This is a genomic window from Duganella sp. (genome assembly GCF_039595735.1).
Classification (GTDB): domain Bacteria; phylum Pseudomonadota; class Gammaproteobacteria; order Burkholderiales; family Burkholderiaceae_D; genus Rugamonas.
On the sequence record NZ_JBCNLB010000012.1, the window covers coordinates 57,672 to 115,342 of the forward strand.

The 57,671-nt window shown below is 65.1% G+C and carries 45 protein-coding genes and 1 tRNA gene (2 of these 46 cut by a window edge); 29 read left to right on the forward strand and 17 right to left on the reverse strand.

The window, feature by feature from the left end:
- A protein-coding gene (locus ABDW57_RS19095; protein WP_343731758.1) for a hypothetical protein crosses the window boundary here: on the reverse strand, positions 1-1,488 show its 5' portion. Its footprint begins 351 nt before the window's first position; the window shows 1,488 of its 1,839 coding nt (coding positions 1-1,488); it begins with the start codon at positions 1,486-1,488; its stop codon lies off the left edge, out of view.
- Positions 1,489-1,575: 87 nt separating this feature from the next.
- On the opposite strand from ABDW57_RS19095, the gene ABDW57_RS19100 reads away from it, so the two are divergent.
- The 3 genes from ABDW57_RS19100 to ABDW57_RS19110 all read left to right on the forward strand — a co-directional run bounded on the left by ABDW57_RS19100 (position 1,576) and on the right by ABDW57_RS19110 (position 3,970).
- The gene (locus tag ABDW57_RS19100; protein WP_343731759.1) at positions 1,576-2,724 is read left to right on the forward strand and encodes a TIGR04552 family protein; all 1,149 of its coding nucleotides are present in this window, start codon (positions 1,576-1,578) and stop codon (positions 2,722-2,724) included.
- A gap of 64 nt (positions 2,725-2,788) precedes the next feature.
- A complete protein-coding gene (locus ABDW57_RS19105; RefSeq protein ID WP_343731760.1) occupies positions 2,789-3,547 on the forward strand; it encodes a hypothetical protein in 759 nt (252 codons plus the stop codon).
- Between the two features lie 9 nt (positions 3,548-3,556).
- Positions 3,557-3,970, forward strand: coding sequence for a hypothetical protein (locus ABDW57_RS19110; protein WP_343731761.1), 414 nt, complete (start codon positions 3,557-3,559; stop codon positions 3,968-3,970).
- A gap of 49 nt (positions 3,971-4,019) precedes the next feature.
- Here the strand turns inward: ABDW57_RS19110 and ABDW57_RS19115 are convergent, their stop codons facing one another.
- The 5 genes from ABDW57_RS19115 to ABDW57_RS19135 form a co-directional block, all read right to left on the reverse strand.
- Positions 4,020-7,181, reverse strand: a complete 3,162-nt coding sequence (locus ABDW57_RS19115) for a S8 family serine peptidase (RefSeq protein WP_343731762.1) — start codon at positions 7,179-7,181, stop codon at positions 4,020-4,022.
- A gap of 16 nt (positions 7,182-7,197) precedes the next feature.
- A complete protein-coding gene (locus ABDW57_RS19120; RefSeq protein WP_343731763.1) occupies positions 7,198-7,962 on the reverse strand; it encodes an NF038120 family PEP-CTERM protein in 765 nt (254 codons plus the stop codon).
- 324 nt (positions 7,963-8,286) lie between these two features.
- Entirely contained in the window at positions 8,287-10,914 is a 2,628-nt protein-coding gene (pepN, locus tag ABDW57_RS19125) for an aminopeptidase N (protein WP_343731764.1), read from the reverse strand.
- 57 nt (positions 10,915-10,971) lie between these two features.
- Complete coding sequence (locus ABDW57_RS19130) at positions 10,972-13,026, reverse strand: S9 family peptidase (protein ID WP_343731765.1); 2,055 nt, start codon at positions 13,024-13,026, stop codon at positions 10,972-10,974.
- Positions 13,027-13,126: 100 nt separating this feature from the next.
- A complete protein-coding gene (locus ABDW57_RS19135) occupies positions 13,127-13,849 on the reverse strand; it encodes a transporter substrate-binding domain-containing protein (protein ID WP_343731766.1) in 723 nt (240 codons plus the stop codon).
- Positions 13,850-13,941: 92 nt separating this feature from the next.
- On the opposite strand from ABDW57_RS19135, the gene ABDW57_RS19140 reads away from it, so the two are divergent.
- The 3 genes from ABDW57_RS19140 (at position 13,942) to ABDW57_RS19150 (ending at position 16,271) form a co-directional block, all read left to right on the forward strand.
- Positions 13,942-14,520 carry a TetR family transcriptional regulator C-terminal domain-containing protein gene (locus ABDW57_RS19140; RefSeq protein ID WP_343731767.1) on the forward strand — a complete coding sequence of 193 codons (579 nt, stop codon included), beginning with the start codon at positions 13,942-13,944 and terminating at the stop codon, positions 14,518-14,520.
- Between the two features lie 68 nt (positions 14,521-14,588).
- Positions 14,589-15,296 carry an SDR family oxidoreductase gene (locus tag ABDW57_RS19145; RefSeq protein ID WP_343731768.1) on the forward strand — a complete coding sequence of 236 codons (708 nt, stop codon included), beginning with the start codon at positions 14,589-14,591 and terminating at the stop codon, positions 15,294-15,296.
- A 408-nt stretch (positions 15,297-15,704) separates the two neighbouring features.
- A complete protein-coding gene (locus ABDW57_RS19150; protein WP_343731769.1) occupies positions 15,705-16,271 on the forward strand; it encodes a hypothetical protein in 567 nt (188 codons plus the stop codon).
- Here ABDW57_RS19150 and ABDW57_RS19155 read toward each other — a convergent pair.
- The gene (locus tag ABDW57_RS19155; RefSeq protein ID WP_343731770.1) at positions 16,268-17,734 is read right to left on the reverse strand and encodes a M20 family peptidase; all 1,467 of its coding nucleotides are present in this window, start codon (positions 17,732-17,734) and stop codon (positions 16,268-16,270) included. The genes ABDW57_RS19150 and ABDW57_RS19155 overlap by 4 nt on opposite strands.
- A gap of 78 nt (positions 17,735-17,812) precedes the next feature.
- On the opposite strand from ABDW57_RS19155, the gene ABDW57_RS19160 reads away from it, so the two are divergent.
- The 4 genes from ABDW57_RS19160 to ABDW57_RS19175 all read left to right on the forward strand — a co-directional run bounded on the left by ABDW57_RS19160 (position 17,813) and on the right by ABDW57_RS19175 (position 24,037).
- On the forward strand, positions 17,813-18,919 hold the full coding sequence (locus ABDW57_RS19160) for a helix-turn-helix domain-containing protein (protein WP_343731771.1): 1,107 nt from the start codon (positions 17,813-17,815) through the stop codon (positions 18,917-18,919).
- Positions 18,916-20,313 carry an MFS transporter gene (locus tag ABDW57_RS19165; protein ID WP_343731772.1) on the forward strand — a complete coding sequence of 466 codons (1,398 nt, stop codon included), beginning with the start codon at positions 18,916-18,918 and terminating at the stop codon, positions 20,311-20,313. Before ABDW57_RS19160 ends, ABDW57_RS19165 begins: the two co-directional genes overlap by 4 nt.
- A gap of 71 nt (positions 20,314-20,384) precedes the next feature.
- Positions 20,385-22,736, forward strand: coding sequence for a S9 family peptidase (locus tag ABDW57_RS19170; RefSeq protein ID WP_343731773.1), 2,352 nt, complete (start codon positions 20,385-20,387; stop codon positions 22,734-22,736).
- 8 nt (positions 22,737-22,744) lie between these two features.
- A complete protein-coding gene (locus ABDW57_RS19175) occupies positions 22,745-24,037 on the forward strand; it encodes an alpha-amylase family glycosyl hydrolase (protein WP_343731774.1) in 1,293 nt (430 codons plus the stop codon).
- 94 nt (positions 24,038-24,131) lie between these two features.
- Here the strand turns inward: ABDW57_RS19175 and ABDW57_RS19180 are convergent, their stop codons facing one another.
- The gene (locus tag ABDW57_RS19180; protein WP_343731775.1) at positions 24,132-25,532 is read right to left on the reverse strand and encodes a M20/M25/M40 family metallo-hydrolase; all 1,401 of its coding nucleotides are present in this window, start codon (positions 25,530-25,532) and stop codon (positions 24,132-24,134) included.
- Positions 25,533-25,655: 123 nt separating this feature from the next.
- Between ABDW57_RS19180 and ABDW57_RS19185 the strand changes: the two genes are divergently transcribed.
- The 8 genes from ABDW57_RS19185 (at position 25,656) to ABDW57_RS19220 (ending at position 32,496) form a co-directional block, all read left to right on the forward strand.
- Positions 25,656-25,731, forward strand: a tRNA-Phe gene (locus ABDW57_RS19185).
- A gap of 156 nt (positions 25,732-25,887) precedes the next feature.
- Positions 25,888-27,567 (forward strand): hypothetical protein, encoded by a 1,680-nt coding sequence (locus ABDW57_RS19190; RefSeq protein WP_343731776.1) that lies wholly within the window; start codon positions 25,888-25,890, stop codon positions 27,565-27,567.
- 143 nt (positions 27,568-27,710) lie between these two features.
- Positions 27,711-29,252 (forward strand): methyl-accepting chemotaxis protein, encoded by a 1,542-nt coding sequence (locus ABDW57_RS19195; protein ID WP_343731777.1) that lies wholly within the window; start codon positions 27,711-27,713, stop codon positions 29,250-29,252.
- Positions 29,253-29,326: 74 nt separating this feature from the next.
- Positions 29,327-29,683, forward strand: a complete 357-nt coding sequence (locus ABDW57_RS19200) for a metalloregulator ArsR/SmtB family transcription factor (protein WP_343731778.1) — start codon at positions 29,327-29,329, stop codon at positions 29,681-29,683.
- Positions 29,676-30,620 (forward strand): SRPBCC family protein, encoded by a 945-nt coding sequence (locus ABDW57_RS19205; RefSeq protein ID WP_343731779.1) that lies wholly within the window; start codon positions 29,676-29,678, stop codon positions 30,618-30,620. Before ABDW57_RS19200 ends, ABDW57_RS19205 begins: the two co-directional genes overlap by 8 nt.
- A gap of 102 nt (positions 30,621-30,722) precedes the next feature.
- Positions 30,723-31,550 (forward strand): type 1 glutamine amidotransferase domain-containing protein, encoded by an 828-nt coding sequence (locus ABDW57_RS19210; RefSeq protein WP_343731780.1) that lies wholly within the window; start codon positions 30,723-30,725, stop codon positions 31,548-31,550.
- Positions 31,551-31,613: 63 nt separating this feature from the next.
- Positions 31,614-32,066, forward strand: coding sequence for a helix-turn-helix transcriptional regulator (locus ABDW57_RS19215; protein WP_343731781.1), 453 nt, complete (start codon positions 31,614-31,616; stop codon positions 32,064-32,066).
- 22 nt (positions 32,067-32,088) lie between these two features.
- On the forward strand, positions 32,089-32,496 hold the full coding sequence (locus ABDW57_RS19220) for a VOC family protein (protein WP_343731782.1): 408 nt from the start codon (positions 32,089-32,091) through the stop codon (positions 32,494-32,496).
- 49 nt (positions 32,497-32,545) lie between these two features.
- Here the strand turns inward: ABDW57_RS19220 and ABDW57_RS19225 are convergent, their stop codons facing one another.
- The 4 genes from ABDW57_RS19225 to ABDW57_RS19240 form a co-directional block, all read right to left on the reverse strand.
- Entirely contained in the window at positions 32,546-33,058 is a 513-nt protein-coding gene (locus ABDW57_RS19225) for a PEP-CTERM sorting domain-containing protein (RefSeq protein ID WP_343731783.1), read from the reverse strand.
- A 351-nt stretch (positions 33,059-33,409) separates the two neighbouring features.
- Positions 33,410-33,919, reverse strand: a complete 510-nt coding sequence (locus ABDW57_RS19230; RefSeq protein ID WP_343731784.1) for a YgjV family protein — start codon at positions 33,917-33,919, stop codon at positions 33,410-33,412.
- Between the two features lie 208 nt (positions 33,920-34,127).
- Positions 34,128-35,156, reverse strand: a complete 1,029-nt coding sequence (locus tag ABDW57_RS19235) for a LacI family DNA-binding transcriptional regulator (protein WP_343731785.1) — start codon at positions 35,154-35,156, stop codon at positions 34,128-34,130.
- Positions 35,143-35,952 carry a polysaccharide deacetylase family protein gene (locus ABDW57_RS19240; RefSeq protein WP_343731786.1) on the reverse strand — a complete coding sequence of 270 codons (810 nt, stop codon included), beginning with the start codon at positions 35,950-35,952 and terminating at the stop codon, positions 35,143-35,145. Before ABDW57_RS19240 ends, ABDW57_RS19235 begins: the two co-directional genes overlap by 14 nt.
- Before the next feature lie 284 nt (positions 35,953-36,236).
- Here ABDW57_RS19240 and ABDW57_RS19245 point away from each other — a divergent pair, with 284 nt between their 5' ends.
- The 5 genes from ABDW57_RS19245 (at position 36,237) to ABDW57_RS19265 (ending at position 44,036) form a co-directional block, all read left to right on the forward strand.
- The gene (locus ABDW57_RS19245; protein WP_343731787.1) at positions 36,237-39,164 is read left to right on the forward strand and encodes a TonB-dependent receptor; all 2,928 of its coding nucleotides are present in this window, start codon (positions 36,237-36,239) and stop codon (positions 39,162-39,164) included.
- 91 nt (positions 39,165-39,255) lie between these two features.
- On the forward strand, positions 39,256-40,791 hold the full coding sequence (locus ABDW57_RS19250; protein WP_343731788.1) for a tryptophan halogenase family protein: 1,536 nt from the start codon (positions 39,256-39,258) through the stop codon (positions 40,789-40,791).
- Positions 40,792-40,805: 14 nt separating this feature from the next.
- Complete coding sequence (locus ABDW57_RS19255; RefSeq protein WP_343731789.1) at positions 40,806-41,510, forward strand: SapC family protein; 705 nt, start codon at positions 40,806-40,808, stop codon at positions 41,508-41,510.
- Positions 41,503-42,507: a cupin-like domain-containing protein gene (locus tag ABDW57_RS19260; protein WP_343731790.1), complete on the forward strand. Its 1,005-nt coding sequence runs from the start codon at positions 41,503-41,505 to the stop codon at positions 42,505-42,507. The genes ABDW57_RS19255 and ABDW57_RS19260 overlap by 8 nt, the downstream gene beginning before the upstream one ends.
- A 20-nt stretch (positions 42,508-42,527) precedes the next feature.
- Complete coding sequence (locus tag ABDW57_RS19265) at positions 42,528-44,036, forward strand: tryptophan halogenase family protein (protein WP_343731791.1); 1,509 nt, start codon at positions 42,528-42,530, stop codon at positions 44,034-44,036.
- Here the strand turns inward: ABDW57_RS19265 and ABDW57_RS19270 are convergent.
- Complete coding sequence (locus tag ABDW57_RS19270) at positions 44,033-44,206, reverse strand: hypothetical protein (RefSeq protein ID WP_343731792.1); 174 nt, start codon at positions 44,204-44,206, stop codon at positions 44,033-44,035. The genes ABDW57_RS19265 and ABDW57_RS19270 overlap by 4 nt on opposite strands.
- Positions 44,207-44,537: 331 nt before the next feature.
- On the opposite strand from ABDW57_RS19270, the gene ABDW57_RS19275 reads away from it, so the two are divergent.
- From ABDW57_RS19275 to ABDW57_RS19295, 5 genes are all read left to right on the forward strand, one after another.
- Positions 44,538-47,663, forward strand: a complete 3,126-nt coding sequence (locus tag ABDW57_RS19275) for an alpha-1,6-glucosidase domain-containing protein (RefSeq protein ID WP_343731793.1) — start codon at positions 44,538-44,540, stop codon at positions 47,661-47,663.
- A 92-nt stretch (positions 47,664-47,755) separates the two neighbouring features.
- Positions 47,756-48,043 (forward strand): PsiF family protein, encoded by a 288-nt coding sequence (locus ABDW57_RS19280; protein WP_343731794.1) that lies wholly within the window; start codon positions 47,756-47,758, stop codon positions 48,041-48,043.
- Positions 48,044-48,202: 159 nt separating this feature from the next.
- On the forward strand, positions 48,203-50,671 hold the full coding sequence (locus ABDW57_RS19285; protein WP_343731795.1) for a chemotaxis protein CheW: 2,469 nt from the start codon (positions 48,203-48,205) through the stop codon (positions 50,669-50,671).
- A gap of 114 nt (positions 50,672-50,785) precedes the next feature.
- Positions 50,786-51,418: a head GIN domain-containing protein gene (locus ABDW57_RS19290; RefSeq protein WP_343731796.1), complete on the forward strand. Its 633-nt coding sequence runs from the start codon at positions 50,786-50,788 to the stop codon at positions 51,416-51,418.
- 93 nt (positions 51,419-51,511) lie between these two features.
- On the forward strand, positions 51,512-53,785 hold the full coding sequence (locus ABDW57_RS19295; RefSeq protein ID WP_343731797.1) for an EAL domain-containing protein: 2,274 nt from the start codon (positions 51,512-51,514) through the stop codon (positions 53,783-53,785).
- A gap of 6 nt (positions 53,786-53,791) precedes the next feature.
- On the opposite strand, the gene ABDW57_RS19300 is transcribed toward ABDW57_RS19295, so the two are convergent.
- Positions 53,792-54,658 carry a head GIN domain-containing protein gene (locus ABDW57_RS19300; protein ID WP_343731798.1) on the reverse strand — a complete coding sequence of 289 codons (867 nt, stop codon included), beginning with the start codon at positions 54,656-54,658 and terminating at the stop codon, positions 53,792-53,794.
- 103 nt (positions 54,659-54,761) lie between these two features.
- On the opposite strand from ABDW57_RS19300, the gene ABDW57_RS19305 reads away from it, so the two are divergent.
- Positions 54,762-55,118, forward strand: coding sequence for a nucleotide pyrophosphohydrolase (locus tag ABDW57_RS19305; RefSeq protein WP_343731799.1), 357 nt, complete (start codon positions 54,762-54,764; stop codon positions 55,116-55,118).
- On the opposite strand, the gene ABDW57_RS19310 is transcribed toward ABDW57_RS19305, so the two are convergent.
- The 3 genes from ABDW57_RS19310 to ABDW57_RS19320 all read right to left on the reverse strand — a co-directional run.
- A complete protein-coding gene (locus tag ABDW57_RS19310; RefSeq protein WP_343731800.1) occupies positions 55,060-55,962 on the reverse strand; it encodes an alpha/beta hydrolase in 903 nt (300 codons plus the stop codon). The genes ABDW57_RS19305 and ABDW57_RS19310 overlap by 59 nt on opposite strands.
- 53 nt (positions 55,963-56,015) lie before the next feature.
- On the reverse strand, positions 56,016-56,399 hold the full coding sequence (locus ABDW57_RS19315; protein WP_343731801.1) for a DUF4351 domain-containing protein: 384 nt from the start codon (positions 56,397-56,399) through the stop codon (positions 56,016-56,018).
- Between the two features lie 133 nt (positions 56,400-56,532).
- Positions 56,533-57,671, reverse strand: partial view of a TonB-dependent receptor gene (locus ABDW57_RS19320; protein ID WP_343731802.1) — the final stretch only. The gene runs 1,303 nt beyond the window's last position; only the last 1,139 of its 2,442 coding nucleotides appear in the window; the start codon falls outside the window, past its right edge; it ends in the stop codon at positions 56,533-56,535.

Genomic DNA, 57,671 nt, shown 5'->3' on the forward strand with positions numbered 1-57,671 from the left:
GTTACGGGCGGCGCTCAACAGCACATAATGCGGTCCCTTGCGCTCGGCAATGGCGGCCTGCTGGCGCGCGCGCCAAGCCGGCGATTCCGGCAGGCCGGTGCCCAGCGCCACCACGCGCACGGCCGGCGGCAGGAAGGTCGCCATCCATCCGGAAGGCGGGTCCGGCTGGGCAAAGAAGACGATGCTGTCGGCCGGACTGGCGATGGCCGGCACCTCGGCGCTGAACGCCTGGTCAGCCCATTCCGCATGGCCCCAGTTAGCAATCGGAAACACATTCACCGCCAGCAGCGCCAGCACCGCGCCGCCCAGGCGTTGCGCCTGCGGCGCGATATATTGCCACGCCAGCCAGATCGCCAGCGGCGCCAGCAGTTCCAGCGGCACCAGATAGCGGTAAATGCTGAACATGCGCATCCACACCAGGTAAGCGATGGCCACAAACGCCAGCAGCAGCACGCTGCGCGGGGCCAGCTTGCGCTCGCGGCGCTGGCGCAGCCACACCAGCAGCAAGGCCGCCAGCGCCAGATACAGCACTGGCCACACGGCGAGCTTGAGCGGAATCTCCGACACCCGTCGCGTATTGAAGGTGAAGATGAAAGGCCACAGCAGGTTTTCCAGCCAACCCTGCGGGCGGAAGAACACATCGATCACGCCGTGCTCTTGCGCCAGCGGACTGTGGAAGAGGTTGTTAAATTGCGGGAACAGCGGATTGCCGAAGGTCTGCCACATTTTGAGGAACCACCAGCCGCCGGCCACAGCGATGCCGCCCAGCACGCCAACGCCGAACACCACGGCCAGCCGCAGGCGTTGCCACCATGCCAGCGGCACCCACAACAAAGCAACGCACAGCGCCACCGCATACGTGGCGTTGGTCAATTTGAGGCCGGCACTCACGCCCATCGCCAGGCCAGCGCCCAGCAGGGCGGCGGCCGCGCGCCAGCCCCACTGCGGCAGCGCATCCCAGTGACGCAGCACCAGATACAGCGAGAGCAGTACCGGCAGCGCGCTCAGGTTGTCGCCCATGCTGTTGCCGAGTTCGCTCAGGAAGCCGGGCGCAAACAGGCCGGCGCCAGCCAGCAGCAACACCAGCCGGCGCGGCGCGGAGGCGCCCAGCAGCTGGCGCGTGATCCCGCACAACAATACAAAGCTCAGTCCATGCAAGGCACCCAGCACGAAGCCCGCCGCGCGCGGCGGCAGCCACTGGTTCAAGTAGTAATAAGGCAGGTCCAGCGTGGGATTGAAATAGCTCTGGAAACCGGCCGGCGCCAGGTCGAAGCCGATACGGCCATTCAACAGCGCGTGGACGTTGTACAGGTGATAGTTGCGCATGTCCCAACCATCGTCCTGCCCGCTGCTCAGCGAAAGCAAGCCCAGCATTAAAGGCACCAGCAGCACGGCCCACCGGCCGGCGCGCGGATGGTTGAGGAAGGCAGTGCGGCGCGTCCACCACGCGGCCAGCGCCGCCAGCCGGGTATCTAACAATTTAATCATCCGTGTTCAGGCCGGGGACAAACAAAGGCGCTATTATAGTTCCAACCAACAAGCCAATTATTAGAAAAGTAATGCGGTGGGGGAGACATGACGGAACTGCACGCCTCGCTCGGGAGCGGGGGCAAGTTGTCGCTGAACTGGACTTACCTGAACGCGATTGCCAACGGCATTTCGGCCATCGACCTGGGCGCGCTGGCCCTGCGCAATTTGCACGATGCGCGCCAGTTCGTGCGCGAATATGGCTTTGACCTGGACCAGCCGGCCGCCGCCGCGCTGATCCGCCGCGCCCACCAGGAAGCGGTGGCCTTCATCCGCTGTTCTTTCCTGGAGCCGGCGCAAGCCGGGCTGATCCCGCCGGAAGTGGCCGAGCCGGAAGATCCCCTGCTATTGCTGGTGTATGCCTCGCTGCGCGGACAACTGGTGGACACGCGGCGCATGTGGTCGTGCGCGGTGCTGAAGGTCATGCATGGGATCTTCTACATCGACAACAACCTCAAGCTGCGCCACTTCCACGCCATCCGCGCCCAGGTGTTCGGCACGCTGGACGAGGTGATCCGCCGCGACGGCGACCGCCATTTCCTGACCGACGGCGAGGTCTGCCTGCCGCTGCTGCACTACGACCGCAAGGACAACAAGGGCCGCAACAGCATCCTGCTCAAGCTGCTGCAAAAAGCGGCCTATCTGGCGGCCGATATTTTCGATCATCTCGGCGTGCGGCTGGTGTTTGCCACCCGCTGCGAGTGCCTGCTGGCGCTGCGCACGCTGCAGCGCGCGCATCTGCTGTCGGTCACCAATGTGGACGCCGAGCGCACCCGCAACACCCTGCTCGACCTCGATGCCGCCAGGCAGGTCTTTGGCAAGTACCGGGCGCAGCTGGAGCACAGCACGGCGTATCCGCTTGACCTGCTGCGGCAGATGGATGCCGAGCTGGCCGAAATCGCCCAGCCGCAAACCCGCTGCGACAATCCGCACAGCGGCGTGGGCTTCAACAGCATCCAGGTGACGGTGCGCAAGATGATCCACGTGCAACAACTGGACGCGGCGCCGGAGCAGGATTACGACGTCGGCTTCTTTTTCGAATATGAAATCCAGCTGATGGATGAAGCCAGCTACCAGCGCAGCCTGAGCGGCCCGGCCAGCCACGAGGCCTACAAGAAACGCCAGGTCGACACCGCCCGCACGCGCGTGTTCGGCCGCGAGCTGATACGCTGGATCGACAGCCGGCCCGATACCTGAAGCGTGCGCCGCCGGCCGGCGCGCTGGCTTACCATCGTCTGTCATGCGCATACGGACTCTCCTGATGGCAGCCTTACTGGCGGCGGCAAGCCACGCCGCGGCGCAAACTGCGCCCAGCGTGACCGTGCAGTCCACCCGCGATCCGGTCGACAAGTCCTACCGCAAGATGATCGCCGGCATGGACATCTTCGAGCGTCACCGGGCGCTGGCGCCGCAAGCCACGCTGCGCTTCCAGTTGCTGCCGCGCCTGCCGACCACGCAGCTGGACGGCATCACCCTGCGCGTGGCCGGCGACACCATCTCGCTGCCGGTGACGGTGGCGCCCGATCACACCTTCACGCTGGAACGCAACGCGCAAGCGCTGAAGGAAGACGCGGCCCTGATCGCCAGCCGCAAGACCAGCACCCTGACCTGGCGCGCGCAGGTGCGCAGCCCCAATGTGCCGGAAGGCATGCGCCGCCTGGGCGACCTGCGGCTGGAATGCCTGGTGGGCGTGGAAGCCGGGCTGCTGTCCAACAACAGCCAGTTCTTCGCCTGGCTGGACCAGCTGTTCACCAGCGCCGAAAGCATCTGCAACGCGCCCGATGGCAACTACCTGTTCTTTGCCGATCGCCCGGTGGCCGGCATCACGCTGTTTGACGGCAACCTGAGCGCCAACCTGCCGCCCACCGCACTGCACGCTGGCGGCACGCAAACCGCGGCCACCCTGCCCTACTGCGATTGCCAGGTCCTGCTGGACCGTGCTTACTACGCGCCAATCTGGGACCAGCGCTGGTCGGACGAAACCCTGCTAAGCTTCAAGGACCAACCGTCACCACTGTAAAGGCATGCCATGAAACACCTCGCCCCTACCCTGCGCCTGGCTGCGGCCAGCCTGCTGGTGCTTACCGCCTGTGCCGGCGCCCAGGCGCCGCAGGCCGCCACGCCCGCGCTGTGGCAAAAGATTCAGTCCGCCAACAATGACCTGGCGTGCGACAACAGCAGCCAGTGCCACAGCATCGGCATCGGCTCCAAGGCTTGCGGCGGGCCGGAAAACTACCTCGCATGGTCGAGCAAGAACAGCGACGGTGCCCAGCTGAAAGCGCTGGTGGAACAGCACGCGGCCGCGCGCCGCGCTGACGACAAGCGGCAAGGCATGATGTCGACCTGCTCGGTGGTCAGCGATCCCGGCGCCACCTGCCGCGCCGGCACCTGCGTGCTCAATGAGCGCGCGTTCGCCAGTCCCGGTCAACCAAGCGCCAAATAAAAAAACCCGCGTCATCCTGCACGCGGGTTTTGGTGGCTGGCGATCGCGATCAGAACGCCAGCGCTTCCTTCACGCGCGAGTTCTGGAACAGCGGCAGTGGATCGGTGGTATCCACTTCCACCACGGTGGTGCCCTGCTTGACGCCGCTCAGCAGGAAGTTCACCGCCCCCAGGTAGCGCTTGCCGGTTGGCAGGCCGGACCAGCTGACGCCCACGCTGGCGGTGCCGCCGATGGTGGCCGAGCTTGGCGCATTGACCTTGAAGTTGCCGCCGGTCGAAGTCGATTGCACCAGCCAGCTCGACAAGGCGTAGGTGGCCGAGCCGCCCTTCGGCGCATAGCCGACCACGCACACCTTGTACTCGCCCGCAGCCGGGTTCAGCAGTTGCACCGATTCATTCGCGGTGTCGCCGCCGCTGCTGCCGACCACGGTCGACCCCTTGGCCACCACCATGTCGAGGTCGCTCAGGCCCGGCGTTGCGCCTTGCACTTCATCATCAAACAGCGAGAAGCGCGCGGCGATGGTGCCAGCTGGAATCGTGACCGTGTGCACGTTCACGCCGGTGCCGGCAGTACCGGCACACTGTGCGCTGCCGGTCGACGGGCTGGACGCCTGCACCACGGTGCGGGTTTCCACTGCCGCCGGCACCAGGCCGCCTTTCACCGTACCCAGCGCGCCGGCAAAGCCGGTGCCGACGGTGATGATCTTGCTGCCGCTGGTGGCTTCGCTGTAGACGCGGGCCGGCGCCGCCAGCGCGCTGCCGCGCACGGTCAGCGGGCTGCGCACCACGTGGGTGCCGTCGGTCCAGGTCAGCTTGCCGTAGGTCCAGGTGTCAATCGGCGCGTCCACACGGGTTACCTTGACCGTGAAGCTGGCTTTCTCGCCCGGCGCCAGCACCAGTTGCGACGGCGTCACCACCACCGAGTAACCCGGCACCGAGGCAGCCGCGTTGTAGGTGGCCGCAGTGGCGCCGACGTTGGTGACGGTGCGGGTCAGGGTCATCGAACCAAGCACGTTGCCGGCAGTCAGCGACGCCAGGTTCAGGTTTTGCGGCGCCAGCGAGCCGCCAAACGCCGAGCACTGCGCTGTCGTGTAGATCAGGCCCTGGCCGCACAGGAAGCGTGCGTAGTCGACCGGCTGGATGTCATACACCAGGCCCGGATCGGCCGCCGAGGTTGGCGACACGTGGCCGGCGCCCTGGCCCCATGGCAGGTTGCCGGTGTTCTTGGCGGTGGCGTCCCATGCCAGACCGGAGGTCAGGCCGTCGGTATAGGTGTCGAAGGCGGTGGTCATCAGCGCCGACTTGATGGCGGCCGGGGTCCAGTCCGGATGGCGTTGTTTCAGCAGCGCGGCAATGCCGGCCACATGCGGCGAGGCCATCGAGGTGCCGGTCTTGAAGCCCCACTCCGCCACCGGCGATGCGCCGCTGGCGGCAATCGCGTTGCGCTGGTCCTTGGTCAGGTCGGCGGTCACGGCGGCCAGGATGTCGGTGCCCGGCGCGGTCAGATCCGGTTTCAGGATGTTGGCGTTGGCCACGTTCGGGCCGCGCGACGAGGAACCGTTCATGATCGGCGCCTTGACGGTGGGGTCGAAGGTGGCGCGTACATTGCCGAGCGCGCTGTTGGCCGAGGCTGGCGCCGCAGCGACGTAATCCTTGACCTTCTTGCCTTCTTCCTTGGTGATGTGGACAGTCGACAGCACGTGGCCCTGGTTGATGATGGTGGCGTTGCCGCCTTCCACGTTGGTGATGATCACGCCCACCGCGCCGGCCGTCTTGGCGTTGGCGCTCTTGTTGACCAGCACGTTGTCGCCGCGGTCGCACACCAGCACCTTACCCTTGACCTTGTTTTCATCGAGGTAGGTGACCGCGCCGTCGGTCGGGCCGAAGCAGCGCGCCAGCTTGACCGGATCGACATCCGGCAGGCCGGCGTCCTTGGCCAGGATCAGCGGTGCGGCCGGGGTGTTGGCATTGCTGGAAGCACCGCTCACGGTGACGCCATTGCCAAGGATGGCATCGCCCAGGTAAATGCGGTCATGGGTCGAGTTGCCAACCGTGGTCAGCCATGGGCTGATGTGGGCCACCGGCGCCGGCGCAGTCGCGGTCGGGCCCTGGTTGCCGGCCGAGGCGGCCACGAACACACCCGCTGCCGCCGCGCCCAGGAAGGCTTGCTCGCCGGCTTCGTTGAAAGTGCCGCCGCCTGCCGATGGGCCGATCGAATAGTTGATGACGTTGACGCCATCCTTCACCGCCTGGTTGATGGCCGCCACGCTGCTGGAGGTGGAGCAGCCGTTCTTGCCGGTCACGCCGTCGGTCCAGCACACCTTGTAGGCGGCAATGCGGGCGCGCGGCGCGATGCCGGAAATCTTGCCCATGTTGACGCCGTTGATGGTGACCGCCACGCCGTTGTTGCCGCCGGCGGTGCTGGAGGTGTGGCTGCCGTGGCCGCCCTGGCCTTCGGTGCCGGCCACCGAGTCACGCGCCGAGTTGAACTCGGTCCAGTGCAGGGTCTGCGACGCTGGCTTGTAGTAGCGCGCGCCGATCAGTTTGTTGTTGCAGTTGGCCGCGCTAAAGCCTTCGCCGGCGTCGCAGCTGCCTTTCCAGCTGGCTGGCGGCGCGTCGTACACCACGGTCGAGCCGCTGTGGCTCGGGTTGCCGTTCTCGTCCACGCGGTCGGCGTAGCTGTTGTTCTCCGGCCAGATGCCGCCGTCGACGATGCCGATGATGATGTCCTCGCCGGACGAGCCCTTGCCGCCCAACTGGTCCCACAGGCCGCCCGGCTTGTCCAGGCCGAGGAAGCTCGGCGTGTAGCTGGTGTCCAGCTGCAGGATGTTGTCGGCGGAGACAGCCGCCACGCCGCTGTGTTTTTTCAGCGCGCGCACCTCATCATCGGTCAGCAGTGCCGAAAAGCCGTTGAACACCACGTCGAACTTGTTGGTGATCTCGGCGTTGGCGACGGTGCTGATGACGTCGTTCTGCTTGGTTTCAAGGTAATTGATGTAAGCCTGCACGTCGGCGGCTTCCACGTTCAGGCGCTGGCCTTGCGGCGGCATGGTGGCGGCCAGGCCGGCCACTTGGCCGGTATAGGTGGCAACCGGCTTGTCGACCAGTTGCACGATGTAGGAACGGCGCTCGGCTTCCGCGTGCGCGCCGGCGGCCATGGCCGACAGCACCAGCAGGACAGCGGTGGAGACAGGACGAAGTTTCAGTTTCATGTGGGTGTCTCCTTGCTTAAACGTTGCCGTGCTGCTTGGCGCGACGGCGCGCCATCAGGCTGATCGCGGCCAGGCCCAGGCCCAGCATGGCGTAGGTTTGCGGTTCCGGCACCGGCGCCAGGGTCAGGTTGTCAAACGCGAACTGGGCCTGGTTGTTGGACGGGTTGACGCAGTTGCCGCCATCGAAGATGCACGAGCTGATGGTGACGTTGCTGAACAGCGTGCTGCCAAATGCCGATTGCAGGTTGGCGCTCACGAACGGCGAATAACCGCCCACCAGTTCCGGGAAGTCGAAGGAATGGCTCACGGTGCTGCCGCCGGTGGTGATGCCGGTCACGGTCAGCTGGCCGTAGGAATAGCCGGGCAGATTGTCGACCGGCGCCAGGAAGGCGTATTCCAGGCTGCCGAGGCTGAAGGCCAGGTTGTCGCCGCGCGAGATTTTCAGGCTGCCGTCGTTGACGCCCAGGTAGTAGTTGCTGGGGTTGCCGGTCGGGCAGCCGGCAATCGCGCACAGGAAAGGATCATTGCCGTTGCCGATGGCGCCGGCGAAACCGGTGCCGCTCGGGCCGGCGGCCGGGGTATCGATCACCTCGAAGTGGTAGCCGCCAGCGTCGAAGGTGTCGAGACCGTTGAAGGTGTTGGAATCGAGGCTATCGAAATCGATGGTGTCGGCCATGGCAGGCGCGGTGCCGACCAGCGCCAATGCGCCAATCGCTGCCGCAGCCATTTTTTTCAGCGCGGGCGTAGACCGGGCTGACTGGGCTTGCGTGAAGTATGTCATTTCTCTACCTTGTGGTTAAGGGATGGAGCCATGGCCCGCCCGGTCGATTGCCAGACTGGACCCTGATTACTTTTCTTAAAAAGTAACAATCAATATAGCCAAACCCATTCCGCAAAGTAACGAAATATTAACGTTTATTATTTATTTATGTTTATAAAAACCAAATAATATCTTGCTTCCACTATGGAAGGGATGTCATCACACGGTCATCAAAATCTGCTGAAATTGCCTGAATTCCGTTGTAATTGTACAAAAACTTCTACGCAAAAGCGTAAAAAAAGCCAGCCACAGGGGCTGGCTCTCCAGTGCGCGCCGAAGCGCCAATTAAAATATTGTCATAACTTTCTTTATGGCAACGCAGCGTTCATCCTCCTGTTTTGTTACCGAAAGGGAACGCTTGGTTCCATCCGACAAATCCGGGAATTTAACAATTGCCGTTTCCAGGCGCTGTACACTGGCCGGAGTGCAAGTGGCCGGGATCAACGCCGGGCCGTAAGCGCGCATGTACACCGGCCCGGCGGTCTTGTCCAGCTGCCCCAGGCTGTCCAGACGCTGCGCCGCGCTCAGTTCATTGAGCGCGCCCTGCTCGGCCGGATACAGCGAATTCATCGCCGTGCGCACGCGCGAGAATGGCAGCGTGGTCTGCAGGTCGGCAATGGTCGCCAGCCACTCGGCTTTGACCTTGGCGTCCGGGCGGCCGGCAGCGGCGGCAATGGCGGCCTGCTGGCCGCTGTCCGACTTGTCGCGCCCCTGCTCGGCTGCCAGCAATGCCGCACTGCCCGGATAGGCGTAGCGGTTCAGGCGGCCGATGATCTCCCAGCGCACATCCTGGCTGACGTTCAGGCCCGGCACCACCAGCTTGCCGTCGAGGATGTCCGCCAGTTGTTTGAGTGCAGCCGGGCTGCTGGCCAGGTTCAGGTAGGCGCCAAACCAGCGGCGCTGGAAGTTCTTGTCGGCGCTGGCGGCTTGAGTGGCGGCAAACGCCATCTGTTCCAGCTGCGCGCCCACCTTGGTGCGATAGGCAGAAGGCCCCATCGCATCAAGATAGCCTTGGGCGGCGCGCATCTTGTCGACGATGTCGCCCAGCAGCGTGTAATCCTTTTCGGCCGGCGCATTGGCCAGCACGGTGCCAAGGAAATCATTCAGCGGCAGCTTGGCCGCACGCACGCTGTCCCACAGGCTTTGCCACAACATCGAACGCAGCAGCGGATCCTCCACCTTGCTCAAACTGGCGCGCGCGGTGGCAAACGATTTTTTATCCAGCTGCACCTGCGCAAAGCCCCAGTCCTGGTAGTTCGGATAGACCAGGTCCGGGCAAGCCGCGCCTTGCAGTTCCGGCACCGCGGTGACCGCGCCCTGGTAGGTGACGGCGACGTTCTTGCTCAGCGCCAGGCCTTGCGCGCCCTGCTGGAACAAGGCGATCTGCACGCGCTGTTCGCGCAGCGTCGGCAGTGCCGGGCTGGCCGCGTTCTGGCGCAGCGTAAAGGAACTGAGCTTGCCGCCTTTGCAGCTGAAGTCGGCGGCGATGGTGTTCACGCCGGCTTCGTACAGCCATTGTTTAGTCCAGCCACTGAGGTCGCGCTGCGCCGCTTCGCCCAGGCTGCCGATGAAGTCATCCAGCGTGGCATTGCGGTACTGGTACTTGACCAGGTAATTGTGCACGCCCTGGCGGAACACTTCCTCGCCCAGCAAATGGCGCAGCTGCTTGAGCGTGGACGCGCCTTTCGAGTAGGTGATGGCATCGATGTTGTCGAACGCATTGGCGGTGGACGCCACCGGCGTTTCAATCGCGTGCGTGGTCACGCGCTGGTCCTGCACGTAGGCGGCCTGCTTGCCGCCCGAGTAGAAGCCCTGCCAGGCGTTGGTGAACTCGGTCGCCTCGGCGGTCGCCAGGGTGCCCATGAAGGAGGCGAAGCTCTCGTTCAGCCACAGGCCGTTCCACCACTTCATGGTGACCAGATCGCCGAACCACTGGTGCGCCATCTCATGCATGATGACGCCGGCCAGCGACTGCTTCTGCGCCGCGGTCATTTCTTCCTTGTGCAGGAAGCGGCCTTCGGCAAAGGTGATGGCGGCGGCGTTTTCCATGGCGCCGTACAGGAAGTCCGGCACCAGCAACTGGTCATACTTCTCAAACTGGTAAGGAATGCCGAAGTACTGGTCAAAGAAGCCCAGTCCCTGCCTGGTGTACCTGAACCAGTCCTGCGGCGACACTTGCGCCGCCACCGACTGGCGCGCGAACAGGCGCATCGGATATTTGCCGCTGTTGTCTTCCCATACCTTGTACGGGCCGGCGTGCAGGGAGAAGTTATACGGGCTCAGTTTCTTTGAGCGCGGGAAAGTCCAGCGTTTGCCGCCGTCGATGTCCTGCACGCTGGTTTCGCGGGTGGTGGACGACACCACCCAGTCGGCCGGCGTGCTGACGGTGATCTGGTAAGTGCCTTTCAGGTCCGGCTGGTCGAACACCGGGAACATCTGGTGCGCGGCCGCCGGCTCGAAATGCGAGTAGGTATACACGCGGCCATCGACCGGATCGACCATGCGGTGCAGGCCTTCGCCGTTGGTGCTGTGCAGGCGCGTGTAGGCGATGGTGACGGTGTTGCGGCCGGCCTTCAGGTCCTGCGCCGCCAGCGTGATGAACCACTGGTTGTATTGCGGCGTGACGGCCTTGCCGTTGACGACGAGGCTGGTGATGGTGGCCTTATCGAGATCGATGGTCAGCGCCTGCGACGCATCGGTCAAATCAAAGCTGACGGTGGTGGTGCCGCTGAAGGCTTCCTTGCCGGTCAGGGCGAAGTCCAGCGTGTAATCGACATTGCTGACGCGCGCTGCGCGGGCGGCGGCATCCTGTTGCGAGAGATAGGCGTTTTCGGCGCGCGGAGCGGGCGTGGAGGCGGCATGCACAGCGCCTGCGGACAGCGCTACCGCTGCCGCGATCAGATACTTTTTCATGGGTTCCTCAAAAGGCAAGCGTCATTCCCGCGCAGGCGGGAATGACGTGGTGGCGGCTTACTTCCGGGTGTAGGTATTCAGCCAGTCGAGCACCGTGTGATGCCACAGCACCGAGTTGGCCGGCTTCAGCACCCAGTGGTTCTCATCCGGGAAGAACAGGAATTTGCTCGGGATGCCCTGGCGCTGCAACGCGGTAAAGGTGCCCAGGCCCTGCGCGGTTGGAATGCGGAAGTCCAGGTCGCCCTGCACCACCAGCATAGGCGTCTTCCAGTTCTTTACCTTCAGCGCCGGGTTGAACTTCTCGTGCTGTTCCGGCACGTCGTAGTACGGACCGCCGTTTTCCCATTCGGTGAACCAGATCTCTTCGGTGGAGTAAGCCATGCCGCGCGTATCGAACACGCCGTCGTGGTTGACGATGCACTTGAAGCCATCCGACCAGTTACCGGCGATCCAGTTCATCATGAAGCCGCCGTACGAGGCGCCCAGCGCGCAGCTGTTCTCGCGGTCCAGCCATGGGAATTTCTGCACTGCGGCCGCCAGGCCTTTTTGCAGATCTTCCAGCGGCTTGCCGCCCCAGTCGCCGCTGATCGAGTCGGTGAATTTCTGGCCGTAGCCGGTCGAGCCGTGGAAATCGATGAACACGGTGGCGTAGCCGGCGCCGGCATACACCTGCGGATTCCAGCGATAGCTCCACGAGTTGCCGAAGCTGCCCTGCGGGCCGCCGTGCACCAGGAAGGCCACCGGATACTTCTGGCCCGGCTGCGCGTTCCATGGCTTCATCACGTGACCATAAACCGTGTCGCCATTGGCGCCGACGAAGGAGAACTGCTCATATTCGCCAAACTTGACGTCGGCCAGCGCGGCTTCGTTCAGGCGGGTCAGCTGCTCGGCCTTGTCGGCGCTGCCGCCCAGCTTGAACTTGTACAGCTGGGCGCCGGAAGCCAGATTGGCGTGCGCGATCACCACCGTGTCCCTGGCCACGTCAAAGCCGCTGACGTAACCCTTGCCGGTCAGCGCAGTTATCTTGCCGCTGGCGGCGTCAATCGAGAACAGGCGGTGCTGGCCGATGTCATCGGCCACCGCCAGCAGCGCCTTGCTGTCCGGCGTCCAGCGGAAGTCGGCAATCGAACGGTCCCAGCTTTCTGCCACGGTGCGTTTCTTGCCGGTGGCGACATCGATCAGCACCAGGTGGAAGCGGTCCGCCTCGAAAGTGGGCTTGTCCATTGCCACGTAGGCCAGGGTCTTGCCGTCCGGCGAATAGATCGCTTTGGTATCCCAGGCCTGGTTGTCGGCGGTCAGGTTGTTCGGCTCGCCGCCGATGGCCGGCACGGTGTAGACGTCGAAGTTGGTCGACCAGGCTTCGGTGCGGCCGGCAATACGGGCCGAGAAGGCCACGGTCTTGCCATCCGGGCTGAAGTGGTATTCATCGTGGTCGCCAAACGGCTTGGACGGCACGTCGCCATCCAGCTTGCCGCTCAGGCTGACCGGCTCGGCGCTGACCTTGCCGCTGGCGTCGATTGGCGCCGAGTACAGCACATTGTTGCGGCCATCGGCCCAGGTATCCCAGTGGCGCACGAACAGCTTGTCGTACACCTTGCCGCTGGCCTTGACCTTGGCCTGCTCGTCGAGACGCTTCTTGCTGCAGGCCAGATCGGCGCAGTCGCGGTACACCGCCATGCTGAACAGCAGGCGGTCGCCCTGCGGCGACAGGCGGAAGTTGTCCACGTCCAGCGGCAGGTCGGTGACCTTGGCCGCCTCGCCGCCGCTCAGCGGCAGGCGCCACACTTGCGACGAGCCCGAGCGGCCGGACAGGAAGTAAATCGCGTCACCGCTGGGCGACCATTCCGGATCGGTGGCGCTGGCGGCGGCCTGAGTCAGGCGCACCGGCGCGGCTTGCGGATGGCGCAGATCCAGCAGCCACAGCTGCGTGTTGCCGCGGTTCTTGTCCATGTCGGTGCTACGGACGGTGTACACCACGCGGGTGGCGTCGGGCGACAGCACGGGGCTGCCGACGCGCTCCATTTTGACCAGGTCTTCTACGGTGAAGCCGCGTGGCGCGGCCACAGCGCTGGACGCCATCGCGGCGCCCAGCAGCAGCAGTGGAATTCTCATTCGGGGGTTCTCCGATGTTATTAGAAAAATACCGGCTTGTGGCCGGGCATCGGGCATGATACCAAGAGTGGCGGGCCAGGCGTCAGCTTGTTACTTTATGCTACTTTCCAGCGCGCACCTGGCGCACCGCGTCCCAGTAGCCATCGACCTGCGCCCGATGCTGCTGGTAGAACTGCTTGTTGACGATCAAATACATGGGCGTGACGATCAGCGGCGTCGGCAGCATCTCGATCTCGCCCTTGTACTTGCGGGCGATGATCTGCTCGCCCTCGCCCTGCTGGGTGACCACGGCCGCCACGCGGTTTTGCGCCAGCATGGCAAACGCCTGCTCCGGGCTGCCGGCACTGTCGTCAATCACCACGTTGAGCTGGCGCAGCAGCGCCACATGCAGCAAGCCCGGCTGCGTACCCACCGGCTGACGGCCGAGATTGAGAAACTGCCTGCCATCCCAGTCCACCGTGCCGCCGCGCCGGCGCGATACCGAGAAACTGATTTCGCCCACCGCGCGGCTGACATCGGGTTGCGACTCCCTCATCGGAAACGCGGCGTAGGATGTGCGGTCCTCAATGAAGGCGGCCAGCATGGCGTCCACCTGGCCGGTGCGCAGCTGCTCCATGCACTGGAAACGCGGCGCCACCACCGGCTGGATCTGCACCGGCTGCAGGCGCGAGGCGCGGCGCAGCACATCCTGCGCCTGGCCGGAACCGTCGGGATAGGTCATGGGCGGGAAAGGATGGTCGAACACGCACATCTTCACTTCCAGCGGCGCGGCCTGCGCCAGCATCGGCAAACCCAGCAGCAGCGACAAGACAATCCCGCGCACAGCAGTCTCCTTTCCAAGTTGATAATGAATATCTTATCGCTTCATTTCAAAAAGTTCTTGACTTATTTAAGACGACCGGTCATATTTAACACATGGCTAAAGCAAATGTTAAAGAGCAAATCGTCACCACCAGCTTGAACCTGCTGCACAGCAAGGGGTTCAATGCCACCAGCGTGCAGGACATTACCGACGCTGCCGGAGTGCCGAAGGGCTCGTTCTACAACCACTTCTCCAGCAAGGAAGCGCTGGGGCTGGAAGTATTGCAGCGTTACACCGACGGCGTGGCCGACATGGCGGCCGTGCTGAAAGAGCGCAGCCTGGCACCACGGGCGCGCGTCCAGCAGTATTTTGAACGCATGATCGCCGGCAACGCCGCCAACGACTTCAACTTTGGCTGCATGCTGGGCAACTTCAGCACCGAGCTGTCCAACCAGATCCCGGCCATGCGCAGCGCCATGCGCGAGGCGTTCAGCCTTTCGACCGGCGCGCTGGCGGCCGTGATCGCCGAAGGCCAGCAGGACGGCAGCATCCGGGCCGACGCCCCCGCCGAGGAGCTGGCGGGATTTGTCACCGACGCCTGGCAAGGCGCCGTGCTGCGCGCCAAGGCCGAACAAAGCCGGGCGCCGCTGGAACGCTTTGTGCGCGTGGTACTGGGCCGTATCTTGCCCTGAATTTTTTTCGGCCGTTTTTAAGACGACCGGTCATATTGTAGTTTTTATTTAACTTGAAAGGAAACATCATGAACTTCAAAGATGCCGTCGTCCTGGTCACCGGCGCCAACCGTGGTTTGGGCAAAGCCCTGGCCGAAGCCGCCGTCAAAGCCGGCGCGCGCAAGGTGTACGCGGCTGCCCGCACCCCTGCCAGCGTCGACATCGCCGGCGTCACCCCGATCAAGCTGGACGTGACCGACGCGGCCGACATTGCCGCCGCCGTGCAGGCGATTCCGGATCTGCACATCCTGATCAACAACGCCGGCATCCACGTGGTGGGCGGGGTCACCGGGCCGGACGCCCTGAGCGCCGCCCGTGCCGAGTTCGAAACCAACTTCTTTGCGCCGCTGGCGCTGAGCCATGCGTTTGCGCCGGTACTGGGCCGCAACGGCGGCGGCGCCATCATCAACATCCTGTCGGCGCTGAGCTGGGCCAGCTTCCCGACCACCGGCACCTACAGCGCCTCCAAGGCGGCGGCCTGGGGCCTGACCAACGGCCTGCGCAACGAATTACGCCCACAAAACACCCAAGTGCTGGCGGCGCACATGGGCTATATGGACACCGACATGACGGCTGGCATCGACGCGCCGAAATCGTCGCCGGCCACGATTGCGGCCGCCATCGTCAGCGCCCTGGAAGCCGACCAGGATGAAGTGCTGACCGACGAGCCATCGCGCCAGGTCAAAGCCGGCCTCGGCGCGCCACGCGGCTTCTACCTGGGCGAAGCCCGCGCCTGAAATTCGGGGTCAGCTCTGACATTCGGACATTGGGGAACTAAAAATTGCGTAAAAAGTTCCGCAAGTGTCCGATTGTCAGAGCTGACCCCGACTGTTGGGGCTGATAGAAAAATTTTTTGGCAGCTGCAATAAATCGCGTATTTTCAATCGCGGAAAAGGGGCATAATCGTTTACTCAGCCAGGTGAAAGCGCGCAGGTTGTCTGCCGGCTTGACGTGTGCGCAATTCGTTTTCCCCGCCGGTAATGCTTCGCTTTGTATTGCCTCACAATCAGTTGTGAACAATTGTAAATCGGCGTTGTATGAGCCTGTCCAGCGCGCTAAGGTAGCAGCTTCACCTCGGCGCGTTTTGGCTCCTCTGCGACGACCACCGCGCAGCCGAAGTCACATGGAATACGGGAAACGCCACTATGCTTACTGCCACCTATGTCTTGTTGACACTATCTATCGAGCAAAAGAAAGAACGCCACTTCATTTCGCGTCTGCTGCAATACGTGCAGTCGATTGCGCGCCGTCCGCAGGAAATCGATCCTGTGTTCATTGAATCCCAACTTAAACAATTGACCAGCTTTGCCGAAGCACGCCATCAGCGCAAGGTCGAGGCCTGCCTGATGCCGGCCATCCGCGCCGCCGAACCCAATTGCACGCCGCTGCTGAACGATCTGGAATGCCTGAGCAAGCGTGGCAGCGCCATGCTCAACGCGGTCTACCGCTGCCTGCGCCGCGCCATGCGCCGCAGCGCGTCGCAAGGCAAGTTCCTGTGCAAGACGGTCGATCTGTATTGCCAGAATCTGCTCAAGCGTCTCGACAAGGAAGAACAGGAACTGCTGCCGCTGGCGCAGAAGGTGATTTCCAGCGATGAGTGGTTTGAAATCGGCAGCAAGTTCCTGGCGCAGGATGACGACGATGCGGCATCGCGGCCGGAACTGCGTCCGCATCGCGGCTACAGCGCCGGCTACGGCGCCGCCTCCGCTTAACGCAGCGCCGCGCTGTTTTTCGCCAGCTGCACGTAGAAGCGCACCGCTTCAAGGTAGTTGTCGATGCCGATGCGCTCATTGGTGCCGTGGAAGCGCGGCAGGTCGTCCTTGCCCGCGCGCACCGGCGAGAAACGGTACACATGGTCGCTCACCGCCTGATAGTGGCGCGCGTCGGTGGCGCCAATCACGATGCCGGGCGCCACCACCGCGTCGCTGAACACTTCGCGGATGGTGCGGTTGATCAGCGCATACGGCGCCGAGTCCACCGGCGACACCGGCGACGGCTCCGACCATCCCGCATCCAGCCCGGCGTGCACCGCCTCATTGTTGACGGTCTGCCTGACGTGCGCCATCACATCCGCCACCGTGTCGCCGGGACGCACACGGAAGTTCACCACGGCGTCGGCGCGGCCCGGCAGCACGTTGTCCTTGTTGCCGGCATGGATAACCGTCAGCGCGGTGGTGGTGCGCAGGATGGCGTTGGTGCCGGCCGCCTGCTCCAGCTGCTGCCGCACCAGCGGCGCAAACAACCACAGATTGGACAGCACCACGCGGTTGACGCCGGCCATCTCCGGCGCGATGGTGTCGAACATCTGGCGCGCCACGCCGGTGAATTCGGCCGGCATCTGCTTGCGCTCCAGCGCCGCCAGCGCCGCGCTCATGGTGCCGATGGCGGTTTGCTGCGGCGGCATCGAGGAGTGGCCCGGCGCCGTGGCCACTGACAGGTTAACGCTGGCATAGCCTTTCTCCGCCACGCCGATCAGCGCCACCGGTTTGGCAATGCCGCTCATGATGCCCTGCGTGACCAGCATGCCTTCGTCCAGCACGTAATCCAGTTTTATGTTGCGTGACTTGAGCAGCTTCGCGATCTCCACCGCGCCGCGCCGGCCGCCTACTTCCTCATCGGCGCCGTAGCCGAGGTAGAGGGTGGCGCGCGGCTGGTAGCCGGCAGCCAGCAGCGTTTCCACCGCCTCCATCTGCGCCACCAGGCTGCCCTTGTCATCCCACGATCCGCGTCCCCAGATGAAGCCATCTCTCACCACGCCGTCAAACGGCGGCTGCTGCCAGCTGGCTTCCGTGCCCGGCGCCACCGGCACCACGTCCTGGTGCGCCAGCCACAGTACCGGCCTGGCTTGCGGATCGCTGCCCTGCCAGGTGTACAGCATGCTGTGGCCGATCATTTCGCGCTTGAGGGTGGCGTGCAGGCGCGGGAAGGTTTGTCCAAGGTAGGCTTGCAAGCGCTTGAATTCCTCGGCGTTGGTGTCGGCCGATGCCGCATCGGAGATGGTGCGGAACTTCAGCGCGCCGGCCAGCCGCGCAGCTACCGCGTCGGGTTCCAGCGCCAGCGGCGCCACCGGCTGCACCAGCAGCTGGCGCGATGGCAGCCGCCAGGTATGCCACGCCAGCGCCGCGGCGATGACAACAATCGCCAGCAATACCATCCACACAATCCGCTTCAGCATCGTCATTTATCCGTTAAAAAATGCACCATTCTGGGCACTGTTGTTTTGAATTCAGCCGCACGATTCTAAAGCTTGCACATGCCATATCGTGCAGCTAATATCGCCAATATGCAGACCAATCCCGCCACCGACCTTGCACCGCTGGACGTGCAACTGCTATGGCTACCGGAAGCCATGCCGGGTAATCTTTTTGCCGCTGTCGATGTGCTGAACACTGCGGCCGGCATACTGCAATTGCGCAAACCCCAGCGCACGCCGCCGCTCAGCTGGCGCATCCTGACGCCGCCCGGGGTGGAAGCCCCGCTCAGTGCCAGCGCCATGGCGCTGCATCAGCGGCTGCCGGCACAGGCACTGCCGCCCGAACGCACGCTGATCGTGATACCCGGCCTGGCCGCGCGCAACGCGCCACACATGGGCGAGATCGCGGAGCGCCATCCCGACGTGCTGGCCGTGCTGCACGATCACGCGCTGCACGGCGGCCTGATTGCGGCCTGCTATACCGGCATGGTGTTCCCGGCGCGACTGGGTTTGCTGAACGGCGTGCAGTGCGCACCGCCGTGGGCCTATCAATCGTGGATGCTGCAAAACTACCCGGAAGGCGACTTCTCCACCGATCAGCCGATGTCGTTCCACGAGCGCCTGTACACCTGCGTGGCGCCGGCGCTGCAAACGGAATTCATCGCCACCCTGCTGGGCCGCCTGCTCGACCCCGACCTGATGGCAGCGTGCCAGCAGGTGCTGCAGTACCAGCAGCGCCGCCAGCGCATCACCTCTGAACTGAGCGGCGAATGGCTCACGCCCACCGCCGACAGCCCGGTCTACCGCGCCACCCAATGGCTGCAGGCGAATCTTGAACAGCCCTACAACCTGCAGGCGCTGGCCGAAGCTGCCGCCACCAGCGAGCGCACCTTGCTGCGCCACTTCCGCCAGGCGGTCGGCATGACGCCGCTGGAGTATCTGCACAAGCTGCGTGTCGAACGCGCCAAAGTCATGATGGAAGTCTCGCTGCATAACTTCCATACGATCGCCGCCGCTTGCGGTTACGCGGACGCAGGCTCTTTCCGCCGCCTGTTCCAGCAAGCCACCGGCATGAACCCCAGCGTCTACCGCGAGCGCTTCACCTTGCGCGCGCGCCGGCCGCACTGGAAGGTGGAACAAAAAGCGCAAAGGGCACTCGCATCATGAACCACGGCGCCAGGATACTGCATCTACGTGGCGCCGCCGGCATGGACGCCATTTACCGCAAAATCAGCTGGCGGCTGCTGCCGCTGTTGATGCTGTGTTATGTGGTGGCTTATCTGGACCGCGTGAACGTCGGCTACGCCAAGCTGCAGATGGGCGCCAGCCTCGATTTCAGCGAACAGGTATATGCCTTCGGCGCGGCCGCCTTCTTTGTCGGCTACTGCCTGTGCGCGCTGCCGGCCAATCTGCTGCTGGAGAAGATCGGCGCGCGCAAGACGCTGCTGCGCCTGATGTTGTGCTGGGGCGCGATTGCCGCCGCCGGCGCGCTGGTGCGCGAACCGGTGGAGTTCTACGTGCTGCGCTTCCTGCTTGGCGTGCTGGAAGCGGGCTTCTTCCCCGGCGTGATTCTCTACCTGACCTATTGGTATCCAGCCGCGCGGCGCGCGCGCGTGTTTGCCATCTTTGCTTCCGCCACGCTGCTGGCCGGGGTGGCGGCAGGGCCGCTGTGCGCCTACACACTCCGGCATTTGCGCGACTACGGCATGCTCGATGGCTGGCAGTGGATGCTGGTCACGCAAGGCTTGCCGGCCGTGCTGCTGGGCGTGATCGCCTGGCTTTACCTCGACGACAAACCGGATGATGCGCGCTGGTTGTCTTCCTTTGAACAGCAGATGGTGGAGCAGGATCTGGAACGCGACGAGACCGCGCTGCACGGCCCGGCCGCACACGACGCCGATGAAACGCAGGACGAAACGCCGGCGCTGGCCACCATCTGGTCGCTGCTGCGCGAGCCGTCTATCAGCCTGCTGGCCTTGTCCAATCTGCTGCTGATCGGCGCCAGCTACGCGCTGGTGTTCTGGTCGCCGGCACTGATGCAGCGCTGGGGCGCCGGCAATCAAACCGAATTGGGTCTGCTGACCGCCCTGCCGAATCTGGTGGGCGCGGTGGGCATGGTGTTGATCGGCTACGACTCCGACCGCCGGCGCGAACGGCGCGGCCACTTCATCGCCTGCATGGTGCTGGCGGCCGGCGGCCTGGGGCTGGCCATCGCCGCCGACAACGGCCTGGCATGGTCGCTGGCCGGACTGGCGCTGGCCACGCTGGGGGTGGCGGCCGGCGCGCCGCTGCTGATCGCCATCCTCACCAGCATGCTGGACCGACGCCGCGTCGCTGCCGGCATCGCGCTGGTGGCCAGCCTTGGGCTGGTAGGCGGGGCGGTCGGCCCCACGTTCAGTGAGCAGATGCTGCACTGGGGCGGCAGCGCCGGCATGCTGGCCGCGCTGATCGTGCTGTACATCGCGGCGGGCGCCATCCTGCTGTGGGCCTTGCGGCTGGCGCCACGTCGCGGCGGCCCCGATGCCGGCCATGGCCAAACCGACAAGATGGCCCGCAGCTAAGGGTTGGGCTAGAATCTGGGACGCGCCGCGATCCGGCGCGCCCGATTACCAACCTACAAGCGAAACTACCGATGCGTTTTGTACTGCCTCTCCTAGCGGCTGCCATCGCGGCCGGCGTCCAAGCGGCGCCTACTCCCATCACTCTTGACCAGGCCATGGCCAATCCCGACTGGATCGGCAATCCCGTCGAATCGGCGTGGTGGGGCTGGGACAGCCGCCAGATCTACTTCAAGCAAAAACGCAGCGGCTCCGCCGTCCGCGATACGTATCAGGTGAACGGCACGACCGTGAAACTGGTTGAAGAAAAACAGCTGGCCAATCTGGACAGCGAACAGGTGATCTACAACCGCGAACGCACGCGCACAGTCTTGCTGCGCAATGGCGATCTGTTTGAGCGCGACCTGAAAACCGGCGCGCTGACGCAGATCGTGCGCGGCACCACGGCCGCCGCCGATCCGCAATACGCCGCCGACGGCAACCACGTGCAGTTCCGCGTGGGCAGCGACTGGTTCAGCTGGAGCCGCAGCGAGCGCCTGGTTTCGCCAGTGGTCCTGCTGCGCACGGCCAAAGATCCCGATGCCACGCCGGACGCCGACTTCCGCCGCGACATGCAGCTGCGCCTGATGTCCACGCTGGCGCGCCTCAGGCAAGAGAAGGATGAAACGCGCGATCAGCGCAACGCCGACCGCGCCGCCGACGCCACCCGCGCGCCGCTGCCGGTTTACCTGGGCGAGAAGGTCAGCATCGAAACCAGTTCGTTGTCGCCGGATGGCCGCTATCTGCTGGTGGTCACCGCCGCCAAGGATGGCGACAAGCGCCGCGTCGGCAAGATGCCGCGCTACGTCACCGAATCCGGTTACGAGGAAACCGACGATGAGCGCAAGCGCGTGAGCGAAGCCGGCCCGCTGCAGCATCAACTGAAACTGGTGGAAGTGGCGACCCGCAAAGTGACCGAACTGTCTTTCGACGATCTGCCGGGCATCAAGGTCGATCCGCTGGCCGAGATGCGCGCCGCGCAAAAGCTCGATCCGCTGAAAGGCAATCGCGGCCTGCGTTTCGAAAGCCGTGAAGAATCGATCCGCTGGAGCGCCAACGGTGCGCGCGTGGCGGTGATGGCGCAAGCCATCGACAACAAGGACCGCTGGATCGCCGGCGTCGACCTGGCCGCCGGCAAACTGAAACCGCTGCACCGCCTGAGCGACGCCGCCTGGGTCAACAACCGCGGCAACGACTTTGGCTGGCAGCCGGACAACAGCACGCTGTGGTACGAGTCGGAGGAAAGCGGCTACTCGCACCTGTACCTGCAAGCGGCCGACGGCAAGACGCGCGCCCTCACCTCGGGCAAATGGGAAGAGTCCAACGTCACCTGGTCGAGCGACGGCCAGACCGCCTGGTTCATGTGCAACCCCAAGCTGCCTGGCACGTATGAAGTCTGCTCCACCAGCACCAAGGACGGCACACTGAAGGAACTGACCTCGCTGGGCGGCGTTGAAAGCTTCACGTTGTCGCCGGACGGCCGCAAGCTGCTGGTGCGCTACTCCACCGCTTACATGCCGACCCAGATCGGCACCGTCAGCAGCAGCGGCGGCGCCGTCACCCAGCTGACCGACACCCGCACTGCCGAATTCAAGGCGCGCGAGTGGGTACAGCCTGAAATCGTAGCCGTGCCATCGACCCACGGCGCCGATCCGGTATGGGCCAAGCTGTATCGCCCGGCCACGCTGGAAGCCGGCAAAAAATATCCGGTGGTGATGTTCGTGCACGGCGCCGGCTATCTGCAGAACGTGACCAGGCGCTATCCGGTCTACTTCCGCGAACAGATGTTCCACAACCTGCTGGTGCAGCAGGGTTACATCGTGCTGGACATGGACTACCGCGCTTCGCTGGGCTATGGCCGCAACTGGCGCACCGCCATTTATCGCCAGATGGGCCACCCGGAGCTGGAAGACTACCTCGATGGCCTGAACTGGATGGTGTCCAACCAGCAGGGCGACGCCAAAAACGTCGGCATCTACGGCGGCAGCTACGGCGGCTTCATGACCTTCATGGCGCTGCTGCGCGCACCGGAACAGTTCAAGGCCGGAGCCGCCCTGCGCCCGGTCACCGACTGGACCACCTACAACCACGAGTACACCGCCAACATCCTGAACACGCCTGAACTGGACCCGCAGGCATACAAGGTGTCGTCGCCGATAGAATATGCGGACAAGCTGCAAGGCCACCTGCTGATCGCCCACGGCATGATCGACGATAACGTGTTCTATCAGGATTCCGTGCGCATGGCCCAGCGCTTCATCGAACTGAAAAAGGATAACTGGGAACTGGCATCGTATCCGCTGGAGCGCCACGGCTTCGTGCATCCGGAAGCGTGGTACGACGAATACCGCCGCATCTACCAGCTGTTTGAACGCACCCTGAAATAAGGAGCACCATGAAAAAGCTTGCCGCCTCGCTGATCCTGGCGACGTTGTTCACCGCCGCCCACGCCGAGCCGAAACATCCGGCGTGGTCGCGCAGCTCGAACGTGTATGAAGTCAATCTGCGCCAGTACAGCAAGGACGGCACACTGAGCGCGTTCACCGCCGACCTGCCGCGCCTCAGGCAGCTGGGCGTGGACATCATCTGGCTGATGCCGATCCACCCGATCGGCCAGAAGAACCGCAAGGGCGCCCTGGGCAGCTATTACGCGGTGCAGGATTACACGGCCGTCAATTCGGAATTCGGCAGCATCGACGATGTGCGCAAGCTGGTGAAGCAGGCGCACGCGCTGGGCATGCACGTGATCCTGGACTGGGTCGGCAACCACACGGCCTGGGACCACCCGTGGGCCGCCCAGCATCCGGAGTGGTACAAGAAGAACGACAAAGGTGAAATCGCCGCGGTCAGCTTTAAAAACGCCGCCGGCGAGACCGAGGAATGGGCCGATGTGATCGGCCTCGATTACGGCAACAAGGAACTGTGGCCGGCGATGATTGCGGCGATGGCGTTCTGGGTCAAGGATGTCGGCGTGGACGGCTTCCGCGCCGATGCGGCGGGCTTCGTGCCGGTCGAATTCTGGAACCAGGCGCGCGCGCAGCTGGACAAGATCAAGCCGGTGTTCATGCTGGCCGAAGGCGATGACGTGGCGCTGCACGACAAGGCCTTCAACGCCAGCTACGACTGGTCGCTGAACGGCATCATGAAGAAGATCGGCAAGGGCCAGGCTGGCGCCGCCGAGCTGCGCGCGTATATCAGCGGGCCGGCGAAAACCTATCCGCGCGACGCCTATCGTCTGCAGTTCACCAGCAATCACGATATCAATTCGTGGGAAGGCGCGGACAAGGACCTGTATGGCCCGGCGTGGGGCGCGATGGCGGTGCTGAGCTACACCCTGCCCGGCATTCCGCTGGTGTACAACGGCCAGGAAGCAAAGCTGGACAAGAAGCTGGCGTTCTTTGAAAAAGACCCGATCGCATGGAACAACATCGATCTGGAATTGTTCTTCGCCGGCCTGAACGCGCTGAAAAAGCAGAACCCGGCCTTGTGGAATGGCGCCTCCGGCGCGCCGGTGCAGTTGCTGGATGTCGGCAATGAACAGCTGTTTGCCTTCAAGCGCCAGCAAGGCGCCAACAATGTGCGCGTGATCGTCAACACCACCGGCCAGCTGCAGAAGTACAAGCTGGCCGGCGACGAAGGCCAGGCTTACCTCAAGCCGTGGCGCTGGCGCATCGTGGTGCCGGAATAAACTCCGGGGTCAGGTCCGTCATTTCTACACGAGCCCTGCCGTAGCGGCGCTACGGCAGGGCTCGTGTAGAAATGACGGACCTGACCCCGGAGTTTTATTCGGTGGCCAGGCGTTTGCCGAGGCGGTACAGGTACTCCTGGCCTTCGTACAGCGATTTCACGCGGATATGTTCATTCAGTCCGTGCGCGCCGCTGCCTTCCGGGCCGTGGAACATGCCGCTGACGCCATAGGTCCAGATGCCGGCGTTGTTCAGGAAGCGGCCGTCGGTGCCGCCAGTGGACATGGTCGGAATCACCGGCACGCCCGGCCACATGTCGTTGCTGATCTCTTCCACTGCTTGCATCAGGGTGGCCGTCATGGGCGGCATCGGGCCGTCCACGCCTTCGCCCACGCGGGTGATCTTGATCTTGTCGTCCGCCACCACCCGCTGCAGCGTGGCCTGCACTTCCGCGATCGCTTCGCCCGGCAGGATGCGGCAGTTGACGATGGCGCGCGCGCGTTGCGGCAAGGCGTTGTCGGCATGGCCGGCATCGACCTTGGTGGCCACGCAGGTAGTGCGCACGGTGGAGTTGTGCGACGGGCTGACGGCGTACAGGCGGTCCAGCGCAGCCTGGTCTGGCGGGTCTTGCAGGATGGCTTTCATGTCCGCCGCCACCTGGCCTTTTTCGATGTTGGACATGCGCTCGTAAAACGCCCGCGTCACCGGCGACAGCTTGAACGGGAAGGAGAACTGGCCGAGGCGCGACAGGCCATCGGCCAGATGGTAGATGGCGTTGTCCTTGAACGGCGCCGAGCTGTGGCCGCCCGGATTGGTCACTTCCAGCTGGAAGCTCTGGTAGATTTTCTCGCCGGCCTGGATGCCGTGGCGCACCGGCTTGCCATCCTTGTCCAGCAGGCCGCCGCCGCCTTCGTTGAGCGCGATCTCGGCGTCGATCAGCGCGCGGTGGTGGTTGACCAGGTATTCTGCGCCGTCGAATTTGGAGGGCACCAGTTCCTCGTCGCAGGTCAGCGCCATGATGATGTCGCGCTTGAGCGGCAGCTTGTCTTTTTTGTAAACGATCATGTTGTTGACGAAGGAGGCGGCCATGGCCTTGTCGTCCGACGCGCCACGCGCGTAAAACATGCCGTTTTCCTCGACCAGCTTGAAGGGATCGCGCTCCCAGTCCTCGCGGTTGGCTTCCACCACGTCGATGTGGGCCAGCAGGAGCAGCGGCTTCTTGCTGCCGTCGCCCTTCAGGCGCGCCACCAGATTGCCCTTTTTCGGGCCGCCGGGCGGGATCACCAGCTGGATCTCGCTATCTTTGAAGCCACCGGCTTTGAGGCGCTTGGCCATCCTTTCGGCGGCCAGCGTGCACGAACCGACCGAGTTGGTGGTGTTGGTTTCCACCAGTTCCTGGTAAATCGCGCGCATCTGCTTTTGCACGGGCGTCAGCGCCGCACCGTGGGCCGCGCCGGCCAATGTCAACCCTGCTGCCAACCAAGCTGCCTTCTTCATATTCGCCCCATCCCGATGAGATTGCCTAAACGGCCAAATTTATACCCCGACCATAGGGCTGTCAACAAAGTGGATTCAGATGCTTGCCAAACTGCCGGACTGGTCGCTATAATGCGTGCCCTTGGCCTGGTAGCTCAGTTGGTAGAGCAGAGGATTGAAAATCCTTGTGTCGGTGGTTCGATTCCGCCCCGGGCCACCAAGATTCAATAAAACGCCGATCCCCGTGATCGGCGTTTTTGTTTCTGCGCCAGGTGATATCCGATTCAGCATGTCGCCCGCCCGAAATTTCATTAGACCGCCATCCGGTATCGGCCTATTGTCGCAATGGCCACTTCCCATCCGACGACAATATAAAATGAAGAGACTGCTTACCTCGCTGTGCCTGACGGCCGGCGCCCAGCTGTGCCTGGCCGCCCCGCCCGCCCCCGCCACCGTCAAGCTGACCATCGATGCCAATCAGGTGCAGGGGCCAATGACGCCGATCTGGGCCTGGTTCGGCTATGACGAACCAAATTACACCACGGCGCCCAACGGCAAGAAGCTGCTGAGCGACATCGCGGCACTGAGCCCGGTGCCGGTGTATGTGCGCGCGCACAACCTGATGACCTCCGGCGACGGCAGCTACGCCCTCAAATGGGGCTCCACCGGCATGTACAGCGAGGACCAGGACGGCAAGCCGGTCTACAACTGGACCATCATCGACCAGATCTTCGACACCTACGTGCAGCGCAAGATGAAGCCGCTGGCCCAGATCGGCTTCATGCCGAAAGCGCTGTCGCAGCGCCCCGAGCCTTACCAGCACCACTGGCAACCGGGCACGCCCTACAAGGACATCATGACGGGCTGGGCCACGCCGCCCAACGATTACGACAAATGGGCCGAACTGATCTACCAGTGGGTGCGGCACAGCGTGGAGCGCTACGGCCGCGAGGAGGTGGAAAGCTGGTACTGGGAAGTGTGGAACGAGCCGGACGGCCTGTACCTGATCGCGCCCGATACCAAACTGGAATACTTCAAGATGTACGACTACGCGGCCGATGCCGTCAAGCGGGCGCTGCCAACGGCGCGCATGGGCGGCCCGCACACGGCCGGCGCCGGCCGTTTCATGGACGATTTCCTGCAACACGCACTGCATGGCAAAAATTTCGCCACCGGCAAGACCGGCTCGCCGCTGGACTTCGTGGCCTTCCACGCCAAGGGCGCGCCCACGGTCGTCAACGGCGTGGTGCGGATGGGCATGGGCACCCACTTCCAGCGCCTCGACGATGGCTACGCGCTGGTGCAGAAATACCCGGAACTGAAGGGCATCCCGGTGATCATCGGCGAATCCGATCCGGAAGGCTGCGCCGCCTGCGGCATGCAGACCAACCCGGAAAACGCCTACCGCAATGGCACGCTCTACGCCAGCTACACGGCCGCCTCGATCGCGCGCGAGTTTGACCTGGCCGCCCGGCGCGGCGTCAACCTGATCGGCGCGGTGAACTGGTCGTTCGAATTTGAAGACCAGCCCTGGTACGCCGGCTTCCGCGACCTGGCCACCAACGGCGTCAACAAACCGGTGCTGAACGTGTTCCGCATGTTCGGCATGATGGGCGGCCAGCGCGTGGCCGTGGGCGGCGATCAGGCCTATGACGCCGTCCGCATCATGGCCGAGGGCGTGCGCGGCGCGCGCACCGACATCAATGCGCTGGCCACGCGGGACGGCCACAGCATCGCCGTCATGGTGTGGAATTACCACGACGACGACATCATCGACGCCGGCGCGCCGGTGCAGCTGAAGCTTGCCGGCATCCCCGCCCAACAGGTGCAGCTGCGCCACTTCCGCATCGATCAGGAGCACAGCAATTCCTACAGCGCGTGGCTGCGCATGGGCTCGCCGGCCAGCCCGACTGCCGCGCAGGTGGGGCAGCTGCAGCAGGCCAGCGAGCTGGCCCAGCTGGGCGCCACCCGCACCCTGCAGACGCCCGGCGGCCAGGCCACCCTCACGCTGCAATTGCCGCGCCAGGCGGTATCGCTGTTCACGCTGAGCTACTGAACGGCCGTTTTTTCAGGAAATGACTACACATTCTTCGGGATTGAACTACTGTAGGGCGGGACGCGCGCATCGTATTCTTGGATTCCAAATAAAGACATTGCATGCCGGTCCGCCGTGGCCGCATCGCCACAGGAATTCAGGGAATGAAGAAAATATCATGGCTGGCGCAAGCCAGCATAGGCATGCGCCTGGCGCTCGGTTTTGGCCTGGTGGTACTGTTGCTGGTTGCGGTGGGCACGCTGAGCGTCATGCGCCTGGCCGAGGGCGCCAGAATGACCGAAGAGATCGTCAACGATCGCCACGTCAAGGCGGCGTTGGCGCTGCAGATCAAGAACGATGTGAACGCCACCGCTCGCAATCTGCGCAACGCCATGCTGGCCCGCACGGCGGCAGAGCGGAAGATCTTCCTCGACCGGATCGACACGGCAGTCACGAGCGCCACGGAACGATTCGGCAGGCTCGACAAAATGATCAACACCGCCCAGGCCAGGGACATCTTTCAGCAGATGATGGCGGCCCGCACCGCCAACGCCGAGGTGCGCCACCGGATAGTGCAACTCATCGAAGCCGACCTGCACAGTCAGGCGGTCGACCTGCTGTTCAGCGAGGGCATACCGAAGCAGGATGCGTATTTCGCCGCGCTGGAAAAGATGGTCTACTTCCAGGAGGAGTTGATGAACAGCATAGGCCGGAATTCGATAGCGCGCGCGGGCGCCGGCAGCACCCTGACGCTGATCATCACGGTGGCGGCCGTGCTGCTGGCCGTGGCCGCCAGCATCGTCATCATCCGCGGCTTGCTGAAGGAACTGGGCGGCGAGCCAGCGTACGCCGCCGACATCATGAAAAGCATTGCCGCGCGCGATCTGACGGTGCCGGTGCAAACCCGGCCGCAGGATGAGGACAGCATGCTGGCCGCCGTGCGCAACATGTGCAAGGACCTGGCCCACGCCGTGACCGAGATCCGGGCCGGCACACAGACCATTGCCGCTGCCGCCCAGCAGATCGCTTGCGGGAATGCCGATCTGTCCGGACGCACCGAAGAGCAGGCCAGCGCGCTGGAGGAAACCGCGTCCTCGATGGAGCAGCTGGCTTCCACCGTCAAGCACAACGCCAACCATGCGCAGCAGGCCAGCCAGCTCGCGCTGGCCGCCTCGGAGACGGCACGCCAGGGCGGCTTGGCGGTGGCGCAGGTGGTGGACACCATGGGGGCGATCAACGCCTCGGCCCACCAGATCGCAGACATCATTGGGGTGATCGACGGCATCGCCTTCCAGACCAATATTCTCGCGCTGAACGCCGCCGTGGAGGCTGCGCGCGCCGGCGAACAGGGGCGCGGCTTTGCCGTGGTGGCGTCCGAGGTGCGCAATCTGGCCCAGCGCAGCGCCACGGCCGCCAGGGAAATCAAGACCTTGATCGGTAATTCCGTGGAACAGATCAAGGCCGGCGACCGGCTGGTGGATCAGGCCGGCGCGACCAGCAGGGAGGTGGTGCAAGCCATCCAGGGCGTCGCCAGCCAGCAGCAGACGGCTGGTATCGATCAGGTCCACCGCGCCATCTCGCAGATGGATCAGGTCACGCAGCAAAACGCCGCCCTGGTGGAAGAAGCGGCGGCGGCCTCCGAGTCGCTGCAGGAGCAGGCGGAAAAACTGGCGCAGGTGGTCGCCCAGTTCAAGCTCGGGCGCTAACGCAATGGCTTGACCCGGGCCAGGTTTCCAACTATATTAAACCAATAGGTTAATTAATCGATTGGTGAAATGTGATGCAGGACCAGCTCAGCCGGACGTTTTCCGCCCTTGCCGACCCCACCCGCCGCGCCATGCTGGCGCGCCTGTCGAATGGGGAAGCCAATGTTTCCGATCTGGCCCAGCCTTTCCTCGGCGCGATGAGTCTGCCCGCCGTGACCAAGCATTTGCAGGTGCTGGAAAAGGCCGGGCTGATCACCAAGACCCGCAACGCCCAGTGGCGCTCGTGCAAGCTCAACGGCGACGGCCTCAAGGACGCGGCCAACTGGATGGAGCAGTACCGCGTGTTCTGGGAGGAAAGTTTCGACCGTCTTGATGCCTATCTGAAAACCGTCACCGCCAAACAACCACCTGAAGGAGATGAAAGTGTCTGAGTTCAACGCCCCTAATGAAATCCGCATCATCCGCACTTACGACGCGCCCGTGCAAGCCGTGTGGGACGCCTGGACCGATCCGGCCCAGGTCGCCCTGTGGTGGGGACCGCGCGGCTTTACCCTGACCACCCACAGCAAGGATTTGCGCGTGGGCGGCATCTGGCACTACACCATGCACGGCCCGGACGGTACCGACTACCCCAACAAGACGCTGTACCACGAGGTGGAGCCGCTGCGCAAACTGGTCTACGACCACGGCGCCAATGACGAACAGGCGCCGCTGTTCCGGGTGACGGTGACGTTTGAGGAAGTCGGCGGCAAGACGCAGATGGATATGCGCATGGCGCTGGCCAGCGCCGAAGCGGCCGCGCAAACGCGCCACTTCATCAAGCAGGCCGGCGGCGATTCGACCTGGGACCGGCTGGCCGAATACCTGGGCAAGCGCTGCGCCGATCAGGACACCTTCGTCATCAACCGCAGTTTCGAGGCGCCGCGCGCGCAAGTGTTTGCGATGTGGACCCAGCCCGAACATCTGGCGCGCTGGCTGCCGCCAAGCGGCATGGAGATGCGCCTGCTGCGCGCCGATATCCGCAGCGGCGGCGCGGCGTTTTACTGCATGAGCGGCAATGGCGTCACCTTGTACGGCCGCTCGCAGTACGAGGAAGTGCGTCATCCGGACCGGCTGGTGTTCATCCAGCAGTTCTGTGACGAACACGAGAACATCAGCCGTCATCCGCTGGCGCCGGTGTGGCCGGAAAGCTGGCGCACCACGGTGGCATTCAGCGTGGAAGGGCCGCGGCGCACGCGCGTGACGCTGAGTTCGGCAGTCCACGGTCCGGCCACGGCGGAGGAACGCGCCATCTTCCTCGACGCGCGCGCCAGCATGACGCAGGGCTGGAGCGGTTCCTTCGACAAGCTGGAAGCAGCACTTACCTGATGTAACAAGTGAAGTAATTTCCAGCACATTTACAGCCACTGGTGCAGGCAATACGCTGTCTGCATCGGTGGGCGCCGCCCGCCTTCACTTGAGGAGCTGTAAATGAAAAAGACCCTGATGGCCGGCCTGCTGGCCGCCGCCGCCCAATTCGCCCACGCCGGCACCGTGCTGGTGGTGTTGTCGGACCAGGATAAGCTGGACCTAAAGGACGGCAAGGTGATGCAGACCGGTTTCTTCATCAACGAGCTGATGGAGCCGGTCCAGACCTTCATCGCCGCCGGCCACACGGTGGTGTTTGCGACACCAAGCGGCACGGCGCCAAGCGCCGACCAGAAATCGGATGATGTGAATTTCTGGGGCGGCAATGAGCAGGCGCGCCGCGCAAGCAAGGCGCTGCTGGCCACGCTCAAGCTGACCGCCCAGGGCGCATCGCCGGCCATCAGCCTGGCGCAGGTGAAGCAGGCCGGCTACGACAAGTTTGACGCCGTGTTCGTGCCGGGCGGCCATATCCCGATGCAGGATCTGCTCAAGGATCAGAGCCTGGGCGAGCTGCTGGCCAGCTTCCATCAGGCGGGTAAGGTCACCGGCCTGACCTGCCACGGCACCATCGCCCTGCTGTCCACGCTGCCCGATGCGCGCGGCTACGTCGGCAAGCTGGAAGCCGGCCAGCGCCCGCCGGCGGCGCAATGGATATACCAGGGCTACAAGATGACCGCGTTCACCAATGAAGAGGAAGAACAGGCCAAGGGCTTCCTCAATGGCGGCCAGATGAAGCTGTTTCCGCAGGATGGCCTGAGCGCTGCCGGCGCGCAGTTTGTCGCCGCCAGGCCATGGAGCGAGAACGTGGTGGAAGACCGCGAGCTGATCTCGGGCCAGAATCCACAATCGGGCAAAGCCGTGGCGCTGGCCATGCTAAAAAAAATGCGTTGACCGCGGATCGGTGTCACCATAGCGCCAACCGACGCCGGTTGGCGTTTTTTTTTGCGGACCATTATGCCCCAGAGCCCCCTGCTGCTGCGCCGCCTGCTGCGCGCCAAAGACAAGATGGATGGCGCCCCCCACGAGGAATGGCCGGTCGCGCGGCTGGCCGCGGTGAGCGCGGTGTCGCCGGCCTACTTTGCGCGCGAATTCAAGCAGGCGTTCGGCTTGCCGCCGCACCGCTACCTGCTGACGCGCCGCATCGAGCGCGCCGCCGCGCTGCTGCGCGAGACCGATCTGCCGGTGACCGAGATCGCGCTGCAGACCGGCTGGACCAGCCTGGGCACTTTTGGCCGTATTTTTCGCGATATCACCGGCGCCAGTCCCGGCGAGCTGCGCCTGCACGCGCGCGCGCAACCGCCCGCCGGCGCGCAGATGCCGGAGTGCGTGGCGCGCCATGCGCAACGTCCCGACCTCAAGATCGCAGTTTTGGAGAAGCGGCGCCGGCAGGCGGCGGGCAAACTGTAGGTCCCGAATCCAAGGAGGTGATATGAGTCAAACTGTGAATATGGCCGGTGTGTACGTGCGCGATCAGGACGAGGCGCTGGCGTTTTATGTCGACAAGCTGGGCTTCGTGGTGCACACCGATGTGCGCAACGGCGATTACCGCTGGCTGACGGTGCAGGCGGCCGGTCAGCCCGCGTTCCAGCTGGGCCTGTTCCGTCCCGGCCCGCCGATGCACGACGCCGCCACCGCGCAGGCCCTGAACGAACTGGTGGCCAAGGGCGCCATGCCGCCGCTGGTGCTGCATGTCGACAACTGCCGCGCGGCCTACGAGCGCCTGAGCCAGCACGGCGTCGAATTCACGCAGGCACCGGTGGAACGCTATGGCACGGTGGATGCCGGCTTCCGCGATCCATCCGGCAATGGCTGGAAGATGCTGCAGCGTCAGGGCTAAAAAGCAAACACCCCGCGCGCGGCGGGGTGCGGGTTGCGCGCGGGGCGGGTCAGGAGACGCGGCGGCGCAGCGCCAGGCCAAGCAGGCCGACGCCAGTCAGCAGCATGCCGTAGGTGGCAGGTTCCGGTACCGGGCTGGTGAAGTACAGGCCGCCGTTGGACAGCGAGGTGAAGCGGGTTTCAATGGTGGTCACGCCCTGCGTGCCCGCATCGATCTGGTAGAACGCCGTGCTCTGCTTCACATTGCCGTCGGAGCCGCCGCCAATGTGCAGGCCGATCCAGCTGACACCGTACAGCGGCATGTCGAACACCAGCTTGGTGACGTCGGTTACCGTGGCAACGGCCGTGGCCTGGCCGTTCGACACCAGACCGATCATCGCCAGCATGGCAGCGGCATTCGTGTCGGGGGATTCCTTGACAAAGTTGCCGCCGGTCAGTCCCGAGCAGCTCAATACCGGCACGTTCAGCAGGTCGTTGAGAATGCTGCAAGCTGGTGGATCAGCTGGACCACCGCCGCCACCACCGCCACCTGGCGCGGCAAATGCGGAAGCCGCCAACATCATGGTGCCCAGAACGGCTGCCTTAACAGTTTTTCGTGCGAACGCTTTCATTTTTATTACCCCCGTTTATGTGTGCGTGTACTGGCAATTACGTCGCTCAGTAGATTCATGCTAGCACCAACAATAGTTTCCAGATACAAAAAATACATTTCATTTTTATATTGGGCATTGTCACTCCGATAGGAGCTTTGTATGAGCACAACATGAGTTATTTAACGGAAATAAAACGCTTACCTCCCACCTCTCAGCGCGCAGGCGCGCAGGCAAAAACCGGTGCCAAGAAAACGGCTCCCCCTTTCCCGAGAAGCCATTTCGCCGGCGCGAGCGGGCGGCGCTTGTAGGCGAAAAGCCACACTAAGCTGGGGCGGCTGGACGGGCCGCCAGGCGTGCAATCGTTATCACGTTGACGCAGGCCACCACCACTTCCAGCGCGGTGCCGCCGATGGAGCCGGCGATGAGGTTATTGGCGATCCACAGGCCGGTGCCGCACAGCATCACCAGCCGCATCGGGATGCCTTGCAGCAGGAACAGCGCCAGCGTGCCGAGGCAGGAAGCGGCCAGCGGCAGCCAGTCGCTCGGCTGTCTGGCCAGCGCCAGGCCGAGTGCGAGATTGGCGGCCACCACCGCGGCCGCCACCCAGCGCGAACGGGTGCGCAGCGCCAGCAGCGAACGCAGCAATGACATGCTGGAACTGGCCACTGCGGTCGGGTTGCCCAGCAGGGCAAAGTGGACGATGTAGCTGAAGCACTCACCGGCCATGAACAGTTTGAAACGCCGGTCGTCCGTTTGCAGGAAGGAGCCGACACCCAGCGCGAACGCCACGTAGCCGACGCACTGCGCCGGCGAAAACCAATCGATCATCATGGCCGGCATGATACGCGATCGCGACGCCTTGCTCTCCGCTTCCGGCGGTTCAGCGCCGCCGGCGTGCGGCTGATCGAGCGCGCCCCGGTGACGGAAAACTGCTGGCCCGGTGCCCGGGTGGACGGGCGGAAGCGGTCGGCGGCGCGCTGAAAGCCTCCACTGCCCAGCACTGAATTCGCGCCCGGTCTGGCCGCCGCGCCGCAGCCAGCTAAGGCGCGGCCGCCTGCCCCTGCTCCGCGCGTGCCAGCGAGGCGCGCAGGGTGATGCTGACCGGGTAGTCGCGGGTGACCGGACGCTGCAGGCCGTAGCAGCGGTTGAGCAGGTCGCTGACGCCGTTTTGCGTCATCTCGCGCCACGGCATGTGCACGGTGGTCAGGCGCGGGGCGGAAAATTCGGCGCTGGGGGTGTCGTCGTAGCCGATCACCGAGATTTCATGCGGCACGCGGATGCCGGCTTCCTGGAAATAGGACAGCGCGCCGGCCGCCATTTCATCGTTGGCGCAGAACATGGCGCTGCAGCGCCGGCCCGATTCCACCAGCTCCCTGGCCGCCGACCAGCCGCCGGCCGGCGAGAAGTCTTTTTCCACCATCCACAGCTGGCCGGTATCGATGCCGGCCGTCGCCAGCTCGCGCTGGAAGGCGCTCACCCGCACCACGTTGTCGGGCAGGCTGGCCGGTCCGGACACCAGGGCGATCTCGCGGTGGCCGTGGTCCAGCAGGGTGCGGGCGGCGAGCCTGCCGCCCAGCGTGTGATCAACCGTGAAGCATTGGTCGGCAATGCTGTCGAAATGGTGGTTGAGCACCACCACCGGCTTGGGCCGCGGCCCCAGCGCGCTGAGGTCTGCTTCCTGCAGTACATTGGTCATCAGGATCAGGCCGTCGCAGCCGCGCTCGACCAGGAAAGCCATGCCCTCGATGGCTTGCTGGCGCGCGCCGCCCAGGCCGGCGCCAAAGGCCACCACCATGTGCAGGCCGGCCGCGCGCAGTTCGGTGTCGATGATTTGCAGGATCGGCGTGTAGAAGGTGCCGCTCAGCACCGGGATGTAGACGCCGATCATCTTGCTGTTGCCGGACAACAGGGTGCGCGCCGCATGCGATGGGCGGAAGCCCAGTTCGTCGATGGCGGCGCGCACCTTGGCCAGCGTAGCCGGCGACACCGAGCCCTTGCCGCTGACCACGCGCGATGCCGTGCCCAGTCCCACGCCCGCCAGCCGGGCCACGTCTTTAATGGTCGCCACTGTTGTGCTTTTTCACGTAAGTCATGATGTTGAGGAAAGTGTCGGTCCAGTATAACTGACGGTGCGCCGCCAGATAGCGCAGCAGTTCCTCATGCGCCTCGGCGCTGGTGCTGAGGTAGTCGCCGCCGACGCCGTGGAAGGTGAAGTTGACCATGGTGCCCTGCCGCGCCGCCTGCTCGACCACGGCAATCAGCTGCGCCCCGCTCCACCCTTCCGGCGCCGCCACCCCCACCGCGTACGGGTCGAGCGCGGCCATCGCCGGCGTCAGCGCCGCGCCGCTGACCTTGATGGCGACAAAGGCCGCGCGCAGGCCCGGCAGGTAATTGGCGCCGGCCGCCAGCTGGTCGCCGCAGGGCACGGTGTAGGTGCGCTCGCGGCGGCCGTCGATGGCGTACAGCATGGTGTTGCCGAGCCGGACCTGGTCCTGCATCTGGGCCGCGCTGGTGGTGTCGAGGTCGCGCTGCGGCAACACCCAGTCGTGGCCGGGGGCGCTGCGCGCACACTGGTGGAACAGGCTGTGGTTGCCCAGCTCGTGCCCGGCCGCCGCCGCGCGGCGCCAGTCGGCCAGGCGCCGCTCGACCGCCGGGTTGGACAGCTGCAGGTAGAAGCTGCCCTTGAGGCCGTACTTGTCGAGCGCGGGAATGGCCACGTCCAGCTGCGAATCGAGCGCGTCGTCGTAAGCCAGGCTGACAGCCGCGCGGGCGCCGTGCGGCCACTGGAAGGCGGGATCGGCAGCGGCGGCCATGGCTGGCGCCAGCAGCAACGCTGCCAGGGTCAAGCAGGTGCGGTAGCTCATGCGGGAGTCCATTATGGAAACGTTACCAGATGATGGCAGCCGCGGGCCGGGCTGTCAACCGGCCGGCCCGGTTGGAAACGTTGCCAATTAGCCTCACTTTGGCGCCGCCGGGGCCAGTTTACGCCCTGACTGCTGCGTTGCGAATTGACTTTGATTTTTGAGGAATGCTATATTCGCCACAGGATTGGAAAGCTTTCCAAGCAAAGGCCAGGCAGTCCCGCAGGCGCAGTTGTTTATAAAAACCAGGAGATAACATGCATTATCCAAAGGCACGACAAACTTTAATGAGTCTGGCAGTAGCCAGTGCCTGCGCGGCAGCCCACGCGCAGGAAGCCCCCGCCCCGGTGAAAGCCGCCGAGGCGCAACCGGAAGTCCAGAGCGTGGTCGTGACCGGCCTGCGCCAGTCGCTGATTTCATCGATGAACCTGAAACGCAATTCCGACGGCATCGTCGACGGCATTGTGGCGGAAGACATCGGCAAGTTCCCCGACACCAACCTGGCCGAGTCGCTGCAGCGCATTTCCGGCGTCTCGATCGACCGCTCGATCGGTGAAGGCTCCAAGATCACGGTGCGCGGCGTCGGCCCTGACTTCAACATGGTGCTGCTGAACGGCCGCCAGATGCCGACCTCGAATCTGGGCGACCTGAACGGCCGCGCCTTCGACTTCGCCAACCTGGCGTCGGAAGCCATTTCGCAGATCCAGGTGTACAAGACCAGCCGCGCCGAATCGCCGACCGGCGGCATCGGCGCCACCCTGAACGTGATGACCGCGCGCCCATTCGAGCGTCCCGGCCTGCACGCCAGCATCGGCGCCAAGGCCGTGCACGACACCACCAACGGCAACCTGCCGGGCGACGTCAAGGCCAGCAGCTCGACCACGCCGGAAGTGTCGGGCATCTACTCCAACACCTTTGCCGACAACACCTTTGGCGTGGCGCTGACCGGCAGCTACCAGGAACGCAACCTGGGCTACAACACCGCGGCCGTCTCCAACGGCTGGAAAGGCCCGTTCCGCGGCGATGAAAACAACTGGGGCACCATCCCGCAAGGCCCGAGCGACAGCTGCCCGGCCTGCACCATCACCAACCGCCCGACCGGCAGCCAGCTGTACTCGGTGCCGCAAAACCTGAACTACAACTTCAACGGCGTCAAGCGCCAGCGCACCAATGCCCAGCTGACCCTGCAGTACAAGCCGGTCAGCACCCTGGTCACCACGCTGGACTACACCTATTCGGAAAACAAGATCCAGACCAAGCGCAACGATATTTCGGCGTGGTTCAACTTCGGCCCGTCGAGCAGTTCGTGGACCGCCGGTTCGCCGTCCAGCCCGCTGATCTACAAGGAATTCGTGGCCAACAGCGACATCGCCATGGGCGCCGCCGACTTCGCCACCAAGACGCAAAACAAGTCGCTCGGCTTTAACGCCGTGTGGAAGCCGACCAGCGAGCTGCGTTTCGACTTCGACACCCACCACTCGACCGCCACCTCGGGCGCCGACAGCCCCTTCGGCTCCAGCAACACCCTGGGCACGGCCAGCTTCAGCCGCGGCAACACCACCGCCGACTTCAGCAAGGACTTCCCGGTGCTGAGCATTGACGGCGCCGATTTCGTCAAAGCCGGCCAGCAGGTGACCGGCTCGGTGTTCACCAACTCCTATATGCGCGGCGAGGTCGACCAGACCCAGGTCAAGGGCGCGTGGAAGGTGCTGGATGCGTCCGAGGTCAAGTTCGGCCTCAACTACACCAAGGTGGACAACCGCTCGGCGTTCTCCAACAACCAGCGCGACACCTGGGGCGGCGCCACCAAGCCGTCCGACTACCCGAGCAGCGTGTGGCATCCGGAAACCGTGCGCGGCTACTTCGACCAGATCGATGGCAGCGGCAACCCCAACCTGTTCAACCAGTTCTACACCTTCAACTTCGCCCAGGTGCGCCAGCTGGTGGCCACCGCTTCCGGCAAGCCGGAGCTGTACCTGCCGAAGACTTACTTCGACAACGACGCCCGCACCTCGGAGAAATCCAAGTCGCTATACCTGCAGTTCAACACCGACTGGGATACCGCGCTGCCGATCCACACCGCGCTGGGCCTGCGCTACGAGAAGACCGATGTGGTCTCGACCGCGCTGGTGCCGGCCGCCGTCAACATCCGGTGGGTGTCGCAGAACGAGTTCCCGATCACCTTTGGCGATCCGACCTTCACCACCCTGACCGGCAAGTACAACAACCTGCTGCCAAGCTTTGACTCGGACATCGAGCTGACGCCGAACCAGAAGATGCGCTTCAGCTACGGCGAAACCATCGGCCGGCCGCGCTATGACCAGATCCAGGGCGGCACCACCCTGAACTCGCTGGTGCGCACCGACGGCGGCACCGGCTCACAGGGCAACCCATCGCTGAAGCCAGTCAAGTCGAAGAACTTCGACCTGTCGTACGAGTGGTACTACGGCAAGCAGAACTTCGTCTCGCTGGGCTTGTTCAAGAAGAACCTGGAGAACTACGCCGGCCAGTCGCAGATCATCGCCACGCCGTTCAACCTGCACACGCCGGTGGGCGGCGCGCTGTGGAACGAGGCGCTGTCGTCCGGCAAGTGCCAGTCGGCGGACACCACCTGCATCCGCAACTACATCTTCACCAACCACCCGACAGCGCCGGGCGTGACGCCGCCGGGCGTCAACGGCGACGTCAACGGCACCATCGTCGGCCAGCCGAACGATCCGGTCGCCAACTTCCGCATCACCTCCTTCTCCAACCAGAAGAAGGCCGACCTGAGCGGCGCCGAGATCAACCTGCAGCATATGTTCGGCGAGAGCGGCTTTGGCCTGTCCACCAACTACACCTATGTGCATTCGGGCCTGCGCTACGACAACAACAAGCTGGGCGAGCAGTTCGCGCTGGTGGGCCTGTCCAACTCGTACAATGTGATCGGCATCTACGAGGACAAGAAGTGGACCGCGCGCCTGGCCTACAACTGGCGCGGCGAGTTCCTGGCCTCGACCTTTGACGGTTCCGGCCCCAACCCGCAGTACGTCGAGCCGTATGGCCAGGTGGACATCAGCGTCACCTACGCCTTCAACGACAAGCTCAGCGTGCAGCTGGAAGGCATCAACGTCACCAACGAGATCACCCGCGTGCACAGCCGCACCAAGCAGCAGCTGGAATCGGTCACGCAAAATGGTCCGCGTTACATGGTAGGCCTGCGCTACAAGTTCTGATTGTTGTAGTAATGCCACGAAAAGGCCGCTGTTCCGTCAGCGGCCTTTTTTCGGTTACACTCCCTGTAATCTATTACGTAATAAGACCATTATGCTGAGACGCATCGTGATTGTGGGTGGCGGTTCCGCCGGCTGGTTGACCGCCGGCCTGATCGCTGCCGAACATCGCGCCGCCGGCGGCCTGCAAGTGACGCTGATCGAATCGCCCGAGGTGGCGCCGATCGGGGTTGGCGAAGGCACGTGGCCCAGCATGCGCGACACGCTGCGCCGCATCGGCGTGTCCGAATCCGATTTCTTCCGCGAGTGCGACGCCGCGTTCAAGCAGGGCTCGCGCTTCAACCGCTGGGTTGACGGCGGCGACGGCGATTATTACTTCCACCCGTTCGTGCTGCCGCAGGGCTATGGCGAGGTCGACCTGCCACAGCAATGGCAGGCGCAGCACCCGCACATTCCGTTTGCCGACCTGGTCAGCTTCCAGCCGCACCTGTGCACCCAGGGCCGCGCGCCCAAGCAGGTGGTCACGCCCGAGTACGCGGCGGTGGCCAACTATGGCTACCACCTGGACGCCGGCAAGTTCGGCCTGTTCCTGCGCAAGCACTGCCTGGAAAAGCTGGGAGTGCAGTATGTGCCGGACCATGTGGTGGGCATCAGCGCCCACCCGGACGGCGACATTGCCGCGCTGCAGACGCAGCACCACGGCGCGCTGGCGGGCGAGCTGTTCATCGATTGCACCGGCATGCAGTCGCTGCTGCTGGGCCAGCATTACGGCATTCCGCTGATCCCGCAGCAGCAGGTGCTGTACAACGATGCGGCGCTGGCGGTGCAAGTGCCCTACCCGGCCGAGGATTATCCGATCGCCTCGCAGACTTCGTCCACCGCGCAAAGCGCCGGCTGGATCTGGGACATCGGCCTGCCGGGCCGGCGCGGCGTCGGCCATGTGTACGCCAGCGCCTATATCAGCGACGACCAGGCCGAGGCCGAGCTGCGTGCCTACATCGCACAGACCAGCGGCCAGACCGAGATCCCGGCGCCGCGCAAGCTGCGCTTTGCGCCCGGCTACCGTGAAAAATTCTGGCACCGCAACTGCGTGGCGATCGGCCTGTCGGCCGGCTTCATCGAGCCGCTGGAGGCGTCGGCGCTGGCCATCGTGGAAATGTCGGCCGCCATGGTGTGCGACGACCTGCCGGCCACGCGCGCGGCGATGGACATCGTGGCCGCGCGCTTCAACGCGGCGTTTACCTACCGCTGGGAACGCGTGATCGACTTCCTCAAGCTGCACTATGCGCTGAGCCAGCGCCGCGACAGCGCCTACTGGCGCGACAACACCGATCCGGCCAGGCTGCCGCAGCGCCTGCGCGACCTGCTGACGCTGTGGCGTCACCGGGCGCCGTCGCGCAGCGACTTTGACCGCATCGAGGAAGTGTTCCCGCCCGCCAGTTACCAGTACATCCTGTATGGCATGGGCTTCCGCAGCGATTTCAGCCGCGCGCCCCGGCCGCAGGAGGCCGCCATGGCCGACCACTATTTCCAGGAAGCTGGCGAATTAACCCGGAAAATGCTGGGCGCGCTGCCTGACAACCGCGCGCTCATCAACCACATCAAGCGTCACGGCTTGCAGAAAATCTAAAACGAGAGACATCTATGCCTAACCCGGTTTTACTGAACAACCTTGAACACCGCGACCTGCGCGTCATCACCCGCCGCGGCGCCGACCTGGGCGACCAGGTGATGTCGGCGGTCACCTTCCCGTCCGAATTCCGCGACGTGCAGGCCTGCTACCCGATCGTCTTCCGCAAGACGGTGGACGGCCTGGGCTTCGAGCCGATCGCCCTGTTCGGCTTTCAGGAGGGCGAGAACCTGTTCCTCCAGGGCCAGCGCTGGGACGCGCCGTATGTGCCGATGATGATCGAGCGCCAGCCGTTCCTGATCGGCGTCAGCGGCGAGGAGCTGATGGTCAACGTCGACCTCGACCACCCGCGCGTGAGCCGGACCGAGGGCCAGGAAGTGTTCAAGCCGCACGGCGGCACCACCGAATTCCTGGAGCAGGCCAACTCGCTGCTGTTTACCATCCACCAGGGCATGCAAAGCCTGCAGGGTTTCCTGAGCGCGCTGCTGGAGCACGAGCTGTTGGAAAGCTTTGTGCTGGATGTGGAGCTCAACGACGGTTCGCAAAACCGCCTGGTCGGCTTCTACACCATCAACGAGGACCGCCTGCAGGGCCTGAGCGGCGAGGCCATCGTCAAGCTGCACCAGGCCAACTACCTGCAAGCGATTTACCTGGTGCTGGCTTCGCTGTCCAACTTCCGCGCGCTGATCGACCGCAAGAACGCCACGCTCCATGTCTGACGCCATCCGCGAAGTCAGCGGCCTGGGGCCGGACGACCTGACCGACGAGATCCTCAGCGCCACCACGCCGCTGGTGCTGCGCGGGCTGGCGGCCGGCTGGCCGATGGTGCGGGCAGCGCTGGAGTCGGACCGCGCCGGCAGCGACTACCTGCGGCGCCACTACCAGGGCGCCACCGTGGGCGCCATGCTGGGGCCGCCGGAAGCGGGCGGACGCTTCTTCTACAACAGCGACCTGAGCGGGTTTAACTTCCAGCCGGTGCACGTCAAGCTGACCGGCGTGCTGGATGAGATTGAAGCCAAGCGCAACATGGATCCGGCGCCGACCGTGTACGTGGGCTCGACCAGCATCGACACCTGCCTGCCCGGCTTCCGCCAGCACAACGACCTCAAGCTCGGCCAGCGCGACGCCCTGGCCAGCATCTGGATCGGCAACCGCACCCGCATCGCCGCCCACTACGACCTGCCGGACAATATGGCGGTGGTGGCGGCCGGGCACCGGCGCTTCACGCTGTTCCCGCCGGACCAGCTGCAAAACCTGTATGTCGGCCCGGTCGACTTCAACCCGGCCGGCCAGGCCATCAGCCTGGTGGATTTCCGGCAGCCGGATTTCGCGCGCTTCCCGCGCTTTGCCGAAGCGCTGCGGCATGCGCAAAGCGCGGTGCTGGGGCCGGGCGATGCGCTGTTCATTCCCAGCATGTGGTGGCACCACATCGAGGCGCTGGACGCCTTCAACGTGCTGGTGAATTACTGGTGGCGGCAGTCGCCGGACTATATGGACACGCCCACCAACGCCCTGATGGCGGCCTTCCTCACCCTGCGCGATCTGCCGCCGGCGCAGCGCAAGGCCTGGCAGGAAATCTTCCGCCACTATATTTTCGAAGCGGACGAGGACACCGCCGCCCACATCCCGCCCGCTGCGCGCGGGGTGATGGCGCCGCTGACCGCGGACGGCGCGCGCGCCCTGCGCACGCTCTTACTGAAACGATTCAATCGCTAAAGCATAAAGGAGACCACCACATGCGCGACCCGAACAATCGCCACCCCGTCCGCCGCGTCGTCATTTGCGGCGGCGGCACGGCCGGCTGGATGGCTGCGGCCGGCGTGTCCAAGGTGCTGGGCAAGCAGCTCGACATCAAGCTGATCGAGTCGGAAGAAATCGGCACCGTGGGCGTGGGCGAAGCCACCATCCCGACGCTGATGAACTTCCACAACGTGTTGGAGATCAACGAGCAGGAATTCATGGCCGAGACCCAGGCCACCTTCAAGCTGGGCATCAGCTTTGAAGGCTGGCGCAACGTCAAGGAAGACTATATCCACTCGTTTGGCACCACCGGGGTGGACCACTGGACCGCCGGCTTCCAGCACTTCTGGCACAAGGGCGTCGAGCGCGGCCTGGCCAGCGACTACGGCGATTACTGCCTGGAGCTGAAGGCGTCGCTGGAAAACCGCTTTGCCCACCTGCCCAACAACGGCATGAATTACGCCTATCACCTGGATGCCGGCCGCTACGCCAAATACCTGCGCCGCCTGAGCGAGGCGCGCGGGGTGCAGCGCATCGAGGGCAAGATCGTCAGCTACAGCCAGCACGACAACGGCGACGTGCGTTCAGTTACGCTGGCCTCGGGCGCACAAATCGAGGGCGATCTGTTTATCGACTGCACCGGTTTCCGCGCGCTGCTGATCGGCGAGGCCATGCAGGAACCGGTGGAAGACTGGTCGCAATGGCTGTTCTGCGACCGCGCGATCGCGGTGCAGACCAGCTCGGTCGGGGACGCGGTGCCGCTGACGCGCTCGATGGCGCACCAGGCCGGCTGGCAGTGGCGCATTCCGCTGCAGCACCGGGTCGGCAATGGCATCGTGTATTCCAGCCGCTACCTCGATGACGACGCCGCGCGCCAGCAGCTGCTGGGCAATGTGGAGGGCAAGACGCTGATCGAGCCGCGCATGATCAAGTTCACGCCGTGCCAGCGGCGCCGCACCTGGAAGGGCAATGTGGTGGCGATCGGCCTGTCGAGCGGCTTCCTGGAGCCGATCGAGTCAACCAGCATCCACCTGATCCAGCGCAGCGTGATCCGCCTGATGCAGTCGTTCCCGTCGGATGGCATCCAGCAGGTGGATATCGACGAGTACAACTTCCAGTGCAATAACGAGATCAATCACATCCGCGATTTCATCATCCTGCACTACCACGTCAACAACCGCACGGATTCGCAATTCTGGATCGATGCGCGCGAGATGAGCATTCCAGCCTCGCTGCGGCACCGCATTGAGCTGTTCAGGGAAACCGGGCGCGTGTTCCGCATTCCAAACGAGCTGTTTGCGGAAAACTCGTGGATCCAGGTGATGCTGGGCCAGGGCATCATGCCGAAGTCGCACCACCAGACCGCCGACCTGATGGGCGATGAGGAATTGCGCGCCTTCCTGGGCGGCATCAAGGGCCGCATCGACCGCACCGTGGTGCAGCTGCCGACCCACCAGGCTTACGTCGAACGCTACTGCGGCCGCCCGGACGCCAAAGCCGCCTAATCAAACGCCACGTCTTCCAGCCGGAAGCGGTATTGGCGACGCTCCGGCAAGTCCCGGCCTGCGCCGGGCGTCACCTTGCGCGCCGCCGCCGGCGGCGATGAGGGCGGCTGGGCGGCCGGCATTGGCGCCTGCAATGCCGACAGCAAGGCGCCCACCGTCGCGTCCGCCAACGAAGGCGCCGTCGCGGTCGTTGGGGGCGCCCCGAGCTGCCGGGCCAGTTCCAGCCGCAAGCTGGTGCGCCATCTTGAAGACCTGCAAATCTCTGCAAATTTCAAAGCAGAAGAAAACAGAAAAAAGCAGAGGAAAAAAAAGTGACTTTGCCACAGGGGGACGGCCTACGGTCCCCCTCTCGCCTCCTGCGCAAGATTTTTTGCCCTGTTCCTGGCGCGCCACACTCGTGAAAAATATTTATCATTTCCGAATTTTGCAAGTAGTAATATTACAAACCCATCCAGTCCATCGAAGATTGGAGGCAAAACCATGACAACAACGGAGATAAGCATGAAACTTCACTGTAGTTTAGTTTCACAGATGAAATTCGCGCTGGCAGCCAGCGTCTTGGCGGCACTGGCGGCGTGCGGCGGCAGCGACACCGGCGGCGCCGCACCAACTGCCAAAGCCCTGGGTCTGCGCGCCGCCAGCTCAGGAACAGGCACGGCGATGCAGAGCGCCCCGGTGGCACCCGGCAGCATCCGCATGCATTTCCACCGCACCCAGGGCGACGAAGCCCAGTGGGGCGTGTATTCGTGGGATGGCCCGGCCCACCCCAGTCCGGCCTGGATCAGCGGCCGCTTCATGATGACCCAGAGCGACAGCTTTGGCGGCTACGTCGACATCCCGGTCGACACCAGCAAGCCGGCGATCTGGTTCCTGGTGACCGACGGCAGCGGCAACAAGAATTGCGGCAATGACCAATCGGCCGCCTTCCGCAGCGATATCGCCAGCGCCGGCCAGGAAGTCTGGATGCTGGAAGGCGATTGCACCGTCTACAACAGCCAGCCGGCCATCAGCTTCGGCAACCTCAACAACGCCAACGCGCACTGGCTGACCGCCGCCACCCTGGCCTGGCCCGGCGTGCCGGTCAGCGGCGCCAGCTACAAGCTGTATTACGCCATCAACGGCGGCCTTGGTTCCGGCGTCGACGGCGTCAGCGGCGCCGACGGCAGCATTGCCCTGCGCAGCGCGGCCGCCCTGCCGCCGGCGCTGCAGCAGAAATACCCGCACCTGGCCGGCGCCACCGCGCTCAGCATGTCGGCCGACGATGCGGCCACCATCGCCGGCAAGGCCAGCTACCAGTTCGCCATCGCCCAATTCGACGCGGCCGGCAAGCTGGTGCAGGTGACCTCGCTGCAAACCAGCGGCATGCTCGACAGCGTGTTTGCCGGCGCCGCCAGCCAGGCCACGCTGGGCGTCAGCTATGCGCGCAGCGGCGGCGCGCCCACTTTCCGCGTGTGGGCGCCGACCGCCAAGTCGGTCAGCCTTAACCTCTATCCGGACGCCAGCAGCGGCGCCAGCGTAACGCGCGCCATGGTCAAGGACCAGGCCAGCGGCGTGTGGAGCTACAGCGCGCCGGACGCCAGTTGGGTCAACCGCTACTACTACACCTACAATGTGCAGGTGCTGTCGCGCTGGGCCGGCAACACGCTGGTCAACAACACGGTGACCGATCCGTACTCGTTCAGCCTGAACGCCAACAGCCAGCGCAGCTTCGTGGCCGACCTCGACAGCCGCCTGCTCAAGCCCGACGGCTGGGACCACCAGCGCCTGCCGCGCCTCGACCATCCGACCGACATCGCGCTGTACGAACTGCACATCCGCGACTTCAGCGCCAGCGACAGCACGGTGCCGGCCGCCCACCGCGGCAAGTATCTGGCCTTCACCGACCGGCAGTCCGACGGCATGCGCCACCTGCGCGACCTGCAACAGGCCGGCCTGAGCCACATCCACCTGCTGCCGGCGTTTGACATCGCCAGCGTCAACGAAACCGGCTGCAGCACGCCGGCCATCCCCAACGGCGCCGCCAACGGCACCGAACAGCAGGCCGCGGTGGAAGCGGCGCGCGGCAGCGACTGCTTCAACTGGGGCTATGACCCGGTCCACTACAGCGCGCCGGAAGGCAGCTATGCGTCCAACGCCAATGACGGCGCGGTGCGCGTGCGCGAATTCCGCGCCATGGTGCAGGGCCTGCACGAACAAGGCCTGCGGGTGGTGATGGACGTGGTGTACAACCACACCAGCGCCTCGCAGCAAGGCCCGCTGTCGGTGCTGGACAAGATCGTGCCGACCTACTACTACCGCCTCAACGCCGGCGGCGGCATCACCAACGACAGCTGCTGCGCCGACACGGCGGCGGAAAACCTCATGATGGCCAAGCTGATGATCGACTCCACCGCCACCTGGGCGCGCGACTACAAGGTGGACGGCTTCCGCTTCGACATCATGGGCTTCACCCCGCTGGCGGTGATGAAGCAGCTGCAGACGGCGGTCAACCAGGCCGCCGGGCGCGACATCTACCTGTACGGCGAAGCCTGGAACTTCGGCACTGTGGCCAACGACAGCCGCTTCGTGCAGGCGCGCCAGGCCAATATGTATGGCAGCGGCATCGGCTCGTTCAACGACCGCATCCGCGACACCCTGCGCGGCGGCGGCTGCTGCGACAGCGGCGCGGCCCTGCTCAGCCAGCAAGGCCTGATCAACGGCGTGTACGACGATCCCAACGGCCATTCTTCGCAGACCCGCGACGACCTGCTGCGCCTGGGCGACCTGGCCAAGGTGGCGCTGTCCGGCACCCTGCGCGACTACCGCTTCACCGACCGCTTCGGGGTGCTGCGCAAGAATGCGGAAATTGATTACTTCGGCCAGCAGGCCGGCTTTGCCGCCCAGCCGTCGGAAACCATCAACTACGTGGAAGCGCACGACAACCAGACGCTGTTTGACATCAACGCCTTCAGGCTGCCGCCGGGCACGCCGCTGGCCGAGCGGGTGCGGGTGCAGAACCTGGGCGCGGCCTTCACCGTGCTGTCGCAGGGCGTGCCCTTCCTGCACGCCGGCCAGGAAATCCTGCGCTCCAAATCATTGGACCGCGACAGCTATGACGCCGGCGACTGGTTCAACAAGCTGGACTACAGCTACCAGAGTAACAACTTCGGCGTCGGCCTGCCGCTGGCGGCGGTCAATGCCGGCAACTGGCCGCTGATGGCGCCGATCCTGGCCAACCCGCTGATCAAGCCGGACAGCGCGGCCATCGTCAGCGCCCGCAACGCCATGAACACGCTGCTGGCAATCCGCCAGGACAGCAGCCTGTTCCGCCTGCGCACGGCGCAGGACGTGAGCGAGCGCCTGCGCTTCCACAACACCGGACCGGCGCAGGTGCCGGGCGTGATCGTGATGAGCATTGCCGGCCAGGGCTATGAAGGCGCCCGCTACAAGTCGGTGGTGACCCTGTTCAACGTCACCAAAACCGCGCAGACGGTCAGCGTGCCGGAACTGGCAGTGCGCAAGCTGAAGCTGCACCAGCTGCAGCGCCACATCAGCGGCGCCAGCTATTCCAGCGCACGCGGCAGCTTCACCGTGCCGCCGCGCAGCACGGTGGTGTTCGTGGAGAACGGCCCGGGCCAGGACGGCTGAGCCGGCACTTGGATATTGGCGGGGAATTGGTTATAGTGGGCCGGCGGCAATATCCGTATCTCCGCCGCGCCCACACACCTGCGAGGAAATCCATGAAAACACTGTTCGTAGCCAGTCTGATCCTGTCCCTGAGCGGCGCCGTGCTGGCGGCCGAGCCGACCGCGCAGCAGAACAAGATGAAAACCTGTAACGCCGACGCCGCCGGCAAAAAAGGCGATGAACGCAAGGCCTTCATGAAGGAGTGCCTGAGCGCCAAGCCGGCCGCCGAAGCGCCCAAGCTGAGCCAGCAGGACAAGATGAAAAAATGCAATGCCGACGCCAGCGGCAAGAAAGGCGATGAGCGCAAGGCCTTCATGAAGGAATGCCTGAGCAACAAATAAGCCGCGCCAGCGCTGGCCCCAGCCGCCCGCCCGGGCGGCTTTTTTTGCGAATAAAGTATCTCTGTGGGCATATTAATTGCTTTAAAACTACTCCTTTGTGACTAGCGCAATGTAATGACCACTTACTCTCAAGCTAATTCGGGCACTTTCCTACCCCATATGCCCGACGTCGCCCGCTGCGAACTGTCCCTGCGGGAACTCAACCAGATGTGGCGCCTGATCGAAGCCTCGGCCAAGATGCATTGCCCGGCCGAGGCGCGCCTGCTGCTGCCGGCCATGGTGGCCACGCGCACCGGTTTCGCGCACCTGGAACAGGCGCTGGTGGCCAATCTGGTGCAGGAAAAGGTGCGCCACGTGCTGGCCGAACTGGGCACCCAGGCGCGCTACGCCATCGACATCCTGGTGCGCAACCTGTACGAGCGCACCGCCGATGTCGGCTTCCTGGCCACCGACCCCGACCTGTGCCGCTTTGTCGCCGGCCTCGACCAGGACGCCGGGGCCGCGCGCCAGCGCCTGGCCGACTACCGCGACAAGTACACCGTCTACGATCAAATCCTGCTGCTCGACCTGGCCGGCCGCGTGCTGGTGCAGGCCGATCCGGCCAACCCGGTGGGCCTCAGCCACGACCCGCTGCTGGCCGCCGCCCTGGCCGCCGACGGCTATGTCGAAACCTTCCGCGCCACCGACCTGCGCCCCGGCCAGCCGCGCGCCCTGGTCTACGCGCACCGCATGCGGCACCCGGACAGCGGTGCCCCGATCGGCGTGCTGTGCCTGTGCTTCCACTTCGAGCAGGAAATGGCCGCCATCTTTGCCGCCTACCGCGATCCGGCGCAGCGCGCCAACATGCTGCTGCTGGACGCCCACGACCAGGTGATCAGCAGCGCCGACCCGCTGTGGATCCCGGCCGGGGTGCGCGTGCCCACCAACCCCGACGGCCAGCCGCGGCTGCTGATGTTTGGCGGCCGCGAATACCTGGTGCGCACCTTCAGCGCGGCCGGCTACCAGGGCTATCCCGGCCCGGCCGGCTGGAAGGCGCAGCTGATGATGCCGGTCGAACTGGCGTTCCGCGCGCACGGCAGCCAGGCCCTGGCGGCGGTGGCGCCGGACCTGATGCAAGGCCTGCTGTCGCACGCACAGGCGTTCAGCCCGGCGCTGCACGAGCTGATGGGCGCAGTCACGCGCACCACCCGCACCATCGAGCGCATCGTCTGGAACGGCAAGGTCACCAGCGCCGCCAACCACAGCGCGGCCGGCGGCAGCCAGCTCAACACCGTGCTGGACCAGATCACCGACACCGGCCAGCGCAGCGACGCCCTGTTCTCGCACTCGATCCAGGACCTGTACCAGACCGTGCTGGCGTCCAGCCTGAGCGAGGCCGGCATGACCGCCCAGCTGCTGGTCGACCTGCTGGACCGCAACCTGTACGAGCGCGCCAACGATTGCCGCTGGTGGGCGCAGTCGGCCGCGCTGCGCGCCGGCCTGGCGCAGCCGGCGGCGCCGGCGGGGCGCGCCATGGCCGGCGTGCTGGACGCCATCAACCGCCTGTACACGGTGTACGCGCGCCTGTTCGTGTACGACCGCAGCGGCCGCATCGTGGCCAGCAGCGGCGGCGACGACCTGGTCGGCCACGGCATCGGCGCCGACACGCTGGCGCGCGTGAGCGCCCTGCGCAGCACGCTGGAACACTATCCGGAACCGTTCGGCCCCTCGCCGTTCTATGGCGGCCAGCCGACCTACACCTACCACGCGGCGATCCGCGCCGCCGGCGGCCAGGTGATCGGCGGCATCGGCTGCGTATTGGACGCCGCCCCCGAGCTGCGCAACATGCTGCACAGCGGCGTGGCCGGCCGGCCCCGCATGCACGCCTGCTTTGTCACGCCGCAGGGCCAGCTGCTGGCCAGCACCGACCCGGCCCATGTGCCCGGCGCGCAGCTGGCGCTGGCGCCGGCTCTGCTGGCCGAGGCCGCCAGCAACGATGGGACCAGCGTCACCCGCATCCTGCCGCACGACGGCCAGTACGTGATAGCCGCCTGCAGCCGCGCCCGCGGCTACCGCGAATTCCGCGCCGCCGCCGGCGTCGAGCAAGCGGTGCTGGCGGTGCTGCTGCAAGCGTTCGGCCCGGTGCGCAGCGGCGCCGCGCTGCCGGCGCCCGCCCGGGTGGCGATCGAGCGCCTGCGCGACAGCGGCCCCGACTACGCCATCTTCCAGGTCGGCGCCAGCCTGATGGCGCTGCGCGCGACCCACATCCAGGAAGCGCTGCCGTTCGCGCGCGTGCAGCGCACCGCCAGCGCCGCCCACCCGGCCCGCATCGGCATGCTGGACGCGGCGCTGGCCGGCGGCCGCCAGCACTGCGTCTGGGTGTTCGACCTGGCGCTGCTGGTCGGCGGCCAGGCCGGCGTGGTGACCGAACACAGCCAGGTGATGCTGGTGCGCCACGGCGACACCGTGCTGGGTCTGCTGGTGGACGAGCTGCACGCGGTGCAGCCGTTCGACCCGGCCGACCTGACCGCCTCGCCGCTGGACAGCGCCGGCGCCGCGCTGGCGCCGCGCCTGATCCAGGCCAACCAGGGCCAGCTGCTGATCGAGGAACTGTGCCTGGCACGCCTGCTGGCCCGGCTGCGGGCGTAGTCAGGACGCAACACCGGCGCCGATTTGTGCCGTTCATCGCAAACCTGTCGGCGGCGGGCGACAAGTTCAGTAAAATTAACATTGTCGAATTTGTTAACCTTACCGAGGAATCCCATGCGCCGTACCGTTGCTGCCGTCCTGCTCCCCGCCCTGTTCACCGTGGGCGCCGCCGCCCAGGCGGCTGAGTCCATCCGCTCGCTGCCGGGCTTCATTGCCATCAACGCCAAGGGCGCCTTCAGTCTCAGGGTGGAAGTCGGCAAGACGCAGTCGGTGGTGGTCAGCGGCGAGGACCAGTTCGTCAGCCTGCTGAAGACCGAGGTGATCGACAATGAGCTGCAGATCCTGCTGCCGGAAAAGCAGTTCAGCTCATCCAAGGGCGCGCCCACCATCCGCATCACGCTGCCGTCGCTGAGCCGGGTCAAGGTGGAGGGCGCCGGCGAAACCCTGATCAACCAGGTCAACACCGACCGCCTCGACATCAGCTACCTGGGCGCCGGCCACCTGGCCGCCAACGGCAAGGTCAAGTACCTGCGCCTGAACGCCAAGGGCGTGGGCGAAGTCGACGCCCGCCAGCTGCAGGCCGAGCGGGTCGACGTGCAGTTCGAGGGCGTCGGCAACGTCAGCGTGTACGCCACCGGGCTGCTGAACGCGGTGGCCAAGGGCATCGGCAGCCTGACCTATTACGGCCACCCGAAAAAGGTCAACAAGGACGTGTCCGGCATCGGCAATGTCAAGGCCGGTGACTGAAAGGAATAATTGCCCCGGTGACACGAGATGCGAATGCAGGTACTATCAGCTGACCAAGCAACCGCAACGCATCTGGAGGCTTTCCCCGTGCCTGTGGCAAACGACATAGCGCACTGGCGCGCGCAAATCTTCGCCCGACTGCTGCTGGTGGTGTTTCTGCTGGGCCTGTGCACCGCGGTGCCCAGCGTGCTGCTGGCCATCAGCGAAGGCATGTGGTCGATTGCCATCGTCGACAGCGTGGCGCTGCTGTGGATCGGCGTCATCTGGCGCTGGCGCCGGCTGGGGTACACCGTGCGCGTGGTCAACTTCCTGGCGGTGGCCTTCATGGTCGGCCTGGCGCTGCTGCTGAAGGTGGGGCCGGTCAGCCAGATCTACCTGATGGCGGTGCCGGTGCTGGCGGCGCTGCTGCTGGGCCTGCGCCCGGCGCTGTGGACCCTGGCGCTGGCCGGGCTGGCGGTGATGGTGCTGGGCTTCGAGGACAACGCCAGCCTGCAGCTGGCGGGCCTGCCCGACTACGCCTTCCTCAAGGCCGGCATCATCTCGCTCAACTTCATGTTCATGACCGCGGTGCTGACGCTGTCGTGCGCGGTGCTGCTGCAGCACCTGGAGCGCTCGCTCACCCAGCTGGGCGACCTCAACGCCGAGCTGCGCCTGACCTCGGCCGCGGTGGCGCGCCTGAACGACATGGTGCTGATCGCCCAGGTTGACCAGGACGCGGCCGCGCCGCAGACCGCCCAGCGCATCATCTTTGTCAACGCCGCGTTCGAGCGCCGCACCGGCTACCGGCGCGACGAGGTGATCGGCCAGAACCTGCGCATGCTGCGCGGCCCCGCCACCGAGCAGGCGGTGGTGGACGAGATCGAGCGCCACATGGCGCGCAGCCAGCCGGTGCGGGCCGAGCTGCTGAACTACACCAAGAACGGCGAGCCGTACTGGGTCGAGACCGAGCTGGTGCCGTTTGCCGACGAGGGCGGCGTCAACACCCACTGGGTGGCGGTCGAGCGCGACATCACCGAGCGCAAGAAATCGCAGGACGATATCCACCGCCTGGCCTTCTTTGACGTGCTGACCGGCCTGCCCAACCGGCGCCTGCTGATGGACCGCATCGACAAGCTGCTGGCCAGCTCGGCGCGCGGCGGCACCTACAGCGCCGTCATGTTCATCGACCTCGACCGCTTCAAGACCATCAACGACGCGCGCGGCCACGCCACCGGCGACGCCCTGCTGTGCAACGCCGCCGAACGCTTGAGCAAGCTGATGCGCAAGGCCGACACCGTGGCGCGCATCGGCGGCGACGAATTCGTGGTGCTGCTGGGCCACCTGTCGCCCGAGCTGGCGGGCGCCACCCACGCGGCGCTGACGGTGGCGGAAAAAATCCGCGCCGCCATCGGCCAGGATTTCGAGATCGCCGGCCAGAGCTACAACTCCACCGCCAGCATCGGCGTCACCATGCTGCCGCGCGACGGCGCCGCCGCGCAAACCGCGCAAGACCTGCTGCGCGAGGCCGACACCGCCATGTACCGCGCCAAGTCGGACGGCCGCAACGGCATCGCCTTCTTTGAAAGCGCGATGCAGGCCGAAGTCGAGCGGCGCCTGACGCTGGAGCGCGAGCTGGCGGCGGCGCTGGCCGCCGGCCAGCTGCAGATGCATGTGCAGCCCCAGGTCGACCGCCACGGCCACGCCATCGGCGGCGAACTGCTGATGCGCTGGCCGCAGGCCGACGGCACCATGGTGCCGCCCGGCGTGTTCATCCCGGTGGCGGAAGAATCCGGCCTGATGGTTGCGCTCGGCACTTGGGCGCTGCACCAGGCCTGCGCCGCCGTGCTGCAGCTGCAGGCGGCCGGGCTGGCCATGCCGCTGTCGGTCAACGTCAGTCCGACCCAGTTCCGCCAGGCCGACTTTGTCGAGCAGGTGCAGCGCGCGCTGGCCGCCAGCGGCGCGCCGGCGCAGCTGCTGGTGCTGGAAGTGACCGAAGGCCTGCTGATCGACAAGATGGACGAAACCATCGCCCGCATGCACCAGCTGAGCGCGCTGGGCCTGCGCTTCTCGATCGACGATTTCGGCACCGGCTATTCCAGCATGGCCTACCTGAAGAAAATGCCGCTGTACGAGCTGAAGATCGACCGCAGCTTCATCCTCGACACCCCGGACGACCCCAGCAGCAAGGCGCTGGTGCAATCGATCCTGGCCATGGCCAGCCACCTTGGGCTGCGGGTGGTGGCGGAAGGGGTGGAAACCCGGGCCCAGGCCGACTTCCTGATCGCCCACGACTGCGCCAGCATGCAGGGCTACCTGTTTGCGCGGCCGCTGCCGCTGCCGGACCTGATCGCCCGGCTGCAGGCCGGGCACACGCTGGCGGCGGCCTGAGCCAGCTTAATTCAGCACCGTCACGCGCTTGCCGCTGACATTGCGCTGGGCCGGATTGCCATACACCGTCACCCCGCCGGACCCGTTGGCCGAGGCCACCAGCGACTGCGTCACGGTGGCGGCAATGCCGCCCGAGCCATTGCTGCTGAGGTCGGCGCTCTGGCTGCTCAGGCCGGCCAGGTCGGCGCTGCCGGAGCCGTTCAGGCGCACCGTCATATTGCGCACCCGGCCGCTGGCGCTGGCGCCGCCCGAGCCGCGCAATTCCAGATGCAGCGCCTCGCCATCCAGCTGCCCCAGCTCCAGCCGGCCGGAGCCGTTCAGACCGGCCGTGATGGTGCCGCTGCGCAGGGCGGACGCGTTCAGGCCGCCGGAACCGTTCAGGCGCGCGTCCAGGCGTTCGACGCTGCCGCTCAGGCGCACCGCGCGCGAGCCATTGAGCGACAGCTCCAGCGGGCCGCCATGCAGGCCGCTGACCGTCAGCGCGCCCGAGCCGTTGGCGCTCAGCTGGCGCAGCGCCGGGGTGCTGTAGACGATGCGCAGCGGATGCTGGGTGCGGACATTGCCGTCGACCCAGATGCGCAGGGTGCCGCCGCTGGCGTCGGTGCGCAGCAGCGGCACGATATTGCTGTCGCCCTCCACCTGCAGCGCCGTGGCCTGGCCGACGCGGATCTCGACCTGCATGCCGCCGTTGATATCGACCCCGTCCAGCGTAGCCACCTGGCGGCTTTCCACCGCATGCTGGCCGTTGCCCTGCAGCGCATCGCTGCTGAAGGCCGACTTGTAATGCACGCCGCCGTCGCCATCCGGCACCACGATCACGGCGCAGCCGGCCAGGCTGGAAAGAGCGGCAAGGGTGATGAGCGTATGGCGCATGATGGCAAGTCCTTGAAGTTATAATGCCGCCACTATAGCCAGCGCCGCCGGCCCGCGCGTGCGCCATGCGACAAACGGTAGAAAACAGGGAATGAACCGCGCCATGACGACCTCCGATCTGCACGACCTCCGCGACCGCACCCGCCAGTTCGCCCACGCGCGCGACTGGGCGCAATACCACACGCCCAAGAACCTGGCCATGGCCATGTCGGTGGAAGTGGCCGAAGTGGCCGAGCACTTCCAGTGGCTGGCCAGCGGCGCCGCGCACGAGCTGGACGATGCCACCCGCGCCGCCGTGCGCCACGAGCTGGCCGACGTGCTGCTCTACCTGGTGCAGCTGGCCGACCAGCTGAACGTCGACCTGCACGCGGCCGCGGTGGAAAAGATGGCGCTCAACGCCCTCAAATACCCAGCGCCTTGCGGATCTGCGCCGCCACGATTGCCCAGCACGGCGAAGTAGCCGCCACCTCGTCGTAATGGCTGCCGCCGGGCAGCACCAGCACCTCGGCGGCGTCGCCGGCGGCGATGGCGCGGCGGGCATAATCCTGGCCCGCGCGCAGCGGCGCGATGGTGTCGTGCTCGCCATGGATCAGCACCGTGCGCACGCCGGCCGGCAGCATCTCGGCCGGCGAGGTATCGCTGAAAATATCGGGCCGCGCGGCGCTGGCCACGCCGGCCAGCTGCGCCATATCGCGGTCGCAGCTGGTCTTGATCAGCGCCTGCTCGTGGCGCAGGTCGGCCAGGCCGCCCAGGCTGATCACCACCGGCACCGGCAGCGGATCGGCCACATACAGGGGACTGCTGCGCGGCAGCCGCGCGCGTGCGCCGGCCCACTGCGCCAGATGGCCGCCGGCCGAATGGCCGACCAACACGACGCGCGCCAGATCCAGCTGGTGCTCCGGCGCCAGCGTGCGCAGCCGGTCGATGGCGGTCGCCACATCGTGGTACATGCCCGGATAGCCGCCGCCGGCCTCGTCGTAGCGGCGGTACTCGACATTCCACACGGCGATGCCCTGGCGCGCCAGATCGCCGGCCATATTGCGCATCTGGGTGATGCCGCCGAACTCCCTGGTCCAGCAACCGCCATGGATGATCACCGCCACCGGGAACGGCCCGGCGCCGGCCGGCTGGAACAGCTCCGCAAACTGCGACGGCGCCACACCGTAGGGCACATGGCGGGTCGGCGCCGGCCCGCTCAGCGCCAGATAATCCTGCAAGGTCATGGGCGTGGCAGCCAGCGCGGTGCCGCCCACACTGCCGGCTGCCGCGGCGGCCAGCAAAGTATGTCGTATTTTTTTCAGCATGCGCTTATGCTACACGATCCCTGCGCCATCCACCGCGCCGGCAAACACCTGTTTCACGACCGCGCCTCGGGCAGGGCATCACACCAGGCCTCGATCCGTTCCACCTCCGCCTTCGCCAGCCTCTGGCGCACCGCCTGCGGCAGCGGCCCGAAGCGCCGCGTCAGAAGGCGCTCCAACAGCGCCGCGGCACCTTCCTTGCGGCCCTGCTCCAATCCCTGCTCCAGACCTTGTTCCAATCCCTGCTCCAGACCCTGCTCTCTGCCTTGCTCCCGACCCCGTTGCAGGCCTTGTTGCAAGCCTCTCTCAATGAATGACTGCTCCAACGGGCTAATCCATTTCATTTTGCGCTCCTCTTCCCATTGCACAACAGACTGCCAATAGCGCTGCTCATATGGCTCGGGCAAGGCCATCATCCAGTTAATGACATCGAATAGCACCAGTATGCGCTTCCTGCCACCATGCCGGCCGGCGCATCGCCGCAGCCGGCCCGCACCAATATTGATCCAATACAAAGCCGGAACAAAAAAAGGGGCCGCCCCGCAGGATGGCCCCCAAACTAAACGCCCCCGCTTAGAACTTGTAGTTGGCGCGCGCGTAGTAGTAGCCGCCGTTGATGCCGAACGGCGAGAACGACGGCAGGATATTCACCGCCGCATTGTCGCCGGCCGCCCGCTGGTCGGCCAGCAAGTTCGGATTCACGCCGTTAGGATAGATGTTGAACAGGTTGTTCGCGCCCACCGCCACCGACCACGCGTTGTTGATCTTGTAGCCCACCTCCAGATCGGTGATCAGCTTGGGCTTGATCTCGGTCAGGTGGTACACCGAGCCATCTTCGCTGCCATACTCCGATGCCTTGCCGTAGATGGCTTCGCGCAGGTTGACGGTCCAGCTGCCGACCTTCCACAGCGCCCCCAGGTTCACGCGCAGTTTGGGTGAGGCGGTCTCCAGGTCCGAGATCGCGGTCTTGTCCAGCAGCGTTTGCGGCAGCAGCTGCGCCGGCGCCTGATTGACCTTGGTGACCTCCACCTTGTTGTAGTTGGCCGCAATCGACCAGTCCACCTTGCCGGCGGTGCCGTAGTTGGCGTTGATCGTGGTGACAAACTCCAGACCGCGGCTGCGGGTATCGACCGCGTTCGAGAAGATGTTGATGCCGGTCTGGCTCACGGTGCTGTCCAGCACATTGCCGTTGGCCTTGATCGCCGCCGTCACCGCCGGCGAATTCACCGCGCCGCCCGAGCCATACAGCGAACCGGAACCGACGATGCGGTCGCGGATCTTGATCTGGTACACATCCAGCGTGATGGCCACGTTGTTGGCCGGATTCACCACCAGCCCCAGCGACAGGTTGGTCGAGCGCTCCGGCTTCAGGCCGTCCACGCCGACCAGCTTGGCGCCGGCCGAATTCGGCGCCAGCTGCACGAAGGCGGTGGTCGGGCCGACGTTGGTGGCCGAGTAGTATTCCTCGGCCAGGGTCGGCGCGCGGAAGCCGTTGGAGAAGGTGCCGCGCAGCGCCACTGCCGGCGAGAAGTCATAGCGGCTGGTCAGCTTGCCGACCTTGGCGTTGCCGAAGTCGCTGAAGTGTTCGTAGCGGCCAGCCACATCGACCGTCAGGTCGGCGATCGGGTTGCCGGCGATGTCGATGTAGGCCGCCTTGTTGGTGCGGCGGTGGCTGCCGGCGTCGGTCAGCGAGAAGCCGGGATACGACTGCG

Coding starts and splice junctions, on each gene's coding strand:
- ABDW57_RS19195 (WP_343731777.1), top strand. CDS start 27,711: ATGAAGAAAATATCATGGCTGGCGCAAGCCAGCATAGGCATGCGCCTG.
- ABDW57_RS19225 (WP_343731783.1), bottom strand. CDS start 33,058: ATGATGTTGGCGGCTTCCGCATTTGCCGCGCCAGGTGGCGGTGGTGGC.
- ABDW57_RS19240 (WP_343731786.1), bottom strand. CDS start 35,952: ATGAGCTACCGCACCTGCTTGACCCTGGCAGCGTTGCTGCTGGCGCCA.
- ABDW57_RS19250 (WP_343731788.1), top strand. CDS start 39,256: ATGCTGAGACGCATCGTGATTGTGGGTGGCGGTTCCGCCGGCTGGTTG.
- ABDW57_RS19285 (WP_343731795.1), top strand. CDS start 48,203: ATGCCCGACGTCGCCCGCTGCGAACTGTCCCTGCGGGAACTCAACCAG.
- ABDW57_RS19130 (WP_343731765.1), bottom strand. CDS start 13,026: ATGAGAATTCCACTGCTGCTGCTGGGCGCCGCGATGGCGTCCAGCGCT.
- ABDW57_RS19120 (WP_343731763.1), bottom strand. CDS start 7,962: ATGACATACTTCACGCAAGCCCAGTCAGCCCGGTCTACGCCCGCGCTG.
- ABDW57_RS19115 (WP_343731762.1), bottom strand. CDS start 7,181: ATGAAACTGAAACTTCGTCCTGTCTCCACCGCTGTCCTGCTGGTGCTG.
- ABDW57_RS19280 (WP_343731794.1), top strand. CDS start 47,756: ATGAAAACACTGTTCGTAGCCAGTCTGATCCTGTCCCTGAGCGGCGCC.
- ABDW57_RS19140 (WP_343731767.1), top strand. CDS start 13,942: ATGGCTAAAGCAAATGTTAAAGAGCAAATCGTCACCACCAGCTTGAAC.
- ABDW57_RS19255 (WP_343731789.1), top strand. CDS start 40,806: ATGCCTAACCCGGTTTTACTGAACAACCTTGAACACCGCGACCTGCGC.
- ABDW57_RS19200 (WP_343731778.1), top strand. CDS start 29,327: ATGCAGGACCAGCTCAGCCGGACGTTTTCCGCCCTTGCCGACCCCACC.
- ABDW57_RS19105 (WP_343731760.1), top strand. CDS start 2,789: ATGGCAGCCTTACTGGCGGCGGCAAGCCACGCCGCGGCGCAAACTGCG.
- ABDW57_RS19160 (WP_343731771.1), top strand. CDS start 17,813: ATGCCATATCGTGCAGCTAATATCGCCAATATGCAGACCAATCCCGCC.
- ABDW57_RS19275 (WP_343731793.1), top strand. CDS start 44,538: ATGAAACTTCACTGTAGTTTAGTTTCACAGATGAAATTCGCGCTGGCA.
- ABDW57_RS19150 (WP_343731769.1), top strand. CDS start 15,705: ATGCTTACTGCCACCTATGTCTTGTTGACACTATCTATCGAGCAAAAG.
- ABDW57_RS19245 (WP_343731787.1), top strand. CDS start 36,237: ATGAGTCTGGCAGTAGCCAGTGCCTGCGCGGCAGCCCACGCGCAGGAA.
- ABDW57_RS19265 (WP_343731791.1), top strand. CDS start 42,528: ATGCGCGACCCGAACAATCGCCACCCCGTCCGCCGCGTCGTCATTTGC.
- ABDW57_RS19210 (WP_343731780.1), top strand. CDS start 30,723: ATGAAAAAGACCCTGATGGCCGGCCTGCTGGCCGCCGCCGCCCAATTC.
- ABDW57_RS19165 (WP_343731772.1), top strand. CDS start 18,916: ATGAACCACGGCGCCAGGATACTGCATCTACGTGGCGCCGCCGGCATG.
- ABDW57_RS19290 (WP_343731796.1), top strand. CDS start 50,786: ATGCGCCGTACCGTTGCTGCCGTCCTGCTCCCCGCCCTGTTCACCGTG.
- ABDW57_RS19215 (WP_343731781.1), top strand. CDS start 31,614: ATGCCCCAGAGCCCCCTGCTGCTGCGCCGCCTGCTGCGCGCCAAAGAC.
- ABDW57_RS19260 (WP_343731790.1), top strand. CDS start 41,503: ATGTCTGACGCCATCCGCGAAGTCAGCGGCCTGGGGCCGGACGACCTG.
- ABDW57_RS19305 (WP_343731799.1), top strand. CDS start 54,762: ATGACGACCTCCGATCTGCACGACCTCCGCGACCGCACCCGCCAGTTC.
- ABDW57_RS19100 (WP_343731759.1), top strand. CDS start 1,576: ATGACGGAACTGCACGCCTCGCTCGGGAGCGGGGGCAAGTTGTCGCTG.
- ABDW57_RS19230 (WP_343731784.1), bottom strand. CDS start 33,919: ATGATGATCGATTGGTTTTCGCCGGCGCAGTGCGTCGGCTACGTGGCG.
- ABDW57_RS19300 (WP_343731798.1), bottom strand. CDS start 54,658: ATGCGCCATACGCTCATCACCCTTGCCGCTCTTTCCAGCCTGGCCGGC.
- ABDW57_RS19220 (WP_343731782.1), top strand. CDS start 32,089: ATGAGTCAAACTGTGAATATGGCCGGTGTGTACGTGCGCGATCAGGAC.
- ABDW57_RS19155 (WP_343731770.1), bottom strand. CDS start 17,734: ATGCTGAAGCGGATTGTGTGGATGGTATTGCTGGCGATTGTTGTCATC.
- ABDW57_RS19110 (WP_343731761.1), top strand. CDS start 3,557: ATGAAACACCTCGCCCCTACCCTGCGCCTGGCTGCGGCCAGCCTGCTG.
- ABDW57_RS19310 (WP_343731800.1), bottom strand. CDS start 55,962: ATGCTGAAAAAAATACGACATACTTTGCTGGCCGCCGCGGCAGCCGGC.
- pepN (WP_343731764.1), bottom strand. CDS start 10,914: ATGAAAAAGTATCTGATCGCGGCAGCGGTAGCGCTGTCCGCAGGCGCT.
- ABDW57_RS19175 (WP_343731774.1), top strand. CDS start 22,745: ATGAAAAAGCTTGCCGCCTCGCTGATCCTGGCGACGTTGTTCACCGCC.
- ABDW57_RS19180 (WP_343731775.1), bottom strand. CDS start 25,532: ATGAAGAAGGCAGCTTGGTTGGCAGCAGGGTTGACATTGGCCGGCGCG.
- ABDW57_RS19170 (WP_343731773.1), top strand. CDS start 20,385: ATGCGTTTTGTACTGCCTCTCCTAGCGGCTGCCATCGCGGCCGGCGTC.
- ABDW57_RS19145 (WP_343731768.1), top strand. CDS start 14,589: ATGAACTTCAAAGATGCCGTCGTCCTGGTCACCGGCGCCAACCGTGGT.
- ABDW57_RS19190 (WP_343731776.1), top strand. CDS start 25,888: ATGAAGAGACTGCTTACCTCGCTGTGCCTGACGGCCGGCGCCCAGCTG.